Annotated in this window: 46 protein-coding genes, 1 tRNA gene, 1 pseudogene and 1 riboswitch; of the genes and pseudogenes, 23 read left to right on the top strand and 25 right to left on the bottom strand. The window is 68.2% G+C overall.

Annotation, left to right across the window (positions count from 1 at the left end; genetic code table 11):
• Positions 1–855: 855 nt before the first annotated feature.
• The 3 genes from QZ588_RS07640 to QZ588_RS07630 form a co-directional block, all read right to left on the bottom strand.
• Positions 856–1584 carry an SIMPL domain-containing protein gene (locus QZ588_RS07640; RefSeq protein ID WP_295541427.1) on the bottom strand — a complete coding sequence of 243 codons (729 nt, stop codon included), beginning with the start codon at positions 1582–1584 and terminating at the stop codon, positions 856–858.
• Positions 1585–1652: 68 nt separating this feature from the next.
• The gene (recN, locus tag QZ588_RS07635; protein ID WP_295541425.1) at positions 1653–3320 is read right to left on the bottom strand and encodes a DNA repair protein RecN; all 1668 of its coding nucleotides are present in this window, start codon (positions 3318–3320) and stop codon (positions 1653–1655) included.
• Between the two features lie 70 nt (positions 3321–3390).
• Positions 3391–4284: an NAD(+) kinase gene (locus QZ588_RS07630; RefSeq protein ID WP_295541423.1), complete on the bottom strand. Its 894-nt coding sequence runs from the start codon at positions 4282–4284 to the stop codon at positions 3391–3393.
• Between the two features lie 585 nt (positions 4285–4869).
• Between QZ588_RS07630 and hrcA the strand changes: the two genes are divergently transcribed.
• The 4 genes from hrcA (at position 4870) to dnaJ (ending at position 10645) form a co-directional block, all read left to right on the top strand.
• On the top strand, positions 4870–5955 hold the full coding sequence (gene hrcA / locus QZ588_RS07625) for a heat-inducible transcriptional repressor HrcA (protein WP_295541421.1): 1086 nt from the start codon (positions 4870–4872) through the stop codon (positions 5953–5955).
• 248 nt (positions 5956–6203) lie between these two features.
• Positions 6204–6926, top strand: coding sequence for a nucleotide exchange factor GrpE (grpE, locus tag QZ588_RS07620; protein WP_295541419.1), 723 nt, complete (start codon positions 6204–6206; stop codon positions 6924–6926).
• 320 nt (positions 6927–7246) lie between these two features.
• Positions 7247–9196 carry a molecular chaperone DnaK gene (gene dnaK, locus QZ588_RS07615; RefSeq protein ID WP_295541417.1) on the top strand — a complete coding sequence of 650 codons (1950 nt, stop codon included), beginning with the start codon at positions 7247–7249 and terminating at the stop codon, positions 9194–9196.
• Between the two features lie 324 nt (positions 9197–9520).
• The gene (gene dnaJ, locus QZ588_RS07610; RefSeq protein ID WP_295541415.1) at positions 9521–10645 is read left to right on the top strand and encodes a molecular chaperone DnaJ; all 1125 of its coding nucleotides are present in this window, start codon (positions 9521–9523) and stop codon (positions 10643–10645) included.
• Between the two features lie 54 nt (positions 10646–10699).
• On the opposite strand, the gene QZ588_RS07605 is transcribed toward dnaJ, so the two are convergent.
• From QZ588_RS07605 to ispH, 4 genes are all read right to left on the bottom strand, one after another.
• Positions 10700–11512, bottom strand: coding sequence for a methyltransferase domain-containing protein (locus QZ588_RS07605; protein ID WP_295541413.1), 813 nt, complete (start codon positions 11510–11512; stop codon positions 10700–10702).
• Positions 11513–11626: 114 nt separating this feature from the next.
• A tRNA-Thr gene (locus QZ588_RS07600) sits at positions 11627–11702 on the bottom strand.
• Between the two features lie 78 nt (positions 11703–11780).
• Complete coding sequence (thiO, locus tag QZ588_RS07595) at positions 11781–12884, bottom strand: glycine oxidase ThiO (RefSeq protein WP_295541411.1); 1104 nt, start codon at positions 12882–12884, stop codon at positions 11781–11783.
• A 70-nt stretch (positions 12885–12954) separates the two neighbouring features.
• Positions 12955–13905 (bottom strand): 4-hydroxy-3-methylbut-2-enyl diphosphate reductase, encoded by a 951-nt coding sequence (gene ispH, locus QZ588_RS07590; RefSeq protein ID WP_295541409.1) that lies wholly within the window; start codon positions 13903–13905, stop codon positions 12955–12957.
• A 450-nt stretch (positions 13906–14355) separates the two neighbouring features.
• Here ispH and QZ588_RS07585 point away from each other — a divergent pair, with 450 nt between their 5' ends.
• Entirely contained in the window at positions 14356–16554 is a 2199-nt protein-coding gene (locus QZ588_RS07585; protein ID WP_295541407.1) for a tetratricopeptide repeat protein, read from the top strand.
• Positions 16555–16580: 26 nt separating this feature from the next.
• Here QZ588_RS07585 and QZ588_RS07580 read toward each other — a convergent pair whose 3' ends face one another.
• The 5 genes from QZ588_RS07580 to QZ588_RS07560 all read right to left on the bottom strand — a co-directional run bounded on the left by QZ588_RS07580 (position 16581) and on the right by QZ588_RS07560 (position 22936).
• Positions 16581–17432: a squalene/phytoene synthase family protein gene (locus QZ588_RS07580; protein WP_295541405.1), complete on the bottom strand. Its 852-nt coding sequence runs from the start codon at positions 17430–17432 to the stop codon at positions 16581–16583.
• Between the two features lie 205 nt (positions 17433–17637).
• Positions 17638–18351: an HAD-IA family hydrolase gene (locus tag QZ588_RS07575; protein WP_295541403.1), complete on the bottom strand. Its 714-nt coding sequence runs from the start codon at positions 18349–18351 to the stop codon at positions 17638–17640.
• A gap of 2 nt (positions 18352–18353) precedes the next feature.
• A complete protein-coding gene (ubiG, locus tag QZ588_RS07570; protein WP_295541402.1) occupies positions 18354–19073 on the bottom strand; it encodes a bifunctional 2-polyprenyl-6-hydroxyphenol methylase/3-demethylubiquinol 3-O-methyltransferase UbiG in 720 nt (239 codons plus the stop codon).
• 99 nt (positions 19074–19172) lie between these two features.
• The gene (locus tag QZ588_RS07565; protein ID WP_295541401.1) at positions 19173–20063 is read right to left on the bottom strand and encodes a UbiA family prenyltransferase; all 891 of its coding nucleotides are present in this window, start codon (positions 20061–20063) and stop codon (positions 19173–19175) included.
• A 29-nt stretch (positions 20064–20092) separates the two neighbouring features.
• A complete protein-coding gene (locus QZ588_RS07560; RefSeq protein WP_295541400.1) occupies positions 20093–22936 on the bottom strand; it encodes a valine--tRNA ligase in 2844 nt (947 codons plus the stop codon).
• 376 nt (positions 22937–23312) lie between these two features.
• Between QZ588_RS07560 and QZ588_RS07555 the strand changes: the two genes are divergently transcribed.
• On the top strand, positions 23313–23873 hold the full coding sequence (locus QZ588_RS07555) for an HD domain-containing protein (RefSeq protein ID WP_295541398.1): 561 nt from the start codon (positions 23313–23315) through the stop codon (positions 23871–23873).
• 149 nt (positions 23874–24022) lie between these two features.
• Here the strand turns inward: QZ588_RS07555 and metF are convergent, their stop codons facing one another.
• The 4 genes from metF to metK form a co-directional block, all read right to left on the bottom strand.
• Entirely contained in the window at positions 24023–24895 is an 873-nt protein-coding gene (gene metF, locus QZ588_RS07550; RefSeq protein WP_295541396.1) for a methylenetetrahydrofolate reductase [NAD(P)H], read from the bottom strand.
• 132 nt (positions 24896–25027) lie between these two features.
• Positions 25028–26452, bottom strand: a complete 1425-nt coding sequence (gene ahcY, locus QZ588_RS07545; RefSeq protein WP_366929542.1) for an adenosylhomocysteinase — start codon at positions 26450–26452, stop codon at positions 25028–25030.
• Positions 26453–26463: 11 nt separating this feature from the next.
• A riboswitch (S-adenosyl-L-homocysteine riboswitch) is annotated at positions 26464–26547 on the bottom strand.
• A 367-nt stretch (positions 26548–26914) separates the two neighbouring features.
• Entirely contained in the window at positions 26915–28111 is a 1197-nt protein-coding gene (purT, locus tag QZ588_RS07540) for a formate-dependent phosphoribosylglycinamide formyltransferase (protein ID WP_366929541.1), read from the bottom strand.
• A 352-nt stretch (positions 28112–28463) separates the two neighbouring features.
• Positions 28464–29633 carry a methionine adenosyltransferase gene (metK, locus tag QZ588_RS07535; protein WP_295541392.1) on the bottom strand — a complete coding sequence of 390 codons (1170 nt, stop codon included), beginning with the start codon at positions 29631–29633 and terminating at the stop codon, positions 28464–28466.
• 217 nt (positions 29634–29850) lie between these two features.
• Between metK and QZ588_RS07530 the strand changes: the two genes are divergently transcribed.
• The 10 genes from QZ588_RS07530 to rfaE1 all read left to right on the top strand — a co-directional run bounded on the left by QZ588_RS07530 (position 29851) and on the right by rfaE1 (position 42959).
• Positions 29851–30411 carry a thioredoxin family protein gene (locus QZ588_RS07530; protein ID WP_295541436.1) on the top strand — a complete coding sequence of 187 codons (561 nt, stop codon included), beginning with the start codon at positions 29851–29853 and terminating at the stop codon, positions 30409–30411.
• A gap of 484 nt (positions 30412–30895) precedes the next feature.
• Positions 30896–32908, top strand: a complete 2013-nt coding sequence (tkt, locus tag QZ588_RS07525) for a transketolase (protein ID WP_295541390.1) — start codon at positions 30896–30898, stop codon at positions 32906–32908.
• 125 nt (positions 32909–33033) lie between these two features.
• Positions 33034–34035, top strand: a complete 1002-nt coding sequence (gap, locus tag QZ588_RS07520) for a type I glyceraldehyde-3-phosphate dehydrogenase (protein ID WP_295541389.1) — start codon at positions 33034–33036, stop codon at positions 34033–34035.
• 153 nt (positions 34036–34188) lie between these two features.
• The gene (locus QZ588_RS07515) at positions 34189–35370 is read left to right on the top strand and encodes a phosphoglycerate kinase (RefSeq protein WP_295541387.1); all 1182 of its coding nucleotides are present in this window, start codon (positions 34189–34191) and stop codon (positions 35368–35370) included.
• A gap of 89 nt (positions 35371–35459) precedes the next feature.
• Positions 35460–36902, top strand: a complete 1443-nt coding sequence (gene pyk / locus QZ588_RS07510; protein WP_295541386.1) for a pyruvate kinase — start codon at positions 35460–35462, stop codon at positions 36900–36902.
• A gap of 58 nt (positions 36903–36960) precedes the next feature.
• On the top strand, positions 36961–38025 hold the full coding sequence (gene fba / locus QZ588_RS07505; protein ID WP_295541385.1) for a class II fructose-bisphosphate aldolase: 1065 nt from the start codon (positions 36961–36963) through the stop codon (positions 38023–38025).
• A 213-nt stretch (positions 38026–38238) separates the two neighbouring features.
• Complete coding sequence (locus QZ588_RS07500) at positions 38239–40242, top strand: CocE/NonD family hydrolase (RefSeq protein ID WP_295541383.1); 2004 nt, start codon at positions 38239–38241, stop codon at positions 40240–40242.
• A gap of 118 nt (positions 40243–40360) precedes the next feature.
• Positions 40361–40777, top strand: a complete 417-nt coding sequence (locus QZ588_RS07495; RefSeq protein WP_295541381.1) for a CBS domain-containing protein — start codon at positions 40361–40363, stop codon at positions 40775–40777.
• Between the two features lie 104 nt (positions 40778–40881).
• Entirely contained in the window at positions 40882–41484 is a 603-nt protein-coding gene (locus QZ588_RS07490; protein ID WP_295541380.1) for an SIS domain-containing protein, read from the top strand.
• Positions 41484–42959 carry a D-glycero-beta-D-manno-heptose-7-phosphate kinase gene (gene rfaE1 / locus QZ588_RS07485; RefSeq protein WP_295541379.1) on the top strand — a complete coding sequence of 492 codons (1476 nt, stop codon included), beginning with the start codon at positions 41484–41486 and terminating at the stop codon, positions 42957–42959. The genes QZ588_RS07490 and rfaE1 overlap by 1 nt, the downstream gene beginning before the upstream one ends.
• 73 nt (positions 42960–43032) lie before the next feature.
• On the opposite strand, the gene QZ588_RS07480 is transcribed toward rfaE1, so the two are convergent.
• The 9 genes from QZ588_RS07480 to QZ588_RS07440 all read right to left on the bottom strand — a co-directional run bounded on the left by QZ588_RS07480 (position 43033) and on the right by QZ588_RS07440 (position 51954).
• Positions 43033–43329 carry a YkgJ family cysteine cluster protein gene (locus QZ588_RS07480; RefSeq protein ID WP_295541378.1) on the bottom strand — a complete coding sequence of 99 codons (297 nt, stop codon included), beginning with the start codon at positions 43327–43329 and terminating at the stop codon, positions 43033–43035.
• Between the two features lie 35 nt (positions 43330–43364).
• On the bottom strand, positions 43365–44750 hold the full coding sequence (locus QZ588_RS07475) for a V-type ATP synthase subunit B (RefSeq protein ID WP_295541376.1): 1386 nt from the start codon (positions 44748–44750) through the stop codon (positions 43365–43367).
• Between the two features lie 75 nt (positions 44751–44825).
• Positions 44826–46619, bottom strand: coding sequence for a V-type ATP synthase subunit A (locus tag QZ588_RS07470; protein WP_295541374.1), 1794 nt, complete (start codon positions 46617–46619; stop codon positions 44826–44828).
• 149 nt (positions 46620–46768) lie between these two features.
• Positions 46769–47413, bottom strand: a complete 645-nt coding sequence (locus QZ588_RS07465) for a V-type ATP synthase subunit E (protein ID WP_295541372.1) — start codon at positions 47411–47413, stop codon at positions 46769–46771.
• Positions 47414–47510: 97 nt separating this feature from the next.
• On the bottom strand, positions 47511–47894 hold the full coding sequence (locus QZ588_RS07460) for a V-type ATP synthase subunit F (protein WP_295541371.1): 384 nt from the start codon (positions 47892–47894) through the stop codon (positions 47511–47513).
• A gap of 6 nt (positions 47895–47900) precedes the next feature.
• The gene (locus QZ588_RS07455) at positions 47901–48341 is read right to left on the bottom strand and encodes an ATP synthase subunit C (RefSeq protein WP_295541370.1); all 441 of its coding nucleotides are present in this window, start codon (positions 48339–48341) and stop codon (positions 47901–47903) included.
• 82 nt (positions 48342–48423) lie between these two features.
• Complete coding sequence (locus QZ588_RS07450) at positions 48424–50328, bottom strand: V-type ATPase 116kDa subunit family protein (protein WP_366929540.1); 1905 nt, start codon at positions 50326–50328, stop codon at positions 48424–48426.
• Between the two features lie 52 nt (positions 50329–50380).
• A complete protein-coding gene (locus QZ588_RS07445; protein ID WP_295541368.1) occupies positions 50381–51439 on the bottom strand; it encodes a V-type ATPase subunit in 1059 nt (352 codons plus the stop codon).
• 197 nt (positions 51440–51636) lie between these two features.
• Positions 51637–51954, bottom strand: coding sequence for an ATPase (locus QZ588_RS07440; RefSeq protein WP_295541366.1), 318 nt, complete (start codon positions 51952–51954; stop codon positions 51637–51639).
• Between the two features lie 287 nt (positions 51955–52241).
• Here QZ588_RS07440 and QZ588_RS07435 point away from each other — a divergent pair, with 287 nt between their 5' ends.
• The 7 genes and pseudogenes from QZ588_RS07435 to QZ588_RS07405 form a co-directional block, all read left to right on the top strand.
• On the top strand, positions 52242–52574 hold the full coding sequence (locus tag QZ588_RS07435; RefSeq protein WP_295541364.1) for a hypothetical protein: 333 nt from the start codon (positions 52242–52244) through the stop codon (positions 52572–52574).
• A complete protein-coding gene (locus QZ588_RS07430; RefSeq protein WP_295541362.1) occupies positions 52571–53368 on the top strand; it encodes a hypothetical protein in 798 nt (265 codons plus the stop codon). Before QZ588_RS07435 ends, QZ588_RS07430 begins: the two co-directional genes overlap by 4 nt.
• The gene (locus QZ588_RS07425) at positions 53368–55197 is read left to right on the top strand and encodes a V-type ATPase 116kDa subunit family protein (RefSeq protein ID WP_295541360.1); all 1830 of its coding nucleotides are present in this window, start codon (positions 53368–53370) and stop codon (positions 55195–55197) included. The genes QZ588_RS07430 and QZ588_RS07425 overlap by 1 nt, the downstream gene beginning before the upstream one ends.
• Positions 55194–55550 (top strand): ATP synthase subunit C, encoded by a 357-nt coding sequence (locus QZ588_RS07420; RefSeq protein WP_295541358.1) that lies wholly within the window; start codon positions 55194–55196, stop codon positions 55548–55550. The genes QZ588_RS07425 and QZ588_RS07420 overlap by 4 nt, the downstream gene beginning before the upstream one ends.
• Positions 55551–55564: 14 nt before the next feature.
• On the top strand, positions 55565–55888 hold the full coding sequence (locus tag QZ588_RS07415; RefSeq protein WP_295541357.1) for a V-type ATP synthase subunit F: 324 nt from the start codon (positions 55565–55567) through the stop codon (positions 55886–55888).
• Positions 55885–56565 carry a hypothetical protein gene (locus tag QZ588_RS07410; protein ID WP_295541355.1) on the top strand — a complete coding sequence of 227 codons (681 nt, stop codon included), beginning with the start codon at positions 55885–55887 and terminating at the stop codon, positions 56563–56565. Before QZ588_RS07415 ends, QZ588_RS07410 begins: the two co-directional genes overlap by 4 nt.
• Positions 56562–57671: pseudogene (locus QZ588_RS07405) on the top strand (ATPase); the annotation flags it as partial. The gene QZ588_RS07410 and the pseudogene QZ588_RS07405, both read left to right, overlap by 4 nt.

Here is a 57671-nt window from a genome sequence, read left to right as displayed (position 1 = left end):
GCCAACAGCAGATGCTGGCCCCAGGTCTCCGTGAGCAGGTACCAGGCCATGCCGCCCGGCGTCAGATTGCCGCGCTCGTAGGCGTTGGCACCAACGATGGTCCAGAGCAGACGCAGGGCGGCGAATAAGGCCAGCCAGAGGCCGAGACGGCGCCAGGGACCGCGTTGCATCGGCACCTGCCAGGCGATGATGCCGGCGCCGGCGGCGAGCGCGGCGGCGGGGACGAAGGCCATTGGATGCAGCCCCAGCAACAGCGGCCCCGCCGCCAGGGCATACCAGCGTACCCAGGTGCGCTGCGGCGCCAGCGCCATGGCCAGGGCCAGCGGCCAGGTGAGATAGAGGCTGCTCAGCAGTTCCGAGACGGCGGAGAAATTGATCAGATTGGCCAGCGCACCCAGCAGCGGGAACACCAGCAGCGCCGGCTGCCGGCGGCGCACGATCAGCCAGCAGGCCAGGAGCGACAGCCAGGGCAGGGCCTGATAGCCGATGGCGAAGGCATGGCGCACCGCCACGGCGTCCAGGCCCCAACGGACCGCAATCCAGGCGGGCAGCTGCGGCAGCACCGCCGTGACGCGCAGGTTCGGCAGCAGCAGATCACCATCGACGGCGAGCTTGAGATAGTAATAAGCGCCGTCAGCGAACAGCGGCAGCCCCACCAGCGCGGCCACGAGATAGGCCGCACCGACGAGCCACAGCCCGCTGCCCAAGGTCTGCCGCAGATGCCGGTGTGTGACGTGTGCGCTGGCCATGGTGGCTATCACGAGGCTCCGGGGGCACCGGCGCTGGTCGCCGCCGGCCAAGGCGGCGGCTCGCGTGCCGTCGTCAGGCGGCGGGGGCCCTGCTGGCGGGAAGCGCTCAGTCCGACAGGTAGTACTCCACCGTGGAGACCACACGCACTTTCTTGATATAGGGCGTATTGCTGTCGCGATCGGCGATGCTGAACAGGCCCTGGCTCGCGCGGCGGATCTTACCGAGGCGGCTGTCGGAGTCGGCGGCGAACTTGTCGGCGACCTCGCGGGCGTTGCGGGTGGCGGCTTCGATCATCGCCGGCTTGAGGTCGTTGAGCCCGGTGAATAGAAACTGTGCGGTGCCGCCGGCACTGATAATGGTGATTCCCCGTTGGCCCAGGCTCGCCAGGCGGGTCATGGCGTCGCGCACCCGCTCGATGTCACGGGTATAGACGGTGATGGTGGCGGTGGCCGTGTAGCGGAAGGGTAGCTGTGCGGCATTGGCGTAACCCTGCGCTTGGCGGTCGATGATCGACGGCGGTGCCGTGCTGATGGCGTCCGCCGTGAAGCCCTGCTCCGCAAGGAAATCCAGCACCAGCGTGGTCTGGCGCTGCACGCTGTCGTATAGGGCGGCGACGTCGTTGTCGACCTCGGTGAAGGTGATTGGCCAGATGGCGATATCCGCCGGCACCTCGCGCTCGGCGAGGCCCTTGACGGTGACGCTGCGCTCGAGCCCCTTGACCGCAAGCGCGCCCTGGGTAGCCCAGTAGCCGAGCCCGATGAGACCGGCGCAGACAAACGCGCCCAGGATGAGCGCGGGAACGGCGCCGGCGGCGATGCCGCGAGATGGGTTCATAGTGGTACGACCTCAGTGTCAGCGCGCTGCGAATGCGCAGATTGACGATGAATGATGCCTGCGGTGCACTAGCCCGCCGCGCGCAGCAGCTCTGCCGCGTGGGCCAGGGTGGTATCGGTGATCGCCGTGCCACCGAGCATGCGCGCGATCTCGTCCACGCGGGCGTCATCGGCGAGCGGGGCGATGTCGGTGTAGGTCTGGCCGTCGATGGCCTGCTTGCGCACCCGCAGCTGCTGGTGGGCCTGGGCGGCCACCTGCGGTAAGTGAGTGACGCAGAGTGTCTGGCGGGCCTCCCCCAGGCGGCGCAGCAGGCGGCCGACGATCGCGGCGACGCCGCCGCCGATGCCTACATCCACCTCGTCGAACACCAGTGTCGGGATGCCGCCGAGGGCGGCGGTCGCCACCTGAATGGCGAGGCTGATGCGCGAGAGCTCGCCACCTGATGCGACCTTGGCCAGCGGCTGCAGGGGCTGGCCTGGGTTGGCGCTCACCTGGAAGGCGACGGCGTCGAGCCCATGGGCGCCAACCTGATCGTGGTCGCTCGTCGTCACCGCCACCGCGAATTGTCCGCCGGCCATGCCGAGCTCCTGCATGAAGCTGTCGACCGCGGCGCCGAGGCGCTCGCCGGCGCTGCGCCGGGCCGCGCTCAGCACCGTGGCGGCGTCGAGCAGTTCGCGCCGTGCCGCATCCCGGTCCGCTTGCAGCGCGCCCAGGTCTTTGTCGTCCTGTTCCAGGGACGCAAGCTCCGCCTGGCGCGCGGCGAGGGTGTCGCCCAGCGCCGCCGGCTGGATGCGGTATTTGCGTGCGAGGTCGTGGATATGACCGAGGCGTAATTCCACCGCCGTAAGCCGCTCGGGATCCATATCGAGGTGGTCCAGATACTGGCGCAGGTTCGCCGCCGCCTCCTCCACCTGCACGGTGGCGCTGTCGATGAGCTCGCGCGTCTCTTGCAGGCGGGTGTCGATGTCGGCGAGATCCGCGAGTGCCGAGCCGGCGCGTCCGAGCTGATCGCGCAGGGCGGCTTCGCCCTCGTAGAGCTGCTCCACCAGCGCCGCGGCCGTGCCCTGGAGGTGACCGAGGTTGGCGAGACGGTGCTGCTCCGCATCCAGTGCCTCCAGCTCGCCATCGGCGAGGCCCAGCTCCGACAGCTCCTGCACCTGGAAGCGCAGCAGGTCCATGCGCTCGCTGCGCTGCGCGCGGGCGGCCTCGAGCGCGGCGAGGCGGTCGTCGAGCGCGCGCCAGCGCCGGTAGCGCTCGGCCACCGCGGCGGCCTGCGCGCCGTGGCCGCCATAGGCATCGAGCAAGCTGCGCTGGGCCGCGGGGCGCAGCAGGGATTGGTGCGCATGCTGACCGTGGATATCCACCAGCAGGTCGCCCAGGGCGCGCAGCTGGGCGCCGCTCGCCGAGCGGCCATTGATGAAGGCGCGCGCACGGCCGGCGCGCACCAGCACCCGACGGATGACGCACTCGTCGCCGTCGTCCAGCGCCTGCGCGGCGAGCCAGTCCCGGGCCTGCGGGCAGCGCGCCAGATCGAAGGCCGCGCTCACCTCGGCGCGCTCGCAGCCGCTGCGGATCATGTCGGCGTCTGCCTTCTCACCCAGGGCGAGTCCGAGGGCGTCGATGAGGATGGACTTACCGGCACCCGTCTCGCCGGTGAGTGCGGTCATGCCGCCGGTGAGCGTCAGCTCCAAGTGGCTGACGATGACGAGGTCGCGAATGGCGATGGAGGTGAGCATGGGCCCTGGGGTCTGCGTAGCGGCGCTGCGGTTGCCGGTGACCTGGCGCGTTGTTGCCCGCGTCGCGGCGTCAGCGCGCACCATCCGCCCGGTGCTCACTGGCCCAGCCGAGCTTGGCGCGCAGGATGCTGAAATGATCGTAACCGCGCGGATGCAGGAGCCGCAGTCGGTGCCGGCTGCGGCGAATGTGGATGGCATAGCCTTCCGCCAGGGGCAAATTGATCTGCCCGTCGCAGGTGAGGCGTACCTGCTCGTGCGCGTAGTCGCGGATACGCAGCTCGATGCTGCTGTCACCGCCGATGACCAACGGCCGGTTGCTGAGGGTATGCGGGCAGATGGGCACCAACAGGAGGGCGTCCAAACCCGGATGGACCAGCGGGCCGCCGCCGGAGAGGGCGTAGGCGGTGGAGCCGGTGGGGGTGGAGACGATGACCCCGTCCGAGCGCTGGGCATTGACGAAGACGCCATCGACCCAGGTTTCGAGCTCGATCATGCGCACACTGTTCCATTTGTGCACGACGATGTCATTGACGGCGCGGCCCTCGGTGCCATCCGTGCTCACCTCGAGCATGGCGCGGGCATCGGCACGATACTCGCCGGCCAGGATCTGATCCAGGCGTTCTTCGAGATGATCCGGCGAGATATCCACCAGAAAGCCGAGGCGTCCGAGGTTGATGCCGAGCAGCGGCACATCCGCCGGCGCCAGCTCGCGCGCGGCGTGCAGCAGGGTGCCGTCGCCGCCGACGACGATGATCAGATCGCAGGCGGCGCCGAGCGCGGGGATGCCCAGCACAGCACCCGCCTCGCCGCCAACGGCGTCCTCGGCTGCCGCCGCCGCCTGCGGGTCGAAACGCACCGTCAGGCCGCGCCAGCACAGATGCGCCGCCAGTCGGGCGATGGTGGCGGCCAGCTGCGCGTCCTGGTGTTGCTTGCCGACAATGCCAACGACTCGGAATTGGTTCATGTCTCGATCACTGGGTGGCCGCGCGCTACGGCATCGACGGGGCGCCCCGGCGCCCCCATGCCCGGCGCAGGTGCCCGGCGCTGGCAACCGACGCCGCAGCCGACGGTAGCACGCGCCCGCGCACGCGCCAAATCAAGACCTGCCCGCCGCCGATGCGGGCGCGATGCGTGCCCAGGCGTGTCTGAACCCGGCCGTTCATGGTTGGTGCAGCGCTTGCACGCGGTTGACAGCCGGCGGCCTGCGCCCTAGATTGGCGGTGTTAGCACTCTGATATACGGAGTGCTAAGACTGCGCCGCGGCTGCCATCTGCCAAACGCCGATGCCGGCGGGCCGCCGGGATGTGTGGATGCGGTGCGAGGTCGTGCCAAGGTCCGGCGGGCACGATCGTGCGGGTGGCGCTGCACGACCGGCGGTATCCGCAGGTGGCTGCGAACTGGTCCGCAGGCGGCCGCAGCCCAAGCTCCGCGCGCAGCGCGCACGGCGCGGTGGACATCAGCGATTCAACCGCGGCCTCGCTTTCGCTACCCGCATCCCGGACGCGGCGACGCCCCGGCGTCGGGCGTGACAACACAACAGACCACTCCAATGCCCAACAGCAGTCAATCGCGTACCGGTGATACCAAGATCTCGCTCCCCGGCGGTGGCCAGATCAGCGAGCGCGCGCTGCATTTCCTGAAGGCCCTGGTCGAGCGCCACATCCGCGACGGGCAACCGGTCGGCTCGCGCACTTTGGCCCGCGACGCCGGCTTGGATTTGAGCCCGGCCACCGTGCGCAACGTCATGTCCGACCTCGAGGAGCTGGGGCTGGTGGCCTCGCCGCATACCTCGGCCGGACGCGTGCCCACGGTCTCAGGCTATCGGCTCTTCGTCGACAGTCTGCTCACCGTCTCGCCCATCGACGATGCCTTCATGAACAGGATGCGCTCGGGCTTCGAGCCGGGCGGGGAGTCCAAGGTGCTCATCGAATCGGCCTCGCGCCTGCTTTCGGGCGTGACGCATCTGGCAGGTCTGGTGATGGTGCCGCGGCACGAGCGCGAAGTCTTCCACCAGATCGAATTCCTCAAGCTCTCCGGCACCCGCGTGCTGGCCATCCTGGTCACCGCCGACGGTGAGGTGCACAACCGCATTATCCACACCGAGCAGGAATGCTCGGCGTCCCATCTCCAGCAGGCAGCGAACTACCTGACCGAGGTGTTCTCGGGTCTCGACATGCGCGAGGTGCGCCGGCGGCTGCTCGAAGACCTCAAGACAACACATCAACGCATGGATGCCCTGATGATGCGGGCTATGGAAATGGCGCAGCGGGTGGTGGAAGGCGCCGAGCACGAAGACGACGTGCTCATCGCCGGCCAGACCAATCTGCTGGAATTCCAGGAGCTGGCGAGCATGGAGCGCTTGAAGTCGCTGTTTCAGGCCTTCACCGAAAAGCGCCAGATCCTCGATCTGCTCGATCGCTGCATCGAGGCGGATGGCGTGCAGATTTTCATCGGCCAGGAATCGGGCTTCGAGCTGCTCGACGATTGCAGTCTGGTGACCACCACCTATCGCGTCGAGGATCAGATCCTGGGCGTGCTCGGGGTCATCGGCCCAACGCGCATGGACTACCAACGCGTCATCCCGGTGGTGGACGTCACCGCCAAGCTGCTGGCCGCAGCGCTCAGGAGGCCTTGACGCGGCGGCACCGTCCCTCGGGTCAGGGTGTGCCGTGGCCACCCTGCGCAGACGCAGCGCAGGTCCGGTCGCGCTGACGCCATGCCCGAGACGAGTCTCGGGTGCGCGGCAGGCGCCGGCGCGCTGGAGGTCAATGCATCGGACGCAATGTCCGCCGCCGACACTCGCGCGTGCACGGACATTCATATTTTGGCATTCACACATTTGGAGAGGCAGGCCCACGCGAGGCAGTCCCTGGAGAAGACACCATGAATCCGGAGCGAGATCGCCAACACGACAACGAGACCGACACCGCGGCGGCACGGCCTGAGCAGGCGCACGAAGCAGTCGCGCCCCAGCAGCCGGCGCCAGCTGACGCCAGCGACGCTGCGGCGGCACAGCCCGCGAGCGAGCAAGCAGGCATCGACGCGTCACCGCCGACCGCTGAGTCAGTGTCTGCGCCGGCCGCCGAGTCGGTCCCCGGTGCAGCCGCTGAGACAACCGCCGGTCTGGCCGCAGATCCGGCGCAGCTCAACATGCTGCTGGAAGATGCCCGCGCGAAGGCGGATCAGGCACACGACCAGCTGCTGCGCACCCGCGCCGAAATGGAGAATATGAGCCGCCGGCAGGCGAAGGAACTGGAGAACGCCCATAAGTTTGCGCTGGAGGGCTTCATCAAAGAGCTGCTGCAGGTGCGCGACAGTCTGGAGCTTGGCCACGCCGCCGCCCAGGCGCCGGATGCCGATGTCGCCAAGCTGCGTGAGGGCACCGAGCTGACGCTCAAGCTCTTGAGCGACACCATGAGCAAATTCGGCGTCGAGCGCGTTGATCCGGAAGGTGAGCCCTTCAACCCGGATTATCACCAGGCCATGTCGATGCAGCCGCGCCCGGATCTGCCGGCGAACACCGTCACCAACGTCATCCAGAGTGGATACACGCTGAACGGACGCCTCGTGCGTCCGGCGTTGGTGATGGTCTCATCGCAGGCCTGAGGCGGGTGGCGCGCAGTGCTCATGCCGCAGCCGGCGGATCAGTGGCCGGTGCTGGGTCCGGTGCTGGGCCCGGTGCTGGAATCGGTGCTGGATCCGGCGCCTGTGAGGGCTGGTCGGCCACCCGGGCTTGGCGCTGACCCGCTGCACCGCCGCCACAGCTGACCTGGCGCAGGTCGCTTGCAAGGCTTACTCCGCGGGGGCATGCAGTAGGCTTGAGAATTTCAAGGTTTTGCCCAACCTCCCTCGCAGTTTCGGCCTCTGACGGCGCGTGCCGGGGGGCACAACACAGCTTCAATCAGGTTCAAATTAGGAGAGACACCATGGGGAAAATCATCGGCATCGATCTTGGCACCACCAACTCCTGCGTCGCCGTGATGGAAGGCGACAAGCCGAAGGTGATCGAGAACGCCGAGGGTGATCGCACGACACCCAGTATCGTCGCCTTCAGCAATGACGGCGAGGTGCTGGTTGGCCAGTCCGCCAAGCGTCAGGCGGTGACCAACCCGACCAATACGCTGTTCGCCATCAAGCGCCTCATCGGCCGCCGCTACGAGGACCACATCGTCTCCAAAGACAAGGAGATGGTGCCCTACAACATTGTCAAGGCCGACAACGGCGATGCCTGGGTGGAGGTGAACGGTAAGAAAATGGCCCCGCCGGAGGTCTCGGCGAAGGTCCTGCAGAAGATGAAGAAAACCGCCGAGGACTACCTGGGCGAAACCGTCTCCGAGGCCGTCATCACCGTGCCGGCCTACTTCAACGACTCCCAGCGCCAGGCCACCAAAGACGCCGGGCGCATTGCGGGCCTCGAGGTCAAGCGCATCATCAACGAGCCCACCGCGGCGGCGCTCGCCTACGGCATGGACAAGCGGCGCGGGGATCAGAAGATCGCCGTCTACGATCTGGGCGGTGGCACCTTCGATATCTCCATCATCGAGATCGCCGAGATCGAGGGCGAGCACCAGTTCGAGGTACTGTCCACCAACGGCGATACCTTCCTGGGTGGCGAGGACTTCGACCTGCGCATCATCGACCACCTGGTGGAGGTGTTCCAGAAAGAGCAGGGCTTCGATCTGCGCAACGACCCGCTGGCCCTGCAGCGCCTGAAGGAGGCCGCCGAGAAGGCCAAGATCGAGCTCTCCGCCAGCCAGCAGACCGACATCAACCTGCCCTACATCACGGCCGACCAGACCGGCCCGAAGCACCTGAACGTGAAGCTCACCCGGGCCAAGCTCGAGTCTCTGGTCGAAGACCTCGTCGATCGCACCATCGCGCCCTGCCGCACGGCACTGAAGGACGCGGGCGTCGGCGCCGGTGAGATCAACGAGGTCATTCTCGTCGGCGGCCAGACGCGTATGCCCAAGGTGCAGGAGAAGGTCCAGGAGTTCTTCGGCAAGGCCCCGCGCAAGGACGTCAACCCCGATGAGGCGGTGGCCGTGGGTGCCGCCATCCAGGGTGGTGTGCTCGGGGGCGGCGTCAAGGACGTGCTGCTGCTGGACGTGACCCCCCTGTCGCTCGGCATCGAGACCCTCGGCGGTATCATGACCAAGCTCATCGACAAGAACACCACCATCCCCACGAGCGCGAGCCAAGTGTTCTCCACCGCCGATGACAACCAGACCGCGGTGACGGTGCACGTGCTCCAGGGCGAGCGCGAACGGGCCATGGACAATAAGTCCCTGGGCCGCTTCGATCTCGCCGATATTCCGCCGGCACCGCGCGGCGTACCGCAGATCGAAGTCAAGTTCGACATCGACGCCAACGGCATCCTCAACGTCTCCGCCAAGGACAAGGCCACCGGCAAGGAGCAGTCCATCGTCATCAAGGCCAGCTCCGGCCTGTCGGACGACGAGATCGAGCGCATGGTCAAGGACGCCGAGGCCCACGCCGAAGAGGACAAGAAGTTCCACGCGCTGGTGGCCGCCCGCAACCAGGCGGACAGCATGATCCACGCCACGCGCAAGTCCCTGGAGCAGCTCGGCGAAGACAAGCTGGAGCCCGGCGAGAAGGACAAGATCGAGACCGCCATCAAGGCGCTCGAAGAGGCCATGCAGGGCGAGGACCAGGAGCGCATCGAGTCGCTGACCAAGGAGCTCGGTGATGCCTCCGCCAAGATGGCCGAGCGCCTCTATGCCCAAAGCCAGGGCGGACCCGAGGCTGGTGCCGGACCATCCGGCGGCGCCACGGGCGCTGCCGGCGGCGAGCATAGTGGCGCCGCCGACGACGTCGTGGACGCCGAGTTCGAAGAGGTGAAGGACGAGAAGAAATAAGCGGGCGCCCATCGCGTCGGCATCACGGGAGGCGCGTGTGCCCTCGGGCGCACGCGTCATTATCTGTCTGCCCTCGCGGCCGTCTGCAGCGAGGTGGCGGTCGCCTGAGTCCGCAAGGCCCGACGACGAGCAGCGTCGTCGCACCCCATTCGGCACGGTTCGGGCCTTAGCCGCCCATCGGATGCGCGCCGACGCCAACGCGGCAGCACGACCCCCGAGTCTCCGATCGCCCCGAGTCCCCGCTCAAAGCATCAACGACACGCCTCCGCCCCGCTCCCCATAGCGCCCAGACCCCAATAACACGTCAGTTTCCGGACCCCGCCGATGCCCCGCGATTACTACGAAGTCCTCGGCCTGAGCCGAAACGCCAGCGAGCAGGACATCAAAAAAGCCTTCCGCCGGATGGCCATGAAGTACCACCCGGATCGCAATCCGGACGATGCCGAAGCCCTCACCAAGTTCAAGGAAGCCAAAGAGGCCCACGACATCCTCACCGACCCCCGCAAGCGCTCTGCTTACGACCAGTTCGGCCATGCCGGCGTCAGCGGACAGGGCGGCGGCGGCCCCGGCGACTTCGGCGCCGGCGGTTTCTCGGATATCTTCGGCGACGTCTTCGGGGATATCTTTGGCGGCCGTGCCGGTGGACGACGCACTCACCGTGGCACCGACCTGCGCTACGAGCTGTCGCTCACCCTCGAAGAGGCGGTCGCCGGCAAAGACGTCAGCATCAGAATCCCAACCACGGTGGAATGCCATCACTGTGGCGGTAGCGGCGCCAAGCCTGGTACCAAGCCGAAGGAGTGCGGCACCTGTCACGGCCACGGCCAGGTGCGCATGCAGCAGGGCTTCTTCTCCATCCAGCAGACCTGCCCCACCTGCCGCGGCACCGGCAGCGTCATCGAGGAGCCCTGCCGGCACTGTCGTGGCAGCGGCCGACTACGCGAAGAGAAAACCCTCAGCGTCAAGGTACCGCCGGGTGTGGACACCGGTGATCGTATCCGTCTGGCGGGCGAAGGCGAGCTCGGCGAGCAGGGCGGTCCGCCGGGAGACCTCTACGTGCAGGTGATGGTGCAGGAGCATCCCATCTTCACGCGTGAGGAGAGCCATCTGTTCTGCGAGGTGCCCATCAGCTTTGCCACGGCGGCCCTGGGCGGCGAGATGGAAGTACCCACCCTGAGCGGCAAGGTGATGCTCAAGGTCCCCGCGGGCACCCAGACGGGCAAGATGTTCCGCATGCGCGGCAAGGGCGTGAAGCCCGTGCGCGGTGGCCCCGTCGGCGACCTCATCTGCCGGGTCATCGTCGAGACGCCGGTGAATCTCACCGAGCGTCAGAAAGAACTGCTGCGCGAATTGAACGACACCCTGGCCAGCGGCGGCAAGCACCACAGCCCCCACTCCACCAGCTGGCTCGACGGCGTCAAGCACTTTTTTGAAAAGATGGGGCTCTAGCGCGGGCGGGCGTGCCCGCCCCGGGCGCCCCGCGAAGCACCGCCGCAAAGCGTCTTACGCTGCCGGCTTTTGACAAATCAGTCTGACCGCGCCGTACCGGAAGGCGACCTCCCGCCGCGCCTGTACGGCCGTGAATGCCGCCTCCATGGCGTGCTGCATCTCGAGTGTCGCATAGCCATGGACCAGCATCCGCTCTGCACCCGAGGCCAACAGCTCGCGCAGGTAGCGCAGCTGCGCTGCCCGGGCGCGGCTCGTATCAGCGCTGCTGATGACGCGCCGGGGCTCGGCCGCCAGCACCTCTGCACCCAGGGCGCTCACGATGTGCCGCAACTTGCCGCCGATGCAAGGATCGCCCCCGCCGAGCTCGGCCTGGCAGCGGTTGAACGCGTCCCACCAGGCGCTGATGGCGGGTTGCGTCGGGTCGAAGCAAAAGGTTCGGTTGTCCACCTCGGTCAGGATGACCCTGCCCGTGGGTTTGACGACCCGCAACAGCTCGCCGACCACGGCGGCGGGGTCCCGTAAGTGCTCCAGTACCCAGATGGTCAGCGTGACATCGAAGCTGTCGTCTGCGAAGGGTAAAGTGCGCGCGTCGCCCTGAACCAGGCGGATGCGCTCAGCCCGGTTGAGCCAGGCGTGTCCGGCGCGCAAGTGCGTGGCACTCAGATCCAGGCCGGTCAGCGACAGCTGCGGGGCCCGTTGTGCGATGAGGTGCAGCTCGGCACCCACGGCGCAACCGACCTCGAGCAGACTGCGGTCGCCGGAGAAATCCAGTCCACCGAATACCGGCTGCGCCAGCAGCTGTGCCTGGGCGATCAGGCGGCGGCGCTCGCTATCGCTGAAACCGTGGATATACCCAGCGTGCGTCAATGTCCGGCTCGAGCTGCGGCGGGCAGGATTGCGGCTGGTGGGGGCCGACGACAGGCGTGCTGTCGTATGACTCGTCCCTCGCACCCAATCGAGTGCCTCGGGGGAAGGCTTGAATGGAGCCGGTGAGCGGATTCGAACCGCTGACCTACGCATTACGAATGCGTTGCTCTACCAGCTGAGCTACACCGGCGCAGGACGTCGGGACAGTGCCCGGGCCAGCCGTTAATCATAAGCGGGTTGGCGGCTTGCGGCAAGCATCGGGCGGCGCTCAGCCCCGGGCCGCGTCCAGCGCATAGGCCGACGCCGGCAGGATGGGGTCACGGCCCAGCAGCAGGTCCGCAAGCAGCCTGGCGGAGGCGGGGCCCGTGACCAGACCATTGCGGAAGTGACCGGCGTTGACGTAAAGCCCTTCCGCGCCCGGATAGGGGCCGATGTACGGGATGCCGCTCGGTGAGCCCGGGCGCAGCCCCGCCCAGTGATCCTCGATGGGCGTGCGCTTCAGGAGGGGAAACAGCTCCGTGGCGATGCGGTAGAGCTCTTCTTTCGCCTCCGCCGTGGTGCGCTTCTCGAAGCCGGCATCCTCGAGCGTGCTGCCGATGAGCACCCGGCCGTCGCGGCGCGGAATGACGTAGCGCTCGCGGTAGAGTGTCAAATGGCGGATTTGCCCGGGCTTGGCGTAGAACAGAATCATCTGCCCACGCACCGGGTGGATGTCGGGCTTGCGCCCGAGCTTGCCGAGCAGCTCCGCGGTCCAGGCGCCGGTGCAGACCACAACGCGTTGCGCGGCGATATCACCGGCGCGGGTGCGCACACCCTGGACCACGCCGTCCTTGACACGCAGCTCCAGCACCTCTTCGTGCTCGCGGATGCTGACCTTGGGCTCGATGGCAACGCGCAGGGCCTTGGTGAGCCTGGGGTTGCGCACCTGACCGATGTCCTCGAGCCAGAGTGCTGTCCGCACCCCGGTCTGCAGGCCGGGCTCTGTTTCGCGGATCTGGGTGGGGTTCAGCGTCGTCAGCGACTGGTGCTCGGCGCTGGCCCAGGCGCGGGCCTCGGCATGTTCCTCGGGGTCGAGGATCATCAAGCCGCTGGTGTTGTATTCGGGATCGATGCCGGTGCTTTCGAACAGCTCGGTGCAAAGCGCCGGGTAGACCCGTTGGCTCCAGGTGGCCAACGCCGTGACGGCGCCGGCGAAGCGCCAGGGGTAGAGGGGCGAGAGGATGCCGCCGCCGGCCCAGCTCGCCTGCTGGCCGGTGTCGCCCATTTCCACCAGGGTGACGGCTGCACCCGTGGCGGCGAGCTCGCGGGCGGTCATCAGACCGATGACGCCGCCGCCGATGACGAGGATATCGGAGCCAGTGTGGTCGCTCATGCGTGTGTCAGTCGTGCGCGGGCATCAGCCTGCCGGGGTGATCGGGAGGGTCGACTTGCCGCAGACGCCGTCAGCCGGCGTCACCCGCCGTGCGTTGCAGTTCCTTGGGCAGGGCGAAGGTGACGTTCTCGCGCATGCCGGCCTGCTCTTCGACGCTGGCGGCCCCCCAGTCCTTCAGGCGCTGGATCACCTGCGCCACCAATAGCTCCGGGGCGGACGCGCCGGCGGTGACGCCCACCCGCGTACCGTCGGTCAGCCATTCGCGCTGGACGTCGTCGGGACCGTCGATGAGGTAAGCCGGTGTGCCGGTCTTCTCCGCGAGCTCACGCAGGCGGTTGGAGTTGGAACTGGTGGCCGAGCCCACCACCAGCACCAGGTCGGCGCGGCTGGCGAGGTCGCGGACCGCATCCTGGCGGTTCTGGGTGGCGTAGCAGATATCGCTCTTCTTCGGCCCCGTGAGGTTCGGGAAGCGCGCGCGCAGCGCGTCGATAATGCCGGCCGTGTCGTCCACCGACAGCGTGGTTTGGGTGACGTAGGCGACCTTGTCCGGATGCTCGATGGCGAGGGCGGCGACGTCATTCAGGTCTTCCACCAGGTGCATGCGCCCGCCGTCGGCGGCGCACTGGCCCATGGTGCCCTCCACCTCCGGGTGGCCACGGTGGCCGATGAGCACCACATCGAAGCCGGCCTTGCAGTGGCGGGCCACTTCCAGATGCACCTTGGTCACCAGCGGGCAGGTGGCGTCGAACACCCGCAAGCCCCGCTCGGCGGCCTGGGCGCGCACATCCTGGGACACGCCGTGGGCGCTGAAGACACAAACGGCCCCCTCCGGCATCAGCGCGATGTCGTCGACGAAAATGGCGCCGCGGGCCTTGAGATCGTCCACCACGTAGCGGTTGTGGACCACCTCGTGGCGCACATAGACGGGTGGGCCGAAGAGCTCCAGCACGCGCTCGACGATGTCGATGGCGCGGTCTACGCCGGCGCAGAAGCCACGCGGGTTGGCGAGCAGAATATCCATGGCTGAGGGGGGTTCTCGGGGCTTGCGTCTTATCCGACCGGGTAGCTGCGGATTCTAGCAGGGGTGCGGCGCGTGCGACGTGCGAAGTCACAGAGGCGGGCGGGGCCACAGGCCGGCGGCACTCGAGCAGGTCACCCAAGCCAGCCTGCTCGGCCAGCGATGGGACATTTTTCTTCGCAGACGCGTTGAGCCCCACGCGCCGCATCAGCCTTGCGAGCTTTCCAGGGCCCGCGAGCGTCGTCCCTTTGCGCTTGGCGAGCGCCGAGGCTGCCGCGGAAACGCCTGTGTTTCTGGTGGCCATCGGCGCGATGTTGGGCGTCTCCTGGCCCATCATGCCGTAGGTGCTGCAAGGGATCCGCCCGCGTCTGAAAAGCGTTGCTCCATCAGCGTGTTTGGCGGGTCGAGCAACGCTATGCTGTGATATGGCTTTCAGCCTTTGCAAGGTCTGTCATGCCAGCGTCCGACGCCCTGCTCGTCCGCACCACCCTGCTGTCTCTCAGCCTCCTCCTCGGGAGTCAGGCTTCGGCCGGCACGGCCACCCCGGCGGCTCACGAGGGCTATGTCGGCGCCGCCGCCTGCGCCGATTGCCACACGGATGAGACCGCCGCCTGGCAGGGCTCGCATCACGACCTCGCCATGGCCCTACCGAATGCGGCCACGGTGCTGGGGGACTTCGATGACGCCGAATTCACCGCCCACGGCGTCACCAGCCGTTTCTATCAACGGGACGGCGACTACTGGGTGCGCACCGACGGCCCCGACGGTGCGCTGGCCGACTACCGGGTGCGCTACACCTTCGGCTGGTACCCGCTGCAGCAGTACCTGCTCGAGCGCCCGCAGGGGCGGCTGCAGGGCCTGGGCATCGCCTGGGACAGCCGCCCCGCGGCGGCGGGCGGCCAGCGCTGGTTCCACCTCTACCCCGACGAGCCCATCGATCACACCCACGCGCTGCACTGGAGCGGTCGCGAGCAGAACTGGAATTATCAGTGCGCCGAGTGCCACTCCACCGATCTGCGCAAGGGCTATGACCCGGCGACCGACGGCTACCAGACCCACTACGCCGAAATCGATGTCGCCTGCGAGGCCTGCCATGGCCCCGGCGCCGGCCACCTGGCCTGGGCGCAGCAGGGCGACGCCGAGCGCGCCGCCGATCCGCGGCGCGGCTTCAGCACCCGGCTGCGCAGCGACCGGGCGCAGTGGCTCATCGACCCGGCCAGCGGGCTGCCCCGCCGCAGCCCGCCGCGCCGTGAGCACACGGAGATCGAGATCTGCGCCCGCTGCCATGCCCGGCGCGGCCAGCTCAGTGAGGACTACCGCCACGGCGAGCCCCTGGCGCAGACCCATCGCCTGGCGTTGCTCGAGCCCCACCTGTACTACCCGGACGGCCAAATCAAAGATGAGGTCTATGTCTACGGCTCCTTCGTGCAGAGCCGCATGTACCACGCCGGCGTGACCTGTAGCGACTGTCACGACCCGCACAGCCAGCAACTGCAGCGCAGCGGCAATGCGGTGTGCACCAGCTGCCACGTCGCCGCGCAGTACGACAGCCCCCGGCATCACCACCACCCGGTGGACGGCGCCGGCGCCGCCTGCACCGGCTGCCACATGCCGCAGCGGGTCTACATGGTCAATGATTGGCGGGCGGATCACAGCTTCCGGGTGCCACGACCGGACTTGTCGGTCAGCCTCGGCACGCCCAACGCCTGCACCGGCTGCCACACCGACCAGGATGCCGCCTGGGCGGCTGCACAGGTGGTGCGCTGGTACCCGGACAGCCGCCATCGCGGCCCGCACTTCGGCGAGGCCCTGCATGCGGCCGACCGCGGCGCACCCGATGCCGCGGCACAGCTGTTGGCCCTCGCCGCCGACAGCACGCAGCCCGCGATCGCCCGCGCCAGCGCCATCGAGCGGCTGCGCCCCCTGGCCAGCGCCGACCAGTTGCCGCGCCTGCGCCGCCTGCTCGAGGACGACGCGCCCCTGGTCCGTGCCGCCGGTGTGCGCTATCTGGAAGCGACCGATCTGCGTACCCGGGTGGACCTCGGCTGGCCGCTGCTCGACGACCCGGTGTTGCTGGTGCGCATCGAGGCCGCGCGCGTGCTCGCGCCGGTGCTGCGCCAGCAGGTGCCGGAGCGCTTCCGCGAGTTGCTGACCCGCCGCATCGAGGAATACGCTCAGACGCTCTATGTTACGGCCGAGCGTCCGGAGTCTCACCTCAACCTGGGGTTGGTGGCCAGCGCGGTCGGCGACGCCGCACAGGCCGAGCAGTCATACCAGACCGCGCTGCGCCTGCAGCCCGATTTCGCGCCCGCCTACGCCAACCTGGCGGACCTGTACCGCGCGCTGGGGCGCGACGACGACGGAGAGGCGCACCTGCGTGCCGGCATCGCCGCAGCCCCCGACAGCGCCGCCTTGTCGTATGCGCTCGGGCTGCTGCTGATTCGCGAGCAGCGTTTGCCCGAGGCCCTGCCGCAACTGGCCAGGGCGGTCGCCCTGGCCCCGAGCGAGCCGCGCTATCCCTTCGTCCAGGCCCTGGCGCTCGAGCAGGCCGGCGAGACCGACCAGGCCCGCGAGGTACTGCGCGAGGCCGTGCAGCACCACCCCAACGACGCCGACATTCGCGCGGCCCTCGAACGCCTCGCGGAGAAATGAGGTTGCGGCAGCCGCCCTACATCCAGTCAAGCTCGCTCATTGGCCCGCAACGCGATCCAGAACTTGCGCAGCGGCGTCAGCCCGATGCGCTGATCCACCACGGCGAGCTCGCTGCGGCGGAGCTCTTGCAGCAGCGCCGCATGGATGCGCTGCTGGATGCGTAGCGCCCGCGGCAGCGCCGACGCAGCGGTGGTTGGGGCCTCGCGCGCCAGCATGGCGGCCTGCGGTGCGAGTAGGGCGGGCAATTGGTGGCGGTGCTCAGGGCTCGCCAGGGCCTCGTGTCCGAGACCGGCGGCGGTGATGGCGTCGGTGGGCAGGACGGTGCGATCGTGGCGCAGCAGCAGCCCCGCGTCCCGCAGCCGGCGGACGCCGCCGCACCAGCCGCCGCTGCGGCGGGCGGCGGCGATGACCGATTCGTCCCGCTCGCCGTGGGCGCGGGCGAGCAATTCGAACAGGGCGCCCAGGTCTCGGGTGTCGGCGGCTCGCATTGCCGCGGCGTCCGCCGGGCGCCGGCGGCGCAGTACCTGCTCGACGTCGTCGGCCATGGCCAGGAAGGGCGCCGCGGGCAGGGCACCGCCGTCGACGTCTGACGCCAGCGTGGAGGCGAGCACATGACTCAGCGGGTGGCGCGGCGCGCCGGCCAGCGTGCGCTGAATCTCCTCGCGCCACCAGTCCAGCTTCAGACGTGCGACGCCTGAGTCCGAGACCTCGTCGAGTATGGCGCGGACCTGGTGCCGCCAGCCCGCGAGCGCCGCCAGTGCATCCCGCAGTTCGCGGGGGGCGAAGCGCACGGCGTAGTAGAGGCTGGAGCCGGGTGGGGTGGCGCGATTGGGATAGCGCCATTCGGCGCCGCCGGCGGGGAGGTCGGGCGCGGGCATGGGCGGATCGGGTCAGGTGGTCAGGTTGCGGATGGTGTCGGCGGTTGGCTGGTGGTCGGGCACCGCGTCGGCCGGTCGCAGGCGTGGCTGGCCGGGTCGCCGTGCATCGGGCCCGCAGTCCACTGCGCCGGCGTCGGGTCGGCGCCGCCGCGCTGCCGTCGTGCGCTGCCGTTCGCGCCGCCGTTGCGCGCTGCCGTTGCGCGCTTTAGGCCGCTCGCGGCGGATTGGCGGGCGGCAGCGTCGGCGAGCGCGCACCGGTGAGCCAGTCCAGGACGCCGAGGGGGTGCTCCACCAGGCCGGTGGCCCCCCAGTCGCCCGGTGGGCTGTCGGTACCGAGGTAGCCCCAGCCGGCGGCGAGGGTGGCCATGCCGGCGGCGCGCCCGGCGTGGATGTCGCGGGCATCGTCGCCCACGTACCAGCAGTGCGCGGGCTCCACATCCAGCAGCGCGCAGGCGTGCAGCAGGGGCTGCGGGTGCGGCTTGGCGTGCGCGGTGGTATCGCCGCTGACGACGCAGGCGGGCGCCGGCGATGGGTTGATGGCCGCGAGCAGCGGGGTGGTGAGCCAGCCAGGCTTGTTGGTGACGATGCCCCAGGCCAAGCCCTGGCTCACCAGCCGGCGAATGAGCGTCTCCATGCCGTCGAAGGGGCGGGTGTGGCAGCAGATGTCGGCGGCGTAGAGATCCAGATACTCGGCGCGCAGCGCGGCGTAGCCGGCGTCATCCGGTGTAAGGTCGAAGCCGATCCGCAGCAGTCCGCGGGCGCCGCTGGACACGTGCGGGCGGATCAGCGCCGTCGCCAGCGGCGGGCGGCCGTGGCGCGCGAGCAGGGTATTCAGCGCGGCGCCCATATCGGCGGCGGTGTCGGCGTAGGTGCCGTCGAGGTCGAACAGCACTGCCGCGCATTTGGCCTGTGCAGTCATTGTCAGGCGTGCGCCGGGCGCCGGCAACTGGCCATGTAATTGACGGAGATATCCTTGGGCGCCAGCCGATACACCCGGGTCAGCGGGTTGTAGGTCAGCCCGGCGAATTCGACGATGCGCAGGTCCGTTGCCCGCACCCACCGGTCCAATTCCGCCGGGCGGATGAAGCGGGCGTAGTCATGGGTGCCGTGGGGCAGCAGATTGAGCAGATACTCGGCGCCGATGATGGCGAACAGGTAGCTCTTGGGGTTGCGGTTCAGGGTTGAGAAGAAGACATGCCCGCCGGGGCGCACCAGCCGCGCGCAGGCGGCCACCACCGAGCCCGGGTCCGGCACATGCTCCAGCATTTCCATGCAGGTGACGACGTCGAAGGCGCCGGGCATCTCCCCGGCCAGCGCCTCGGCGGTGATCTGGCGATAATCCACTTCCACGCCCGTCTCCAGGGTGTGCAGCTCGGCGACGCGCAGGGGCTCTTCGCCCATGTCGATGCCGGTGACCGCGGCGCCGGCGGTGGCCATGGACTCCGACAGGATGCCGCCGCCGCAGCCCACGTCCAGCACCTTTTTGCCGGCGAGCTTGACATGGCTTTGCACATAGCCGAGCCGCAGCGGATTGATCTCGTGCAGGGGCTTGAACTCGCTCTCAGGATCCCACCAGCGCGAGGCGATTTCCTCGAACTTGTGGATCTCGGAGGCGTCGATGTTGGGTGCGATGTCGGTCATGGGTGGTCTGCGATGACTCTCGGTTGAGTGGCAACTTGGGAGCGATGCGGGCGCATTTCACCTGCCGTGGCGATGATGGCGGCCACATCGCCCTCGGCCTCAGCGCGGCGGTACGCGATAGCCCAACAGCCAGATGGGCAGCAGCAGCAACAACAGCAGCACGGCCGCCAGGCGCTGCCCGTCGCCGGCGAGCAGCAGCGCATCCAGCGGAATCAGGCACAGCAGCATAAAGCCCACGCTGGCACGCACCCGGGCGGTGGTGGGGTCTTCCATCAGGCGCAGCAGGCGCCGCAGCAGCAGGCCGCCGCCGACGGCGGTGAGTGCCAGCGCATAGGGATCTGTGAGGATGCCCAGGGGGTAGAGCGCCAGGGTTACCGCCAGCGCCAGGGCCAGCGGGATGACGGCGACGCGCACGGCGTGGCGGGTAGCGCTGCGCCCGGCCCGGTGCAGCAGCGCCAGCGCCAGGGTATACAGCAGCACCGGCAGCGCCAGCAGTAGCTCGGGGATGAGCACCAGGCCGGCACTGAGGCCCAGCAGCCAGTTGAGCCAGCGCGCCAGGGCCAGCAGCGGTGGCCCCGCCGGACGGTGCTTGAGCCCGCCCACATAGAGCAGGATCACCATCGCCAGCAGCAGCGTGAGCAGCAGCGGTCCGGGGCCCGCCAGCAGGCCGAAGCCGAGCCCCAGTCCCAGCAGGCCGTAACCCGCCAGCCAGGCGGAGCGGGCGGCGATGCGCCCGGAGGGCAGTGGCCGATGCGGATAGGCCTCGCGGTCGCGGGCCAGGTCGAAGCAGTCGTTCAGGATCATGCTCGCCCAATACAGGCAGGCGGCGATGGTGAGCTGCAGCCCCAGCAGCCGCCAGTGCGGGCTGCCCATGGTGGCAATGAGGTGCGCGGCGATGACGTTGGACCAGGCCGTGAACAACAGCGGCATGCGCACCAGCGCCAGCCAGGCGTCGAGCCGGGCCGGCAGGCTCCCGGGGGGCGTGGTCATGGCGGTCGGCGGCTGCCCCGGGCTCGGGGCTAGAGTGCGCTGATCCTGGTGTGCTGCGCCACCAGCTGGGCCAGCGCCGCACCCTGCTCGGTGAGGCGCTCGCGCTCTTTTTGCACCACCGCCGCCGGTGCTTTGTCGACGAAGCTGGGGTTGGCGAGCTTGCCCTCGATGCGGGCGATATCCGCGCGCAGCCGGCTGATTGCTTTGTCCAGACGCTTGAGCTCCGCGGCCTTGTCGATGAGGCCCGCCATGGGAATGAGGAGCTTCATCTCGCCCACCAGGGCGATGGCGGACTCGGGCGCCTCGCGCTCGTCATCCAGCACGGTGATGGAGGCGGTCTTGGCCAGGAAGTCGAGGTACGGTCGCGCGTGCTCGATCCAGGCCCGGTCCTGCGCGCTGGCGTTGCTCACCAGCACCGGCAGGGACTTGCCCGGCGCGATGTTCATTTCGCCCTTGATGCGGCGCACCCCCAGAATGAACTGCTGGACCCACTCGATCTCGGCCACCGCCGCCGGGTCGTCGACGCCGGCATCGGCCACCGGGTAGGGCGCGAGCATGATGGTTTCGCCCGCGACGCCGGCGAGTGGCTTCACCTTTTGCCAGATTTCTTCGGTGATGAAAGGCAGGAAGGGGTGGGCCAGGCGCAGCAGTGTCTCCAGCGTCTGCACCAGGGTGCGGCGGGTGCCGCGCTTGGCGGCGTCACCGGCATGCTCGCCGGTGAGCACCGGCTTGGCCAGCTCCAGGTACCAGTCGCAGAACTCGCTCCAGGTGAACTCGTAGATGGCCTGGGCGGCGAGGTCGAAGCGGTAGCCGTCGATGGCGCTGCGCACCTGGGCGATGGCGCGGTGCAGGCGTGCGGTGATCCAGCGATCCGCGGCGCTCAGCACGATGTCCGTGCCTTCGCCCAGCGGCTTGTCTCCCGACCCCGCCGCCTCGGCGCCCGTGTTCATCAGCACATAGCGGGAGGCGTTCCAGAGCTTATTGCAGAAGTTGCGGTAGCCTTCGATGCGGCCGAGGTCGAATTTGACGTCGCGTCCGGTGGTGGCGAGCGCTGCGAAGGTGAAGCGCAGCGCATCGGTGCCGAAGGCCGGAATGCCGTCGGGGAACTCCTTGCGCGTCGCCTTGGCGATCTTCTCGGCCAGATGCGGCTGCATCATGCCGCGGGTGCGCTTGGCCACCAGCGGCTCCAGTGCGATGCCGTCGATGAGGTCGATGGGGTCGAGCACATTGCCCTTGGACTTGGACATCTTGTTGCCCTGGGCGTCGCGCACCAGGCCGTGGATGTAGACGTCGCGAAAGGGTACGTCGTCCATGAACTTGAGTCCCATCATGATCATCCGGGCGACCCAGAAGAAGATGATGTCGAAGCCGGTGATGAGCACCGAGGTGGGATAGAAGGCCGCGAGTCGATCCGTCTCTTCCGGCCAGCCGAGGGTGCTGAAGGGCCAGAGCGCGGAGCTGAACCATGTGTCCAGCACGTCCGGGTCCTGGGTCAAAGCAAAGTCCGCGGGCAGGTCGTGCTTGTGACGGACCTCCTGCTCGGAGCGCCCGACGTAGACATTGCCCTCGGCGTCGTACCAGGCGGGGATGCGGTGGCCCCACCAGATCTGGCGGCTGATGCACCAGTCCTGGATGTTGCGCATCCACTCGAAGTAGGTGTTCTTCCAGTTGTCCGGCACGAAGCGGATGCGCCCGTCTTCCACCGCCTCGATGGCGGGCGCCGCGAGCGGGCCGATCTTCACATACCACTGGTCGGTGAGATAGGGCTCGATGACGGCGCCGGAGCGGTCGCCGCGGGGCACCATGAGCTTATGATCCCTGATGCCTGCCAACAGCCCCTGGGCTTCGAGGTCGGCGACCATGCGCTGGCGGGCCGCATAGCGGTCCAGGCCGATGTAGGCGGCGGGGATCAGCTGGTCCTCGTCCGGCGCGTTGGCGCGGATGGCGGCATCCGGCGTGAAGATGTTGATGAGTCCGCCGTGGGGCTGGTCGGCGATCTGCAGCTCGTCGCGATGATTGCTCCAGACCGCGTGGTCGTTGAAGTCGTGCGCCGGGGTGATCTTCACGCAGCCGGTGCCGAATTCGGGGTCGGCGTGCTCGTCGGCGATAATGGGAATGCGCCGGCCGGTGAGCGGCAGCTCGACGAGCTCGCCGATGAGATGCTTGTAGCGCGTATCCTCCGGGTTCACGGCGACGGCGCAGTCGCCGAGCATGGTCTCGGGGCGGGTGGTGGAGACGGTGAGATGTCCGGTGCCGTTGGTGAGCGGGTAGTGCATGTCCCACATGTGTCCCGCCTCTTCCTCGGCGATGACTTCCAGGTCCGAGACGGCGGTGTGCAGCACCGGGTCCCAGTTCACCAGCCGCTTGCCGCGGTAGATGAGGCCCTCTTCGAACAGCCGCACGAAGACCTCGTTGACGGCGTTGGACAGGCCCGCGTCCATGGTGAAGCGCTCGTGCTGCCAGTCCAGCGATGAGCCCAGCCGGCGCAGCTGGCGCGTGATGGTGCCGCCGGATTCCTCGCGCCAGCGCCAGATGCGCTCGATGAAGGCCTCGCGGCCCAGGTCGTGGCGGGTCTTGCCCGCGGCCTCCAGCTGACGCTCCACCACCATCTGGGTGGCGATGCCGGCGTGGTCCGTGCCGGGCTGCCACAGCGTCTGGTCGCCGCACATGCGGTGGTAGCGGATCAGCGCGTCCATGAGCGTGTTGTTGAAGCCGTGACCCATGTGCAAGCTGCCCGTGACGTTGGGCGGCGGAATCATGATGCAGTAAGCGCCGCCGCCGTGGTCCATCCGCGGCGCGAACCAGCCGGCGTCCTCCCAGCGCTGATACCACTGGGCTTCGATGCGGTGGGGGTCGTAGGTCTTGTCCAGCATGACGGTCTCGTGCGGCGGGGTGGGCGCCGTTGCGGGGCGCATGGGATCGGACCCGCCAGTATAACGAAGCCGGTGGTGGGCACGCTCACCGCCGCCCGGTTATATCGATCGCATTTCGGTTGTCGGTGTCCGCGGGCTGTGGTGGCGACCGGCGGGGGACGCCGTGAATACGTCCCTGTAGGCTTTACGATGGCATCTCTGCCGTCGAGACCCCCGTCATCCGCCACCCCGCCCGCTGATGCTTGCGCCGGACATTGACGTCCGCCGGGTACATGCAATAGCCAGTTGTGGTGTGGCCAGAGGCTCGCTAGGCTGCGCCCGAGCGATCGCCGCTCGTCGCGGCCCGCAGCGTCTGTCGTCGCAGAGGAGTCAGATCATGCGCGCCAACGTTTCAGCATCCGCCGATCTCGTCGCCCGTGCACGCAGCTTCGCCACCGAGGCCCACGAGCGCATCGGCCAGCGGCGCAAATACACCCAGCAGCCCTACCGAGAGCACCTGGAGGCCGTCGCCGGCCTGGTGGCGCAGGTCACCGATGACCCGGAGATGCTCGCCGCCGCCTGGCTGCACGATACGGTGGAGGATACGCCCGCCACCTTCGACGAGATCGAGCGCGTGTTCGGGCCGGCGGTGCGGGCGCTGGTGGCGGATCTCACGGATGTCAGCGCCCCCGGTGACGGCAACCGCGCCGTGCGCAAGGCCATTGACCGCCAGCACACGGCGCGCGCCTCGACGCGGGCGAAGACCATCAAGCTCGCGGACCTCATCGACAACTGTCGCGACATCTGCGCCCACGACCCCCGCTTCGCCCGTGTCTATCTCAGCGAGGTCGCGGCACTGCTCGACGTGCTGGACGCCGGCGACCCCGGGCTCTATCGCCAGGCGCAGCAGGCCGTTGCCGATTGTGCGCGCCGGCTCGACCCGCCGGATCTCCCCTAGCGGGCGTCCGAGCGCAGTGCGCCTCGCAGGCCGCAAGCCGTGGGCCTCTGGCTGGGCAGGGCTGCGTGGTGCAGGGGATACGGGTCTCCTGCGGCGGATCGCCGGCGCTGTCCCTGCGCCGGCTCAGGGGGGTTGCCAGTCGGGGCGGCTTACACCTGCCTGGGCGCCGTCACCGGCAGATCCAGGTCGTGCCAGAGCTTCAGCGTCGCCTCGGCCTGGTTCATGGTGTAGAAGTGGATGCCGGGGGCGCCGGCTTCCAGCAGGCGACGACAGAGATCCAGCACCACCTCGTGACCGAAGGCCTTGATGGATGCCTTGTCGTCGCCGTAGGCCTCCAGGCGCTTCCTGATGTAGCGGGGGATCTCGGCGCCGCAGGCGTCGGAGAAGCGCGCCAACTGGTTGAAGTTGGTGATGGGCATGACGCCGGCGATGATGGGGATGGTGATGCCCGCCTCGTCGCAGAGCTCGACGAACTCGAAATAGGCGTCCGGATTGAAGAAGTACTGGGTGATGGCCGCATCCGCGCCGGCATCGACCTTGCGCTTGAAATTTTCCAGATCCGCGGTGGCATTGGGCGCCTGCGGGTGGAACTCGGGATAGGCCGCCACCTCGAGCTTGAAGCGATCTCCGTACTCCGCGCGCAGGAAGGCCACCAGCTCGTTGGCATAGCGGAAGGCGCTCAGGCCGGTGCTGCCCATGCCGGAGGGCATGTCGCCGCGCAGTGCCACGATGCGGCGGATGCCCTGGTCGATATAGTGGCCGATGATGTCGCGGATCTCGGCCTCGTCGGAGCCGATACAGGCCAGGTGTGGCGCCGTGTCGATGCCCTGGCTGCGCAGCCAGTCGACGGTGGCGAAGGTGCGCTCACGGGTGGAACCGCCGGCGCCGTAGGTGCAGGAGAAATACTCGGGGCCGACGGCGTTGAGCTTGGCCACGGTGCCCTTGAGCTTCTCCATGCCCTCGGTGGTCTTTGGCGGGAACAGCTCGAAGCTGAAGGTGCGAGTGTCGCTGTGGGTGTTCATGACGAATACCTGTGTTGCGTGCCCAATGCGGTGGTCGGATAGACAAAGGCCGGCATCGGATACGGGACCCGACGCCGGCCTTCGCTTCGGACTGCCGGGGCCTGGCACTGGTGCCTGGCCCCCGGCCCCTCATCAGTACCGGTAATGGTCGGTCTTGAACGGCCCGTCGACGGTGACGCCGATGTACTCGGCCTGGTCCGGGCGCAGCTTGGTGAGCTTGGCGCCGATCTTCTCGAGGTGCAGCCGGGCGACCTCTTCGTCGAGGTGCTTCGGCAGCACATAGACGCCGATGGGGTAGGCCTCCGGCTTGGTGAAGATCTCGATCTGTGCCAGCACCTGGTTGGTGAAGGAGTTGGACATGACGAAGCTCGGGTGGCCCGTGGCGCAGCCCAGGTTCACCAGTCGGCCGCGGGCGAGCAGGGTGATGCGATGGCCGTCGGGGAAGACGATCTGGTCCACCTGCGGCTTGATCTCGATCCACTCGTACTTCGAGAGCTTGTCCACCTGGATCTCGTTGTCGAAGTGGCCGATATTGCAGACGATGGCCTGATCCTTCATGGCCAGCATGTGCTCCTCGGTGATGATGTCCTTGTTGCCGGTGGCGGTGACGAAGATGTCCGCCTGGCCGATGACGTCGTTCAAGTCGACCACACGGTAACCTTCCATCGCGGCCTGCAGCGCGCAGATGGGGTCGACCTCCGTGACCCAGACGTTGGCGCCCAGGCCCCGCAGCGAGGCCGCCGAGCCCTTGCCCACGTCGCCATAGCCGCAGACCACGGCGACCTTGCCGGCGATCATCACATCGGTGGCGCGCTTGATGGCGTCCACCAACGACTCGCGGCAGCCGTAGAGGTTGTCGAACTTGGACTTGGTCACCGAGTCATTGACGTTCATGGCCGGGAACAGCAGGTCGCCGTTCTTGTGCATCTCGTAGAGGCGATGCACGCCGGTGGTGGTCTCCTCGGTGACGCCCTTGATGCCCTCGGCGGTGCGGTGCCAATGGCGGTTGTCCCGCGCGAAGGTGCGGTTCAGCACGCCGAGCACGGCGGTCCATTCTTCGTTGTCGTCGGCGGTGGCTTGTGGCACGGCGCCCGCCTTTTCGTACTCCACGCCCTTGTGCACCAGCAGTGTCGCATCACCGCCGTCGTCCAGGATCATGTTCGGGCCCTGGCCGTCGGGCCAGTTCAGCACCTGCTCGGTGCACCACCAGTACTCTTCCAGGGTTTCGCCCTTCCAGGCGTAGACGGGAATACCGCGGGCGGCGATGGCGGCGGCGGCGTGATCCTGGGTGCTGAAGATGTTGCAGGAGGCCCAGCGGATCTCGGCGCCGAGCGCCACCAGGGTCTCGATGAGTACCGCGGTCTGGATGGTCATGTGCAGGCTGCCGGTGATGCGCGCGCCGGCCAATGGCTTGCTCGGACCGTACTTCTCGCGGATGGCCATCAGGCCCGGCATCTCGGTTTCGGCGATGTCCATCTCCTTGCGGCCGAAGTCGGCCAGGGAGATGTCGGCAACCTTGTAGTCGTTGAAGTCTTTAAGCTCACTCACGGTATTCAGCTCCTGAGTATCTTGAGTGAGCGCCGTTGGAAGATTCGCAAACCCCGACCGAGCCTGGCAGGGTGGGATACCCTGTTGCAGCGCTCCTCGGAACGGGACGATGACTGTGCCCGGTGCGGTCGGTTCGACCTCCTGCGCAGGGCAGTGAGGCTACGGCCGTCTCGGCGGTCGTTATCGGTTCAGGCGGCCGCTTGTGCGGCGGGGATGCGCCCGCGTAGGGCGCTGGTGACGACGGCGGGGCGCGCGAGGCGGTGGCAGCGTGATGACCCTGCCGATATCCGTCGGCAGGCCCCTGACCGTCCTGATCATCTGGCGCCATTGTAACGCGAACAGACGGTGCATTGTCCAGAGGGCCAAGCGCTTGCCCGTGCGGGATGTGGGCGGGGATCGGGGAGGGTCTCGGGAGTCCGTTCGCTCACGCTGGTTGCGCCCATCGGGCTTTGGGTTGGGCTTGAGCCCTGTTCAGGGTGACCGGGTGATCACCGCCGCCGCGACCCGGGCGGCCCGCGCCCGCGCCTCATCGACAGCCTCACCCCGCGCCAATGCAACCCCCATGCGCCGGCGTCTGAAGGCTTCGGGCTTACCGAACAGCCGTAGATCAGACTTCGGTACGGCGAGCGCCTCGGCCACGCCGTCGTAGCCGATGCCCGCCGCGTCCATGCCGCCGTAGATGACGGCGCTGGCGGCGACGGCGTCGCGGCGGGTGTCCACGGGCAGGCCGAGGATGGCGCGGGCGTGCAGGTCGAACTCGCTCTGGCGCTGGGAGGCCATGGTGACCATGCCGGTGTCGTGGGGACGGGGGCTGACCTCGCTGAACCAGACATCGTCGCCGCGCACGAATAGCTCGACGCCGAAGAGGCCGCGCCCGCCCAGCGCATCGGTGATGCGCCGGGCGATTGCTTGCGCCTTAGCCAGGGCGGTATCCGTCATCGGTTGTGGCTGCCAGCTCTCCACATAATCACCGCTGACCTGACGGTGTCCCACCGGGTCGCAGAACTGCGTGCTGATTTCGCCGTCGTGTGGTCCGCTGCGCACCGTCAACAGGGTGATCTCGAAATCGAAGTGGATCACGCCCTCGACGATGACCCGGCCCTGATTGACGCGCCCACCCGCGATGGCGTCATCCCAGGCAGCCCGCAGGGCGCCGGCCTCCTCGACCCGCGACTGTCCCTTTCCGGACGAGGACATCACGGGCTTGACGATGCAGGGGTAGCCGATGGCCGCCGCTTCCCGTCGCAGCGTGTCGAAGTCAGCGGCGAAGGCGTAGGGGGACGTCGGCAGCCCGAGCGCTTCGGCGGCCAGGCGGCGGATGCCCTCGCGGTTCATGGTGAGCTGCGCCGCCCGGGCCGTGGGGATGACCTCGCACAGGCCCGCCTGCTCCACCTCGGCGAGCACGTCGGTGGCGATGGCCTCGATCTCCGGCACGATGATGGCCGGGCGCTCGGCCTCGATCAGCGCTCGCAGCGCGGCGGGGTCGGCCATGTCGACGACCCGGGTGTGATGCGCCACCTGCTGCCCCGGCGCGTTGGCGTAGCGGTCCACGGCGATGACTTCGATGCCGAAGCGTTGCAGGGCGATGATGACTTCCTTGCCGAGCTCGCCGGCGCCGAGCAGCATGACCCGCGTGGCGTTGGGGGACAGTGGGGTACCGATGCGCATTGACAGGCCTGCGGGACGCGTTCGCGGTGAACCGGATCGAGGCACAGTATACCGGGCCGGCGCACGACGCTCAGGCCAATGCCCGTCGCGACGATACGCCTTGGTTATGGCCAGTGGCTTGACCGTGGAGGGGTCGGGCAAGGGTCATCCGGGTCATGCCCGCAGATCACACCGCAAAGTCGTGCGTAGCATCGATGCCCGTCGCTGGCCAACGCAGCAGCGCTCTCGCGGCGGGCGGTACGTGCGGTGCCGTGGACCCCGGTGAGCCAGGCCTGCGATGCCGAAAGTGCCGGCGCTGGCCCCCGCGCGCCGGCGTGGGGGCCAGAGGGTCAGCGGGGCTTGATTGGCGCGCTTAGAGGCCCGCCGCGTCCCGCAGCTGCTCGGCCTTGTCGGTGGCCTCCCAGGAGAACTCCGGCAGCTCGCGGCCGAAGTGGCCGTAGGCGGCGGTCTTACGGTAGATGGGCTTGACCAGGTTCAGCATCTGGATCAGGCCATAGGGGCGCAGATCGAAGAACTCGCGCACCAGCATGGCGATGCGGTTCTCATCGACCTTGGCGGTGCCGAAGGTCTCGACGCTGATGGACGTGGGCTCGGCGACGCCGATGGCATAGGAGACCTGGATCTCGCAGCGGTCGGCGAGACCGGCGGCGACGATGTTCTTGGCCACATAGCGACCGGCATAGGCGGCGGAGCGGTCCACCTTCGAGGGGTCCTTGCCGGAGAAGGCGCCGCCGCCGTGGCGGGCCATGCCGCCGTAGGTGTCGACGATGATCTTACGCCCGGTGAGACCGCAGTCGCCGACGGGGCCGCCGATGATGAACTGCCCCGTGGGGTTGATGTGGATCTTGGTATCGCTGTGGATCCACTCCTTGGGGATCACGGGCAGGATGATGGTCTCCATCACCGCCTCGTGGATCTGCTGCTGGGCCACGTCGGGATCGTGCTGCGTGGACAGCACCAGAGCGTCCACTCCCACCACCGCGCCGTCGCGGTAGCGCATGGTGACCTGGCTCTTGGCGTCGGGCCGCAGCCAGGGCAGCGTCTTGTTCTTGCGGACTTCCGACTGACGCTCCACCAGGCGATGCGCGAAGGTGATGGGGGCGGGCATCAGCACGTCGGTTTCGTTGGTGGCGTAGCCGAACATGAGACCCTGGTCGCCGGCACCCTGCTCTTCAGGGCTCTTGCGGTCCACACCCTGGGCGATATCCGCAGACTGCTTGCCCACCAGCGACATCACGGCACAGGTGTGGCCGTCGAAGCCGACCTCGGAGCGGTCGTAGCCGATGTCGTTCACCACCGCGCGTGCCAGGTTGTCGAAGTCCACATGGTGGTCAGTGGTGATCTCGCCGGCGACGATCACCGCGCCGGTTTTGATCATGGTTTCACAGGCGACGCGGGCGGCGCCGGGATTGGGATCCTTGGCCAGGATGTCGTCGAGGATCGCGTCGGAGATCTGGTCCGCCACCTTGTCGGGATGGCCTTCGGAGACGGATTCGGACGTGAAGAGCAGTTCGTTTGACATAGCGAGATGCGGGCGCCCCCAGGCGCGCTTTGTTGCTGTTGGTGCGGTGAGAAGAAGCGTTGCCGCGTGGGAGTGCGGCGGTCGAGAGTCCACCATACTAACCGAGCCCGAGGACGATTAACAGGTGCCGACGTCAGTCTCCGGGGTTCCCGTCGCCGCGCGTTCGGGTACCATGGGGGTGTATTTTTCAACCGAATCTGCGCTCTAGGAGGCCATGATGGTATCCCTCGAAACCCCCGTCTGCGACTTCGGCCAGCCCGCCCCGGATTTCTCGCTGCCCGGCGTCGACGGCAAGACGTGGACGCGTGACGCATGCACAGGGCCGAAGGGCTTGCTGGTGATGTTCATCTGCAACCACTGCCCGTATGTGCAGGCGGTGCGAGAGCGCATCGTGCGCGACACGCGCGACCTCGCCGCACTCGGCATCGGCTCGGTGGCCATCATGTCCAACGACCCGGCGGATTATCCGGAGGACTCGTTTGCGAACATGCGGCAAGTGGCCGCCGAGCACGGTTTCCCTTTCCCGTATCTGCTCGACGAGACGCAGGCGATCGCCAAGGCTTATGGTGCGGTGTGCACGCCGGACTTTTTCGGCTACAACGCGGACTTGGGTCTGCAGTATCGCGGCCGTCTGGACGCCAGCCGCAAGGAAACGGCGCCTGCGGATGTGCGCCGCGATCTCTTTCTCGGCATGCGGCAGGTGGCCGAGACGGGCCAGGGCCCGGCTGAGCAGATCCCGAGTGTCGGCTGCTCCATCAAGTGGCGCGATGCGGCTTGAGCTCAGGCACGGCGCATGCCTGCCAGGCGGCGTGTGAGGCCCGCGCGAGGGTGCACCGGCGGCGCGACTTGCTTATAGTCGAGGGAAATCCTTAATATTAGAAAGTTATGAAGGTTGCGTCGCCCGCTGCGACGTTGGCTTCTGGCTAAACCGCGCTTTTTGCGCAAGAATACGCGATCCAGAAAATCCTACAGACCCTCATGCGCGACGCCACTGCCCGGGCGTGAGGATATTAGCGCCCGAGCCGCCGGCGGCACGAATGCCGGTGGTGGCTTGGGCTCGGTCACAGCGCAGCCGCGAGGTTCGTTGCCGCCCATCACGAGAGCCCCCGCCGGCCGCCGGCCCCGACTCCGGGCATGGGTCCACCGCCAGGCCCATGCGCCGCGCCCGACACATCCGGGGTCAGGCGTCGGACCAAGCCGCTGCGCGGGCGATCACGCTCCTACCCGATCGCACTCACAAAACCGACCGAGGAGAGATCCTTATGTCTTCACGCAAAGAACTCGCGAACGCCATCCGCGCGCTCAGCATGGACGCCGTGCAGAAGGCCAAGTCCGGGCATCCGGGCGCCCCCATGGGCATGGCGGATATCGCCGAGGTGCTCTGGAACGACTTCATGAAGCACAACCCGGCGAATCCCGACTGGCCAGACCGCGATCGCTTCGTACTCTCCAACGGTCATGGCTCGATGCTGATCTACTCGCTGCTGCACCTGAGCGGCTACGGTGTTGGCATCGAAGATCTCAAGCAGTTCCGCCAGCTGCACTCCAAGACCCCGGGTCATCCCGAATACGGCTATGCCCCCGGCGTCGAGACCACCACCGGCCCGCTCGGGCAGGGCATCAGCAACGGCGTCGGCATGGCGCTGGCCGAGAAGGTGCTCGCTGCGCAGTTCAACAAGCCCGGTCACGAGATCGTCGACCACTACACCTACGTGTTCCTCGGCGACGGCTGCCTGATGGAGGGCATCTCCCACGAATCCTGCTCTCTGGCCGGGGCACTGGGTCTCGGCAAGCTGATCGCCTTCTACGACGATAACAACATTTCCATCGACGGCGAGGTGCGCGGCCACGGCGATGTGCCCGCCTGGTTCCTGGACGACACCCCGAAGCGCTTCGAAGCCTACAACTGGCACGTCATCCCCGAAGTGGACGGGCATGACCCGGAAGCGGTGAAAGCCGCCATCGAGGAAGCGCAGGCTGTCACCGACAAGCCATCGCTTATCTGTTGCCAGACCATCATCGGCTTCGGCGCGCCGAACAAGCAGGGGAAAGAAGAGTGCCATGGCGCCCCCCTGGGTGATGACGAGATTGCCCTGACGCGCGAAGCGCTCGGCTGGACGCATGCCCCCTTCGAGGTGCCCGATGCCGTCTACCAGGCTTGGGACGCCCGCGAGCGTGGTGCCGTGGCGGAGCAGGCATGGCAACAGAAGCTCGCCGCCTACAAGGCCGAGTTCCCCGCCGAGGCGGCCGAGCTCGAGCGCCGCCTGGCGGGCGAGCTGCCCGCGGACTTCGATGCCAAGGCCCGGGCGTTCATCCAGGCCATCAACGAAAAAGGCGAGAAGGTCGCCACCCGCAAGGCGTCGCAGCAGGCGCTCAACGGTTATGGCCCGCTGCTGCCCGAGCTGCTCGGCGGCTCGGCCGATCTCGCCGGCTCGAATCTGACGTTGTGGTCCGGAGCCAAGGGCATCAAGCCCACGGACGCATCGGGCAACTACGTCTATTACGGCGTGCGCGAATTCGGCATGTCCGCCGTCATGAACGGCATCACACTGCATGGCGGCTTCAAGCCCTACGGCGCCACCTTCCTGATGTTCATGGAATATGCCCGTAATGCGGTACGCATGGCGGCGCTGATGAAGATCAACCCGATCTTCGTCTACACCCACGACTCCATCGGTCTCGGCGAGGATGGTCCCACCCACCAGCCGGTGGAGCAGGTATCCATTCTGCGCCTGACCCCGCGCATGTCCACCTGGCGCCCGTGTGACGCCGTCGAGAGCGCCGTCGCCTGGAAGCTGGCGCTGCAGCGCAGCGGTGGCCCGACGGCCCTGATCTTCTCCCGCCAGGGCGCCCCGCACATGCCGCGCACAGACGATCAGATCCACAATATCGAGCGCGGCGCCTACGTGCTGAAAGAGTGCGATGGCCTGCCGGAGGCTATCATCATCGGCACCGGCACCGAGGTGGAGCTGGCGGTGAAGGCCGCCGAGCAACTCGCCGCCGAAGGGCGCAAGATTCGCGTCGTCTCCATGCCGTCCATGGATACCTTCGACGCCCAGGACGCCGCTTACCGGGCTATGGTGCTGCCGGAGACGGTGCCCGTTCGCGTCGCCGTCGAGGCGGGTGTCTCGAGCCTCTGGCCCAAATACGTCGGTATGCACGGCAAGGTAGTGGGTGTCGACACCTTCGGCGAGTCCGCACCGGCGCCCGACGTCTACAAGGCCCTGGGTGTTACCGCCGAGGCCGTCGTCGACGCCGTCAACAGTCTTCTTTGAGTGTCGCGTCGCGAGTCACGGGGGGGCGAGGAACGACAATGCTTCCTCGTTGCTCGACGCTGACGACGCTCGCCTCTGAGAGCAGCTGCTTTCCAAACCTTCCTCTACATCAGGAGTAACCAGGCATGACCCTGAAAGTTGGCATCAACGGTTTCGGTCGCATCGGTCGCATGGCCTTCCGTGCGATCAGCAAGGAGTTTCCGAACATCGAGGTGGTCGGCATCAACGATCTGCTGGACCCCGATTATCTCGCGTACATGCTGAAGTACGATTCGGTGCATGGCCGCTTCCAGGGTGATGTCGCGATCGACGGCAGCAGCATGATCGTCAATGGCAAGTCCATCCGCCTCACCGCCGAGATGGACCCGGCCAACCTGAAGTGGGACGAGATCGGCGCCGACCTGGTCATCGAGTGCACCGGCTTCTTCCTCACCGAAGAGACCTGCCAGAAGCACATCACCGCCGGCGCCAAGAAGGTGGTGCAGTCCGCGCCCTCCAAGGACGCCACGCCCATGTTCGTCTACGGCGTCAACCACGGTGTCTACGACGGCCAGGCCATCATCTCGGCGGCCTCGTGCACCACCAACTGCCTGGCGCCGGTCACCAAGGTGCTGAATGACAACTGGGGCGTGAAGCGCGGTCTGATGACCACCGTGCATGCCGCTACCGCCACGCAGAAGACCGTCGACGGCCCGTCCAAGAAGGACTGGCGCGGTGGCCGCGGTATCCTGGAGAACATCATCCCGTCCTCCACCGGCGCCGCCAAGGCCGTCGGCAAGGTACTGCCGGAGCTCAACGGCAAGCTGACCGGCATGGCCTTCCGCGTGCCCACCTCCGACGTCTCCGTGGTGGACCTTACCTGCGAGCTGAGCAAAGACGCCAGCTACGACGACATCTGCGCGGCCATGAAGGCCGCCTCCGAGTCCGGCGACCTCGCCGGCGTGCTGGCCTACACCGACGACAAGGTGGTCTCCACCGACTTCCGCGGCGCCAATACGCCGTCCATCTTCGACGCCGGCGCCGGCATCATGCTGGATGCCACCTTCGTCAAGGTGGTCACCTGGTACGACAACGAGTACGGCTATACCTGCAACATGCTGCGCATGGTGGAGCACGTCGCACAGTGACGCGCTAGGGCCCCGGGGCTGGGTGCCGGGCGCTGGGCAATCCGCCCGGCACCCAGCACCCGGTGCCGCGGCGCTCACCCGAGCGATGCGGAAAGCGCACCGTCGGTTTCCAGATCGCTTGAGACAACCACACCATTGAACGAGGCACGACACATGTCCTTCACCAAGCTCACCGACCTGGATCTCGCCGGCAAGCGGGTGCTGATCCGCTCCGACCTCAACGTTCCGGTCAAGAACGGCAAGGTCACCTCCGACGCCCGCATCAAGGCCTCCCTGCCCACGTTCGAGCATTGCCTGGCGGCCGGCGCCAAGGTCATGGTCATGTCCCATCTCGGTCGCCCGGAGGAGGGCGTGTACTCCGAAGAGGACTCGCTGGCACCCGTGGCGGCGGATCTCAGTGAGAAGATGGGCCGCGAGGTGCGCCTGGTGAAGCATTACCTGGAGACAGCCCCCGAGGTGGCCGAGGGCGAGCTGGTGCTGCTGGAGAACGTGCGCTTCAACAAGGGCGAGAAGAAAGACAACGAGGACCTCGCCAGGCAGTATGCGGCGCTGTGCGATGTGTATGTGATGGACGCCTTCGGCACCGCCCATCGGGCCCAGGCCTCCACCCACGGCGCCGGCAAGTTCGCGCCCGTCGCCTGCGCCGGCCTGCTGCTGGCCGAGGAACTGGAGGCGCTGAACAAGGCGCTTGCGGAGCCGAAGCGGCCCATGGTCGCCATCGTCGGCGGCTCCAAGGTTTCCACCAAGCTCACCGTGCTGGAGTCCCTGTCCACCAAGGTCGATCAGCTGGTGGTGGGCGGCGGCATCGCCAACACCTTCATCAAGGCCGCCGGGCACAACGTCGGCAAATCCCTGTATGAGGCGGATCTGGTCGCCACCGCCAAGGATCTGATGCAAAAAGCCGAGGCCGCCGGTGCCACGATTCCGATCGCCACCGATGTCGTGGTCGGCAAGCAATTCGACGAAAACGAGCCGGCCGTACAGAAGACAGTGGGTGAGGTCGCCGACGACGACATGATCTTCGACATCGGCCCGGACAGCGCCAAGGCGCTCGCCGACATCATCAGTCAAGCCGGCACCGTGGTCTGGAACGGCCCGGTGGGCGTGTTCGAGTTCGATCAGTTCGGCGAAGGCACCAAGACCGTCTCCATGGCCATCGCCGAGACCGACGCCTTCACGCTCGCCGGCGGCGGCGACACCATCGCCGCCATCCAGAAGTACGACATCTACGACAAAGTGTCGTACATCTCCACCGCCGGCGGCGCCTTCCTCGAGTTTCTGGAGGGCAAGACGCTACCTGCGGTGGCCATGCTGGAAGCGAGGGCGAAGGACTAGGCTCGCGGTTCGAGTTGCGAGTGTCGGGGGAATACCCGTCGATGCTCGCGCCCCTTCTTCGCCCTTCGACACGCGTGACGTCCCCGAACATGCCCCGCAGAACCAAGATCGTCGCCACCCTCGGCCCCGCCACCGACCCGCCGGGTGTGTTGGAGGACATGGTCGCCGCCGGCCTCAACATGGCGCGGCTCAATATGTCCCATGACACCCATGAGCGCCAGCGCAAGCGGGTGGAGCGGGTGCGCGCCGTGGCGAAGGCCATGAAGCACCCCCTGGGTGTGCTCGTGGATCTGCAGGGTCCGAAAATCCGCATCGGCCGGTTCGAGGGCGACAGCATCGAGCTGGCCCCGGGCGATCCCTTCGCCATCGACCTCGATTGTCCGCTGGACTCGGGGAATCACGCGCGTGTCGGCTGCACCTACGCCGGACTCGCCGACGATCTGATGCCGGGCGATCAGCTGCTGCTGGACGATGGCGCCATCGAGCTGGAAGTCAGCGAAATCGCCGGGCGCAGCATCAGGTGCAGCGTGCTGCTCGGCGGCAAGCTCTCCAACAACAAGGGCATCAACAAGCGTGGTGGTGGCCTGTCTGCGCCGGCGCTGACGGACAAGGACAAGGCGGATATCGCCTTCGCCGCCGAGATGGAGGCGGACTATTTGGCGGTCTCCTTCGTCCGCAGTCCGGACGACGTCCACCTTGCGCGCCAGCTCTTCAACCGAGCGGGTGGCAAGGGCGGCATCGTCGCCAAGATCGAGCGTGCCGAGGCCCTGGAGCAGGCCACAGAGATCATCAAGGCGTCCGACGTCATCATGGTCGCCCGCGGCGATCTTGGGGTCGAGATCGGCGACGCCGAGCTGCCGGCGGTGCAGAAGCGCCTCATCAGCGAAGCGCGCGATCTCGACTGCGTGGTCATCACCGCCACGCAGATGATGCAGTCGATGATCGACAACCCCATCCCCACGCGAGCCGAAGTGTTCGACGTGGCCAACGCCGTCCTCGACGGCACCGATGCCGTGATGCTGTCGGCGGAAAGCTCCGTGGGCAAGTACCCCGCCAAGGTGGTCGCGGCCATGGACCGCATTTGTGCCGAGTCCGAAAACTACCGCCGCAAGTCCCGCCACCGGCTTGATACCCGCTTCCGCCGCGTGGATGAAGCCATCGCCATGTCCGCCATGTACGCCGCCAACCACCTCGGGGTGAAGGCCGTCGCGGCGTTGACGGAATCGGGCGCCACGGTCAAGTGGATGTCGCGGCTCAACACCGGCATCCCCATTTATGCCCTGACGCGCTTCGTCCATACCCGCAGAAAAGTAACGCTTTATCGCGGCGTCTACCCGATAAACTTCGACGTAGCCTCAACGAACATACACGAGGTCAATCGCGAGGTTATCGAAGAGCTGCTGCGACAGGGCACCGTCGTCGCTGGCGACCTGGTGATCATCACCAAGGGCGACCGCGGCGGCGTGGAGGGACAAACCAATATCATGAAGATCATGCGCGTCGGCGAGCACAAACGCCTCGCCGGCGACTGAGGCGAGCACCGCCCCACTTCCACCCGCAACACTCACTCAGCGACACAGGAGAGCCCCCATGGCCTTGATTTCACTCCGCCAGCTGTTGGACCACGCCGCCGAGCATCAGTACGGCGTCCCGGCCTTCAACGTCAACAATTTGGAGCAGATGCGCGCCATCATGGAGGCCGCCGACGAGACCGACTCCCCGGTCATCGTGCAGGCCTCCGCCGGTGCGCGCAAATACGCCGGCGCCCCCTTCCTACGCCACCTCATCCTCGCCGCCATCGAGGAGTGGCCGCACATCCCGGTGGTGATGCACCAGGATCACGGCTCCTCCCCGGCTGTCTGCCAGCGCTCCATCCAGCTCGGCTTCAGCTCGGTGATGATGGACGGCTCCCTCGGCGAAGACATGAAGACGCCGATGGACTACGACTACAACGCCCGCGTCACCCGCCAGGTGGTGGACATGGCCCACGCCTGCGGCGTCTCCGTCGAGGGCGAGCTCGGCTGCCTCGGCTCGCTGGAGTCGGGCATGGCCGGTGAAGAGGATGGCTCCGGCGCCGAAGGCAAGCTCTCCCACGACCAGCTACTGACCGACCCGGAAGAGGCGGCCAAGTTCGTCGCCGACACCCACGTCGATGCGCTGGCCATCGCCATCGGCACCAGCCACGGCGCCTACAAGTTCACCCGCCCGCCGACCGGCGACATCCTCGCCATCCAGCGGATCCGCGAGATCCACGCCCGTATCCCGGATACCCACCTGGTGATGCACGGTTCCTCCAGCGTGCCGCAGGAGTGGCTCAAGATCATCGATGAGTTCGGCGGCGCCATGGGCGAGACCTACGGTGTGCCCGTCGAGGAGATCGCCGAGGGCATCAAGAATGGTGTTCGCAAGGTCAACATCGACACCGACCTGCGTATGGCCTCCACCGGCGCCATCCGCAAGCACCTCGCCGAGAACCCGAAGAACTTCGACCCGCGCAAATACCTCGCGGCCTCCACCAAGGCCATGAAGGAGATCTGCAAGGCCCGCTACGAGGCCTTCGGTACCGCCGGCAACGCCAGCAAGATCAAGGTTCTGTCGCTGGAAGACATGACCGACCGCTACGCCAAGGGCGATCTGGACCCGAAGGTGAACTAAACGTGCCGCCGCCGCAGGGAGCGGCGCATCTTGCAAAGGGCGCCCCGGCGCCCTTTTTTATTCACCGGTTAGACCCCCAGCCGGCCGATGCCGGCTCGGGAGCGATTGCTACTCTTTAAGGGAAGAGCACTCTGTCGACGGAATCGGAGGTCAGCTGTGCAAGCTCATGGCCAAGCAACTGCCGCCGGGCAGATCCGGCCGGCGCAGCCACGGGTGATCGACAATGTCTGGATCACCTTATCCGACGGCTGCTCGCTGGCGGCCAAGCTCTGGCTGCCACCGGATGCCCAGGACCATCCGGTGCCGGCGGTGCTGGAGTACATCCCCTACCGCAAGCGCGACCACAAGGCGATCCGCGACGCCGAGATCCACGGCTTCTTCGCCCGCCACGGCTATGCCGGCGTGCGTGTGGATCTGCGCGGCAGTGGTGACTCGGAAGGCCTGCTGCGCGACGAATATCTCCAGCGTGAGCTGGACGACGGCCTGGAGGTGCTGCGCTGGATCGCGGCCCAGCCCTGGTGCAGCGGTAAGGTCGGGCTGTTCGGGCTGTCCTGGGGCGGCTTCAATGCCCTCCAGATCGCGGCGTTGCGCCCGCCGGCGCTGGGTGCGGTCATTTCAGTCTGCTCCTCAGACGACCGCTACGCCGACGATGTGCACTACATGGGCGGTTGTCTGCTCACGGACAATCTGTCCTGGGCCTCCACCATGTTCGGCTTCAATGCCTGTCCGCCGGACCCGGCGGTGGTGGGAGAGCGCTGGCGGGAGATGTGGCTGGAACGTCTCGAGGGCAGCGGTCTGTGGATCAAGCACTGGCTACAACACCAGCGCCGGACAGCATTCTGGACGCATGCGTCTGTCTGTGAGGATTATGACGCCATCCAGGTTCCGGTCATGGCGGTCAGTGGCTGGGCGGACGGCTATTCCAATACCGTGTTTCGGCTGTTGCAGCACCTGTCGGTGCCACGACGGGGTCTCGTTGGACCCTGGGGACACAAGTATCCGCACATGGGCGGTCCAGGACCGGCCATCGACTTCCTCGGCGAATGCGTACGCTGGTGGGATCATTGGCTCAAGGGGATCGAGCGCGGCGTCGGGGATGACCCGATGTTGCGTGCCTGGATGCTAGATCGCCGCGACCCCCTCTCGCCCGAGACCACCGGCCGCTGGGTGGCCGAGACCGTCTGGCCCAGCCCCGACATCGAGCGCCGTGGCTATCGGCTCATCCCGGGCGCTTTGGTGCCGGACGACGGCGGCAGTACCGGCGGCGGCGACGAGCTCAGCATCAAAAGCCCCCTCAGCGTCGGCCTCTTTGCCGGCAAATGGTGTTCCTACGCCGAGACCACGGATCTACCTTCGGATCAGCGCCTGGAAGACGGTGGTGCCCTGGTGTTCGATACGGCGCCGTTGACCGAGGATGTCTCCATTCTTGGTGCGCCTGAGCTGGAGCTCGAGCTCGCAGCGGATCAGCCCGTGGCCATGGTCGCAGCGCGATTGTCCGACATCGGCCTGGATGATCGCGCCACGCGCGTCACCTTCGGCGTCCTGAATCTCACCCATCGGGACGGTCACACACAGCCGCAGCCATTGGAGCCCGGGCGCCGTTACCGGGTCCGGGTACCGCTCAACGACGTCGGTCAGCGCTTCTTTGCTGGCCATCGCATTCGGCTGGCGATTTCCAGCTCTTATTTCCCGTTGGCATGGCCTTCCCCGCAGCCGGTGCAGCTCACCCTGTATGCGGCGGGATGCCGGCTGCAGCTGCCGGTACGCACGCCAAAGCCCGAGGACGCCACCCTGCGCGACCTCGGTGATCCGCGTACCGCACCAGCGCCGCCCCACACCGTGCTGGTGCCGGCGGAGCGGCATTGGACGGTCCGACACAACCTGGCCAACAACGAGGTGGCGCTGGATGTGGTCAATAACGATGCGCGTGTGCGTCTCGATGACATTGACCTCACCTTCAGCCGTAACGTAAAAGAGTGCTGGAGCTATCGGAATGAGCGCTACGAGACTGTTCGCGGCGAGGTGGTGCACGAGCGCAGCTTCGCGCGCCCGGGGGGCGATGGCGCCCCCGATTGGTCTGCGCGCACCGTCACCCGCACCATCCTCACGTCCACCGTGACGGCATTCCTGATTCGAGCGACGTTGGACGCCTATGCAGGCGACATACGCGTGTTCGCAAAGAGCTGGGACGAGGCGATCCCGCGGGATCTGATGTAATGCGACCGAAGCCCTCGTCCGCAGCCGTCGGCGCACCCGGCCAGATCCGACTCGCATCCGTCGTTGATCAGCGGCGGGGCGAAGACGGCGACATAGGGGTTGTTTTCAGGAGATGTCTGTGCTCGAAACCAAGACCGCCAAAGAGGCCATGTCGCGGCACCCGATCACCCTGCACCCGGAGATGGAGGTGTTGGAGGCGATGCGCATCCTGGTGCAGGAGCGCATCTCCGGCGCCCCGGTGGTGGACCAGGTCGGCAATCTCGTCGGCATCCTCACCGAACGCGACTGCATGCGCGTCGCTCTGGACGCTGGCTACTTCAGCGAAGGCGGCGGCCGCGTCGATCAGTTCATGAGCGCCGATCCAGTGACCGTCGAGGCGCATACCCCCATCACGGAGATCGCCGAGCGCTTCGCCTCGAGCCACTTCCGGCGCCTCCCGGTCATGGAGCAGGGTAGGCTGGTCGGCGTCGTCAGCCGCCGGGACGTCCTGAAGCTGCTGGAGGCCGCCTGGCAGCCGGACCGGCAGCGGATCTGACGCCCGACCGGCGCCGCTCTCGCCGCCATTGCCAGTGCCTCCGGGCGCTCGGCATACTGTCGTTTTGAGTCGAGCGCCGCCGCCGGCGCCGCGCCGGAGCCCGCATGCGAGACCTCATCGACGCCACCATCGCCGCCCACGTGGCGGTGCTCAAGGATACCGCCGCGCTGGCGCCGGCAATCCTGCAGTTCGCCGAGCGCGCCGCCGACAGTCTGCAGCGCGGCGGGCGGGTCTTCTGGATGGGTAACGGCGGCAGTGCCGCGGACTGCCAGCACCTGGCCGCCGAGCTGGTGGGGCGGTTCGAGCGTGAGCGCCCCGGGCTCGCGTCCATGGCGCTCACCACCGACAGCTCCGTCCTCACGTCCGTGGCCAATGACTATGGCTTCGAGTCGGTGTTTGCCCGCCAGGTGGAGGCGCTCTGCCGCGACGGCGATGTGCTGGTGGGCCTGTCCACCTCCGGCAATAGCGCCAACGTGCTGCGGGCGATGGAGCGGGCGGCGGGCCGCGGTATCTACCGGGTCGGAGTCACGGGTGCCGGCGGCGGGCGTCTCGCCGATACCTGTGAGCTCTGTTTGGCGGTGCCGTCTCGGGTAACCGCGCGGATCCAGGAAGCGCACATCGTCATCGGGCATATCCTCTGCGACCTGGTGGAGCGGCGGGTGACGAGCCCGCCGCCCGAGGCTGAAATGGAGCAGGGCCGCGCCTGATGTTCCGGGAGCCGCAGCGGGTCATGGAGGCGGTGCGCGGGCGCTTCGGCGGCGCGCGCGTGCTGGTGGTGGGTGACCTGATGCTGGACCGGTATCTCGCCGGTGACGTCGCCCGCATCTCGCCGGAGGCGCCGGTGCCGGTGCTGAGGCTGGGCAGCGAGCGGGCGGTGGCCGGCGGCGCCGCCAACGTCGCCAGCAACCTGCTGGGGCTGGGCCTGGACGTCGCGTTGGCCGGTGTGCGCGGCGACGATGCCGATGGTGCGGCGCTGCTCGGCTTGCTGGATGCCGCAGGTATGGACCGCGGAGCGGTGCTCACCGACGGCGACCGGCCCACCACCAGCAAGACCCGCATTCTGGGCAACCGCCAGCAGATGCTGCGCATCGACGCCGAAGCCACGGCGCCGCTGTCGGGGGCCGTGGCCGATAAGCTGGCCGCCGCGGTGCTGGCGCGCCTGGACGACGCCGATGTGCTGCTGCTCTCGGACTACGCCAAGGGCGTGCTCACCGGTGCCCTATGCCAGCGCCTCATTGCGGCGGCCGCCGCACGCGGTGTGCCGGTGCTGGTGGATCCCAAGGGGCGTGATTTCTCGCGCTACCGCGGCGCGACCCTGCTGACGCCGAATCGCGCCGAGCTGGCGCTCGCCACGGGGGCGGACGCCGCCGATTTGGACGCACTGTTGGCATGGGCCGAGCGGCTGCGCGGGGAGCTCGGCCTCGTCGAGGTGGTGGTCACCCTGGGCGAGCTCGGCATGGTGCTGGTGGACGCCACTGGCAAGACCCGAGTGCCGGCCGTGGCGCGGGAAGTCTTCGACGTCTCCGGCGCCGGCGATACGGTCATCGCCACCATCGCCGCCGGGCGTGCCGCCGGGCTGGAAGCGGTTGATACGGCGCATCTGGCGAACCTCGCCGCCGGCGTCGTCGTCGGCCACCACGGCACGGCGGCCATCAGCAGCGATGCGCTGGCGGCGGCCATCAGCGGCGAGGCGGCCCTGGAGCAGGCGGCGAAGATCCGGGACCTGCCGGCGATGCGCGCCCAGGTGGCGGCGTGGCGAGCCGCCGGCGAGCGCGTGGTGTTCACCAACGGCTGCTTCGACCTGCTGCACGTGGGTCATGTCACCTATCTGGAGCAGGCACGCCGCCATGGGCAGCGGCTGGTGGTGGGACTCAACACGGACCGTTCGGTACGAGCGTTGAAGGGGACGGGGCGTCCCGTGATCTCAGAGCAGGACCGCGCGCGGGTGCTGGCGGCCCTGGCCGCCGTGGACGGCGTGGTGCTGTTCGACGCGGACACGCCCATGGCGCTGATTCAGGCACTGCGCCCGGAGGTGCTCGTCAAGGGCGCCGATTATCGTGAAGACGAGGTCGTCGGCGCCGCCGAGGTAAAAGCCTGGGGCGGACAGGTGGTGCTGGTGCCGCTGGTGGCGGAGCGCAGCACCTCGGCCATCGTCGGGCGCATGTACCCGGGCGGTCGATGACGTCTCGCTTCGAGACGGTTGACATCGAGATGCCTCCCGGCGGTTGGGCTGTATGGCTTCTATCGTCGCCTGATTATGGCAGCCCGGGCCCTACCTCGTCGGCAAGCGCCCGCCGAGCCGCCAGGCACTCGTCCCCGCCCACTGCCATCTCGCGGCAGGGCAGGGGACGGTACGGGTAGATGCCGCAGTTCATCGCGTTGCGGTCCAGTGCCGCGCACCAGCCGTCGTCGAGCCGGCGCATGCGCCGATGACCGGCGGCATCGTGCTCGGTTAGATGCGCGAACAGATGCGCAGGGATGTCGTCGGCGCCAACGCAGGGGACTTCGAGCCGGCAGCAGGCGGCGGCGCAGGTGTCGCAGGTGATGGGCATGGTGGCGACGGCGGGAGGCAGCCTTGCGGTGCCTGCTATTGGGACTCGGCGGTCCGGTAATATTTCGCCAACTCCGTTTCCGACAGGCGCGTCAGCATCTCCCGGGGGAACGCGCTCATGAGCTCCCAGGCCAGGTTGAGCGTGGCATCGATGCTGCGGTCTTCCGCCTCGTCCTGGCCGACGAAGCGCTTGTCGAAGTCATCGGCGAATGTGAGATAGCGGCGGTCACGCTCGGAGAGCTCGTCCGCGCCGATGATGCTGGCGAGGTTGCGGGTCTCGAGCGCCCGGGCATACAGGGCATAGAGCTGCGCGGCGACGTGCGGGTGATCTTCGCGGGTGTCGTCCCTGCCGATGCCGTCCTTCATCAGCCGCGAGAGGCTCGGGGAGATGTGCACCGGGGGATAGATGCCCTGATTCTGAAGCTCCCGGGAGAGCACGATCTGGCCTTCGGTGATGTAGCCGGTGAGGTCCGGAATGGGATGGGTGATGTCGTCCGAGGGCATGGACACCACCGGCATCATGGTGATGCTGCCGTGGCGCTCGTGGATGCGCCCGCAGCGCTCGTAGATCTCGGCGAGGTCGGAATACAGATAGCCCGGATAGCCCTTGCGCGCGGGGACGTCGCCCTTGGCCGTGGCCACCTCGCGCAGGGCCTCGGCGTAGTAGGTCATGTCCGTCATCACCACCAGCACGTGCCGGTCCAGGTCGTAGGCCAGGTACTCGGCGGCGGTGAGTGCGGTGCGCGGCAGGGTGAGCCGCTCCACCGGCGGGTCGTCGGCGAGGTTCACGAACATCACCACATTGCGCAGCACACCGGAGTTGGCGAACTCATCCCGAAAGAACTTGGCGTCCGCGTAGCTCACGCCCATGGCCGCGAAGACGATGGAGAAGCTGGTGTCCTCGTCCTTCAGCTTCGCCTGGCGCACGATCTGCGCTGCGAGCCGGTTGTGCGGCAGGCCCGAGCCCGAGAAGATCGGCAGCTTCTGTCCGCGCACCAGGCTGTTCAGCCCATCGATGGTGGAAATACCGGTCTGAATGAACTCCCGCGGGTAGGTCCGGGCGGCGGGATTGATGGCGGCGCCGCCCACGGGCCGGCGGACGTTGGAGAGCACCGGTGGGCGGCCGTCCCGCGGCTCGCCGAGGCCGTTGAGCTCGCGGCCCAGAATCTCCGGCGACAGGGCGATCTCCACGGGCTCGTCGAGGAAGCGGACCCAGATGTCCTCCAGGTCGAGATCCTCGATGCCCTCGAACACCAGGATCAGCACCTCTTCGTCCGCGGCGCGGATGACCTGGCCGTCGCGGGTGCCGCCCCGGGCGTCGGTGATGCGCACCCGGTCACCGAAGGCGACGCCGGGCGTGTGCTGCACGGCGATGAGTCCGCCGTGGGCGCGGCTGGCGGTGCGGTATTCTTTGATGCTCATGTGAGGCTCGAGTGTCGGGTAGCGAGGGAGTGTCGAGGCGGGGGCAAGGCGATCGGTCTGGCCCCTGGAAGCACGTCACTCGGCATGTTCCTTGGCATATTCGAGACGAATCCCTTCGAACGCCTGCTCCACTGCCCGTGCGAAGGCGTGGATTTCCGTCACCTGGTCGCTGTTGTACATGGACTTGCAGCGCCGCGCCTTGGCGAGCTGCGGCATTTCGGCGAGCTCGGAGACGGGCACGCCCAGCTCGATCAGTGCCATGCCCTTGTCGTAAATGCTCAAGCACAGGTCCAACAGCGCAAATTGCTTCTCCGGCGAGCAGAAGGTGTCCACAGCGTCCAGGGCGCTTTGCTGCAGCACCCCTTCCTTCACCAGCGCCGCGCCCTCCAGCTGCCAGCGCTGGGCATCGGACAGGGCCTCGGGCCCCACCAGGTTGACGATGCGCGAGAGCTCGGCGTCGCGCGCCAGCAGGGCGAGGGCCTCGGTGCGGCGCTGCTCCCAGCGGCGATCCACCACTTCGTGCCACCATTCGGCGGCGGTGTGCACATGCCCTGAGAAGCTGGTGACCCAGTCGATGCTCGGATAGTGGCGGGCATCGGCGAGCTCTTTCGACAGCGCCCAGAAGGTCTCGATGATGTCCTTGGTGTGGCTGGTGACCGGCTCGGAGAAGTCGCCGCCGGGGGGCGACACGGCGCCGATCAGGGTCACCGAGCCGGAGCCGGCAGCGTGGGTCTTGACGCGCCCGGCGCGCTCGTAGATGGCGGCCAGGCGCGAGGCCAGATAGGCCGGGTAGCCTTCCTCCACCGGCATCTGGCCGAGCCGGCCGGACACCTCGCGCAGCGCCTCCGCCCAGCGGCTGGTGGAGTCCGCGAGCATGACGACGTCGTAGCCCATGTCGCGGTAGTACTCGGCCATGGTGAGACCGACGTAGATGGATGCCTCACGGGCCACCACGGGCATATTCGATGTGTTGGCCACCAGCAGCGTACGCTCCATGAGCTTGCGCCCGGAGTAGGGGTCCTCGAGCTTGGGGAAGCTCTCCAGCACATCCACCAACTCATTGCCGCGCTCGCCGCAGCCCACGTAGATCACGATGTCGGCGTTGGACCAGCGCGCGATCTGTTGCTGCACCACGGTCTTGCCGGCGCCGAAGGGACCGGGGACGGCGCCCTTGCCGCCCTTGAGCTGTGGAAAAAAGGTATCGATGACGCGCTGACCCGTAATGAGGGGCGACACGCCGTCGTCGCGCTGCAGGTAGGGCCGCGGGCGACGCACCGGCCAGCGGTGATAGAGGCTGAGGCGATGGCTCGTGCCTTTGGCATCACGCACATGGGCAATGGTGGACTCGATGTCGTAAGCACCCGCCGGCGCGACTTCTTCGAGCTCGCCCGCGACGCCGGGCGGCACCAGCACCTTGTGCGAGACGACCTCCGTCTCCGGCACCGTGCCCAGCACCATGCCCGGACCGATCTGCTGCCCCGGCTCCAGCTCGGGATTCGGCTCGAATGCCCACTGCCGCGCGCGGTCCAGCGCTGGCACATCCAGTCCGCGGGCGATGTAGTCGCCCGATTGCAGAGCGATTTTCGACAACGGCCGCTGCACGCCGTCGAAAATCCCGCCCATGAGGCCGGGGCCGAGCTCCACCGACAGTGGCCAGCCCAGGCCCATGGCCGGCTCGCCGGGGCGCACGCCGTCGGTGCCCTCGTAGGTCTGCACCACGGCCTGGCGGCCGGACAGGGAGATCACCTCGCCGACGAGGCCGATCTCGCCGATGCGCACCTGCTCGCCGCTGCGCACACCGGGCAGATCGATGGTGACGATGGGGCCGTTGATATCGCGGACGGTGCCGGTGCGGTGTTGGTCGGTCATTGAAGCTCGGTGGTTGGTGGCTGCGGTCGATGGGGCTGTTGAGGGGGGCTGGTCACAAGGTTGGTCAGGGGGTGGCTGGTCAGGAGGGGCAGGTGGCTGGCAAGGGCTGGAGCCGGCTTGGGCCTGGCGGGTACAGACTGCACTGACCCCTAACCCCCGAACAACGCCCCCGTCTCCAACCCGCCCGGCAGCAGCCGCTCGAGGATCGCCTGTTGGATGCGCAGGCGCAGCCGTGCCAGGCGGCCTTCCAGGGTGTTATCGACGCGAATCCGTCCGTCGCTGCTGCTCACCAGCACGCCCGCCTCGGTCTCGATGGGCGCCTCCGCCAGTGTCACCCGGACCTGTTCGGGGAGCGCCGTCTGGATGCGCGCCCAGTGCGCGTTCAGCAGCTTGAGATCGCGCGCATTGGCGGCGATACGCAGGTCATCGTGCTCGATGGTGTCGGCGGCGGTGGCGATGAAGCCGCGCAGGGTTTTGAGGTAAGCCTCGGTATCCTGGGCATGCTCGCGCATGCGCGCGGTGAGGCGATGCTCCACGTCCCGCACCAGATTCCAGCGCACCCGATCCAGGTGGCTTTGTAGCTTCAGCTCTTGCGCCTGCACTTGTTGACGGTAGGTGCGCTCGCCGAGGGACTTGGCGATGGCCTCTTCGCGCTGCTCGCGCAGGCGCAGCTTGTCCGCCGCGTCGCGCAGGATTTGGTCGCGGGCGCGGTAGGCGCGCTCCCGGTACTCATTGGCCAGACGCTCGGCGCGGGCGAGGATCGCCTCTTCCAGCTCGTGTGCTTGGGTGACCATGGAATTAGGGGCTAGGGCTAGTGATAATTAACAAACAACAATTAACAGGTAACGAACAACAAAAACCTCAGAAAGCCTCACCCGCAACGCACAACGACTAACCACGCGTGCTCGATCCGAACATCGCCCGGAGCCGGTCGGCGACCTCACTCTCCAGTTGCACCGGGCCCGCCAACGGCGGTATGGCGATGACGACGATGCGGCCGCCCTCGCGGCGCACACGCGCGAGATTGGCGGCCCCGGAGCGCATGACGTCCTCATCGACGATGACGAAGGCCTTGTCGCGGGACTGGCGCAGCTGACGGAACACCTGGTCCACGTCCTGGGGGCTCGGATTCGCATGGGTTTCGAAGCCGATGAGCCGAAAGCCGTCGGCGAGGCTGTCGGCCCCAAGGAACAGCATACGGGTTGCTTGCTGCTCGGCGGCCGCCTGCGCGTTCGCCCGCGTTTTGTCCGCGGTTGAGTCCGGTGCGTCGACCATGGCGACTCAGATGCGGTTCAGCAGCAGAATGGAGATGACCAGGCCATAGATGGCGATACCCTCGGCAAGGCCCAGGTAAATGAGCGTGCGTCCCAGGGTCTCCGGCTTCTCGGTGATGGCTGCCAGTGATGCCGCGCCGATGGGCCCCACGGCGATACCGGCGCCGATGGTGGACAGCGCCGTCGGGATGCCGGCGCCGAGGATGGCGATGCCCATGCCGATGCTGACCTCGCCGGCGCCGGCAGTCGCCTCTTCGGCGAACGCCTCGTCGATGCCGAGCAGCAGCAGGCCCACCTGGGCGGCGACGAAAACGAGCAACTGCCCGCCCACGGCCGGCTTGCTCCAGCGCGGCAGCTGCAGGCTCGCGGCGGGGCGCGTTTCCAGATAGACGCCGGTGACAATGAGACCGACGATGGCGAAGGACATGAGCGCGGCGAGCCAAAACATTGCTGTCGTTCCTCGAATGCTGAATGTGCGTTGCCGGAAATCTTGCGTCGCGGTTTGTGGTGGGGGCGGTCTGGTACGGGTGTCAGCCCGCTCCGGCGGCGCCGCGGCGCAGCTTGAGCGGGGCAAACTCGTGGCCCGTGCCGGAAAAATAGCGCGAGAAGCCCTCGTAGTATTGCAGCCGCATCACCTGGATTATGACGATGCCGCCTTCGAGCACCAGCACGAAGAGATTACCGAAGACGACGGCCAGTATGTGCCCTGTGGTACCCATCATGTTAGCGAGTGTCAGCACCGCCAGCGACAGTGCCGCATGGTTCAGGCTGAAGGCGGCGATGCGCAGGAACGACAACGTGTTCGAGACATAGCCGATGACGGTTTCCAGCGTCTCGATAAAGACGACCAGGACCTTCTCTCCCGCCGGTGCCTCCAGGTGACGCCAGGCGTAGACCGCCAGGGCGCCGAGGCTCGTGAGCATCAACACCAGCGGCAGGGTACCGAAGCTGCCGGTGCCCGTCAGGCGCAGACTGCCCCAAATCAGCGACAGATAGAACACCAGATTCACCACGCCATGGTGGCCGAACACGGCGCTGGCGGGATCCTTGACGGCGAAGCGGTTGTAGATGGCCAGCAGGCAGGCCACCACGATGAAGACGACGCCATAGCCGAGCGCGATCTTCAGCATCAGGATCGGGTGGTGGATGGGGCTGGTCCAAAGCGCGGGCAGCAGTTCCTCATAACCGAAAATGCTGCCATAGAGGAAGCCGAACAGCATTGACGACAGGCCGGCCATGACGCCGAACAGCCAGAAGCGTCCGAGCTTGTCGCGGAAATACCAGCCCGCCGCGGCGATGACGGCGCCCTGTCCGACGTCGCCGAACATGGAGCCGAACATCAACAAAAAAGTGAAGGCAAAGATGGGTGTGGGGTCCACCTCGCCGTACTGGGGGATGCCGTACTGCTTCACGAGCATCGCGAAGGGGGTGAGCCAGCGGTTAGTGACCGGTACCGTGGGCACCAACGGTCGTTCGTCCGGGCGCGGATCGCGGAAGCTGAGGTCGAAGGGCATCGACAGGCTCTGTTCCAACCGCTCCGCCAGGCTCGGCAGCGCGCGCAGCGGCACCCAGCCCGCGAGCATGGCGAGCGAGCCTGAACTGTGGATGGATGGGTCCAGGGTGACGAAAGGCTCTGCCAGGAGCAGGGTGCGACGGGCATCCAGCAGCGTCTCCCGGTGCGCACGCTCCCACTGCTTGAACTCGGTGCGCAGGGTGTCGCGCTGGCCGGCGAGCTCAGCGCGACGGGCTTGTAGCTCTTCGCGCTTGGCCACCGGATCCCTGTCGGCGATATCGCTCGGGATGGGCAGGGACTGGAAGCCGGCGGACGTCAGCACCGAGCCGAGTGGGGCCTCGCCCTCGCCGCGGGGGCCAACGATGACGACGTGGGCGCTGTCGCCGCGCGCCAGGTAATTGAACAGCATGTAACCGGCGAGCTGCACCGCACCCTCGAGCCGGCCCACGTTCTCCCGCGGCACCATGCCGACGTGGAAGTCGAGGAAGCGTGTCTGACGGTACAGCTTGCCGAGATCGATCTTGAGGTTGGCGAAATTCTCCAGCGCCACTTCCTGATCGCGGATGAAGCGCTCCTCCTCGTCCAAGCGCCGGAACGCCTCCTCGAACCGCGCGGCCTCCTCCCAGCGCTCGCGCAGCAGGCTGCCCACGGCGGCGAGCTCGTCCGGGTGTACCACGTGCACCTGCCGCATGGGCGGCGTCGGTGCCACCCCCACCAACTTGGCGATCTTGTCCAGCCGCGTCGCCGCCTGGCGGTAGCGCTCGCGATAGTCCCGTCCGGGTGCACCCGCGAGCGCCTGGATCTCCGGCGGGCGCTCGTCCGGGTGGAAGCTTTCGGTCTCGGCCAGGGTCAGCGACGCCTGCGGCAGATCGTCGGTCATCACCAGCAGGCGGACATGCTTCATCGGCAGTGGGCGCAGCAAGGTTCAATCCTCCGCCGGCGTTGGGGTGGGGCGATGGTCGCGGTTGTTTGGGTTACGCGGCCACGGCGATGCCGCTTGGGCAATGCGGCTCCGCCAGCTCGACGGCGATGTCGATGACCTCCTGCGGCAGCCCCAACAGCCGGCCCTGAATCAGCGCATAGAGCCGGTGCAGGTCGTGCTCTCGCAGGATCAGATAGGCCAGCGCGCGGGCGACACCGGAGCGCCCGCGCTTGAGGGTGCGGCGGCATTCGTCGATGAGCATGACACCGACCCGGCGCTGCACCTCGATGATACTGGGGCTGCCCGCCAGCGCCGAGCTCAGGGGCGCGGGCATGGCGGCGAGCACTTCGTCGAAGCCGTCGATGTTGGCGAGACTCAGCAGTCGGTCACGGTGCAGCAGCCGCTTCGACGGCACCAGCTGATAGAAGGCCTCGCTGGGTGAGAAGCCGAAGGCGAAGCGAAAGCGCAGCAGCCACAGCACATTGATACGATCCAGCACGCTGCCGATGAGGTACTGGATCGCCGGTGCCTCGGCGCCGCGCAGCTGATTGCCCTGGCGCGCCAGCTCGGCGTAGTAGCGCTGGTCGACGGCCGCCTCCAGCACGAAGGCGTCGCGATGCTGCTCGTAGGATTCGCGCGCCTGGCGCGCGATGACGCGCAATGGTCCGCGTTCCAGCACCCGCAGCAGCTCGGCCACATTCTCGGCCCGATACAGCTCCTGGTGGGGCAGGCGCACCCGGGCGGGGAGCTCGTAGAGGTTCTCGCGGATGTGCGCCTGATCGAGCGCGTGGAGCTTACCGCGGATCAAGGTCTTGAGGTTGAACAGCGCGTACTTGCGCGCCCAGGCGAGCAACAGCCCGCGCTCGGCCGCCGCCATCGGCCGCGTCAGCACCACGAGATCGGCGAGCAGGCGCTGCAGCAGCGTCTGCTCGACGGCACGGGCCTTAACCCGCGGCGACAGCTGCTCGTCGAGTATTGGCTCCAGTTGGAGGCGCTCCGCCAGTGCCTGGAGGTCGAGCTGCGCGAGCGCCGCCAGCGCGGGCGCATCCAGCAACCGCACGGACATGGCGGTCACCCGGGTCTGCAGATAGGCCTGGTCGCTGTTGCTCATGACCGCATGGGCGCCGCTGGCCAGAGGGCTGGAGGGGTGGCTGGACGGGTGGGTAAGCCTGCGCCTGCGGCTGGGACATCGGCCAGGTGGCGGCCCACCCCTGAGATGAGCGAGGCGCCCGGATGAGGCCGTCTTGCGGGCACGAAGGGCGCGGCCGGGGGCGGCGGCCCCGGGTGTGCAGGCGTGCGGGCGTGCATTCAGCGGCTGGGATCGACGAGCAGCTCGAAGGCGGTCTCCAAGGCGACCAGCTCGCGCTCTTCCGCCAGGTTGCGCAGCTGGACGTGGCGCTCGTCGTAGCGGCGCTTGAGCTCGGCGATGGTCTGCGTCGCGCGCTCTTCGGCCTTGTGGATCAAGCTGCGGTGCAGATCCGGTATCCGCGCGGTGAAGCGCTGATCCTCGGCCCGGGCGTCGGCCATGGCCGCCTGAATGATGCGCTCACGCTCCTGCTCGGCTTCCTGCGCGATCGTCTCGGCACGCACCTCGGCGTCGAGCAGGCGTTTCAGGGTTTCGTCCATAGCTGACTCCGGGGACGGCGACGATGGCGATCGGCCATCAGGGCAGAGAGTAGCGAAAGGCCGGTCCCTCTGGCCAGTACTCTGCATGCGAATCTTGCCTTGGATCAGTAGTCATTAATGCACTTACAGAGAGGCTCGCGGCTCCGACGCCGCGGCGCCCGCCAATCCCATGAGCATGTACTAATATTCCAACAGGGACGTGACGATTCGATGCAGGCGTGGCCGACAGCGGCACAGGAACCGCCGAAGCGGCGGCGCAAGCACAGGCAGATGGGAACATTGCAGCCATGAACGACCCTCGTGCCGACAATCGCGGCGTGGATGCGGCCTTCAATCGTGTGCTGGGCGCCGAGGCAGAGGCTCGGCAGGCGGTGGTCGTCTGCCGTGACGAGGCCAATGCCCGCGTCACCGCCGCCGAGGGCGCGGCCCGCGGCATCGCCGAGCGCGCCGAGCGGCGCATCCGGTCTGCGCACCGGATCGCCGACCGCGGCATCCAACGCGGCTTGGCCGAGCTCGCCGCCGATGGCGCCGCCGACGAGGCGGCCGCAGCACCCGATCCGGCCGCCGTCGATGCGCTGGCGGCGGCGCTGGCCGCCGAGCTCACGGGAGGATCGCCATGAGCGCCCTGAGCCGCGACTTCGCCCACGCCCAGGCGCGGTTGCAGGCGCGCTACGGGCGCCTGCCCACCGAGCATGACTGGCGGCGCATCAGCGGCATCCGGGGGCTCGGCGCATGGCTGGAGGAGGCCCGCAACGGCCCGCATCACGATTGGGTGAAGGGTTTCTCGGCCGCCAGTACCGCCGCCGACATCGAGGCCGGCGTACGCGCGCTGCTGCTCTCCGAGATCGATACCGTCGCCGGCTTCGTGCCCGAGGCCTGGCGCGACGCGGTGCGCTGGACCCACTGGCTGGCGCTGGCCGGTGTTCTCGAGCAACTGCGCGCGGGTGGCGCAGTGCCGGCGTGGGCGGGCCGGGTCGCGCCGCTGGCGGCCCTGCTCGACGCCGACGCCACGCCGATCCCGGCCCGGGTGGCGAGCGCCGGGCTGACGCCGCTGCTGGATCCGCATGCCGGCCCGCTGCTGGCGCGCTGGACCGACGGCTGGCGTCAGCGATGGCCCCAGCGATGGCCCCGGCCCCGGGCAGCGGTGCGCGCCAATCTGGACGGTCTCTCCGGGCTGCTCGCCGCGCACCTGGCCGCGTTTCGCTGCTGCCCCCCGCAGCGCGCCTGGACCCGCCGCCAGGAATTGCGCGAGCGTCTGCGCTTGCGTTTCCACGGCCTCGGCCTGTCGCCGGCGGCGCCCTTCGCCTACCTGGCGCTGTTGGCGCTGGACCTGGAGCGCCTGCGCCGGGCGCTGCTGGATCGGGCCCTGTTCCCCGAGGTGCCGGCGGCCGGCACCCGCAAAGAGGCGGCCTGATGCTCCGACCCCTCGCCACCCGCTGGTTCGAGGTGCTCTGCCCGCGCAGGGAGGCGGTGCGCACCCTGGCAGAGCTGGCGCGCACCGGCGCCGTGGAGCTGGAGTTGCGCGCGCCCGACACCGCCGAGCGGCCGCTGGCCGACATCGCCGCCGGCATCGCGGCCTACCAGCGTCTGGCACAGCGCTATGAGCGCTACTGGGCGCGCGGGCGCCTGCGCCGCGGTCCGCTGCTGGCGGCGCCGGTGCAGGTCATGGAGCGTGCCCTGGCGCGCATCGCCGCCTGGCAGCGCGAAGCGGACCCGCTCATCGACCAGCTGCAGGCCTGTGAGGAGGAGCAGACCGGGCTTTCGTGGCTGGAGCGGATTCTCGGCAAGGTGCAGGGCAGCGCCCTCGACTTCGCGCTGGTGACGGCTTCCGGCCCGACGCTCGGCACCTTCTGCGCCATTCTTCCCGCCGGCACCGCGCTGGCGCTGCCGCCGCCCATGCTGGCGCGCAGCGTGCCTTGGACCGACGAGGATTGCTGGATGATCCTGGGTCCGGCGGATCGGCTGGATGCGGCCAAGGCGCAGGTCAAGGCGCAGCACGGACGCCTGGTGCTGCGCCCGGCGTGGCTCAAGGGCGACGCCGTCACGGCACTCGCGCGGATTCGCGCCCGGCGGCAGTTCCTCTCCCGGCGGGTGGTGCATCTCACCGCGGAGCTCGACACCCTGTTCGACGAGTATGCCCTGGGCGATAGCCTGGGGGAGGCGGTGTGGTTGGAGTGGTTCAGCCGCCGGGTGGGTGCGCTGGAGCGCGCCGGCGAGCACCTGGCCTGGATCACGGGCTGGACCGATGACCTGGACGGCGAGCGCCTGACGGCGGCCCTGGAGCGCGCCGATACCCGCGCGCTGCTGCGCTTTGCGCCGCCGCCGACGGGCAGCCGCCCGCCGCAGGTGCTGCACAACCCGGCCTGGCTGCAGCCCTTCGAGCTGTTCGCCCGGGCGCTGGGCGTGCCCGGCGGCGACGAGGCGGACCCGACGCCGCTGTTGGCGGTGGTCGTGCCGCTGCTCTTCGGCTACATGTTCGGCGACGTCGGCCAGGGGCTGGTGCTGGTGGGGGTCGGGCTCTGGCTCCTGCCCCGATTGCCCCTCGCGCGGCTCATGGTGCTGTGCGGTGCCTCCGCAACCCTGTTTGGGTTCCTCTTCGGCAGCCTGTTCGGTGTCGAGCACGTGATTCCGGCGTTGTGGCTGCATCCGCTGGCGCACCCGCTGACGGTGCTGGCGGTGCCGCTGGTGTTTGCCGTGGTGCTGCTCTCGCTCGGCCAGCTGCTGGCCGGCTTCGGGGCGTTGGCGGCGGGGCGCGCCCGCCATTGGCTCACCGTGGACGCCGGCATGCTGGTGCTGTATCTGGGCCTGGTGGGCATGCTCGCGCTGCCCGATCGCGGTTTCGGGTGGCTCGCGCTCGCGGGCCTCGGCTGGTACGTCGCCGGGGCCTACTGGGATGCGCACAAACTGCTCGGGGCGCTCGCGGCGCTGGGTCATCTCGCCGAAAGCGCACTGCAGCTGCTCACCAATACCCTCTCCTTCGCCCGTGTGGGCGCCTTCGCACTGGCGCACGCGGCGCTGTCGGCGGCCATCGTCACCATGGCGGCCGCCGCCCCCGGCTGGGCGGCGGTGCTGATCATCATGCTGGGCAATCTGGTGATCATTCTGCTGGAGGGGCTGGTGGTGTCGATCCAGACCACGCGGCTCGTGCTGTTCGAGTTCTTCAATCGTTTCCTCAAGGGTACCGGGCGGGTCTTCAGCCCGTTGCCGGCGCCCCCAGCCCTCGTCACAGGAGGTCCGTCATGAGTCAATCCGTCCTCGTCGCCGGCTCGCTGGTCGTCTCCGCCGTGCTCGTGGCGGTACTGGCGAGCCTGCTGCTGTGGCAGCCCCAGGCCTTCGCGCAGGGCGAGGTGGTGGCGATCACCGAGCGCCTCGTCGACCCGAGCGTGCAACGCTGGGGCTTCATCGCCGCGGCGCTCGCGACCACCATCGGCGCCTTGGGCGCCGCCTATGCGGTGGCCACCGTGGGCGCGGCGTCGGTGGGCGCGCTCGCCGAGAAGCCTGATCTCTTCGGCCGGGTCATCATCCTGGTGGGTCTCGCCGAGGGCATCGCGATCTACGGCCTCATCGTGTCGGTGCTGATCCTGAACAAGCTCTGAACGGGCGGCTGGCCATGGTCACAGACGCACCCGCCGCAATCCGCTGCGTGTTCGTCGGCGATGCCGTCAGCGCCGCCGGCTGGCGGCTCGCCGGCGCGGACTGCCGCACACCGGCGGCGGCGGACGTCGCCGCCTCGGTGCGCGCGCTGCGCCGAGATGCCGGCGTCGGGCTCATCATCCTCACCGCCGAGGCCGCCGCTGAGCTGCCGTGCGCGCTGCGGACCGAGGCGCTGACCGCGCAACGCCCGCTCTGTGTGGTGGTGGCGGACGCCCGCGGACGCTGCGAGCCCGGCGATCTCACGGCGGCGTTGAAACGACAGTTGGGACTGGCGGAATGAACACCGAAGAACGCGAGCGCGCACTGCTCGAGCTGGTGGCGGACGAGCGTGACAAGACCTGCCGGCAGATGCACACAGCGGCCGAGACGCGTGCCCGCGCCCTCATGGACGACGCCTACCGGCGCGAGCGCGCGGCCCTGCATGAGCGCGTCCTCGCCGAGCGCGCCCGTGCCGAGGGGATCCTGCGCGCCGCTGCGGCGGAGCGCGCCACCACCGAGCGCCGGCGTGGCGAGCACGCCGACGAGGCGCTCATCACCGCAGCCTGGCCCAGGCTGCGGGCGCAGCTCACCGAGCGTTGGGCGCAGGCCGAGCAGCGCCGGCGTTGGGTGGACACCACGCTGGCGCAGGCCCTGGAGCGCCTGCCCAAACGGGGCTGGAGCATCCGTCATGCCGGCGGCTGGCCCCGGGCCGAGCGCGAGATCGCGCTGGGGTGGCTGGCGCAGTCCGGCATCGATCCGCCGGCGCTGCGCGCGGACGGCGATCTGGCGGCCGGGCTGGTCGTGGCCGCCAGCGGCGCGGTGCTGGATATGAGCCTGGAAGGGCTGCTGCGCGATCGTGCCCGCATCGAGGCACGGCTGTTGGCGCTTGCCAAGGGCCGGGCAACACCCCGCGCAGCGGCCGCTGCCGGGGCCGCGGGCACGGCCGCCCGCGCCGACACGCCGGAGGTGCCGATATGAGCGCCCGCGCCACCACCACCTGGATCAGCGGCCCGGTTCTGCGCGCGGCCTCCACGGGGGCCTTTTTGCTGCGCGAGGCCGTGGTGGTCGGTGAGGATCGGCTGCTGGGCGAGGTGATTCGTGTCGCGCGCGACGAGATCACCGTGCAGGTCTACGAGGACACCTCCGGCTTGCGCCCCGGCGATGCCGTGGCGGGCAGTGGGCAGCTCCTGTCCATTCGCCTGGGCCCCGGCATTCTCGGGCGTATCTTCGACGGCCTGCTGCGGCCCATCGGCGCCGACGGCAGCGACGGCAGCGACGGCGGTGAGGCCGCCGATGCCGCCGTGACGACCGCCTGGGTCCGGCCCGGCATGCGCGAGGCCGCCGCCGGGCGCTTCCGCTTCACGCCTGCCGTGGCCGTGGGCGAGCACATCCGGCCAGGCGCCGTGCTCGGCGATGTGGGCCCGGCGGATGCGGCCGCGGACGCCCGGGGGCTGCGCCAGCGCTGCCTGGTGCCGCCGGATGCGGCGGCGGGGGAGATCGTCGAGCTCGCCGACGCCGGCTGCGTGGCTGAGGATGCCGCCGTCTGCACGGTGCGCACCGACGACGGCGGCGAGTACGACGTGGCCTTATCCCATCGCTGGCCGGTGCGCTTGCCGCGGCCCGTGACCAGGCGCCTGCCCGCGGATGAGCCCATGCTCACCGGTCAGCGCATCCTCGACTGCCTGTTTCCCATCGCCCGCGGCGGCACCGCGTCCATCCCCGGCGGCTTCGGCACCGGCAAGACGGTGCTGCTGGAGACCATCGCCAAGTGGTGCGACGCCGACGTCATCGTCTACGTGGGCTGCGGTGAGCGGGGGAATGAGCTCGCCGGCCTGCTGGCGGAGTTCCTGGCGCTGGAAGATCCACGCACCGGCCGCCCGCTGCTGGAGCGCACCGTCGTCATCGCCAACACCTCCAACATGCCCGTCGCCGCCCGCGAGGCCAGCATCTATACGGGCATCACGGTGGCGGAGTACTTCCGCGACCAGGGCCTCGACGTGGCGCTGATGGCCGACTCCACCAGCCGCTGGGCGGAGGCCCTGCGCGAGGTCTCGGGCCGCCTCGGCGAACTGCCGGGGGAGGGC

Source organism: uncultured Thiohalocapsa sp., assembly GCF_913062725.1.
GTDB lineage: Bacteria > Pseudomonadota > Gammaproteobacteria > Chromatiales > Chromatiaceae > Thiohalocapsa.
The sequence above is the reverse complement of the archived record's forward strand: the minus strand, read 5'-3'. Positions and strand labels throughout refer to the sequence as shown.

What these genes read in the sequence shown, in the direction of transcription:
- QZ588_RS07640 (WP_295541427.1), bottom strand. Translation starts at nt 1,584, where the DNA reads ATGAACCCATCTCGCGGCATCGCCGCCGGCGCCGTTCCCGCGCTCATC.
- recN (WP_295541425.1), bottom strand. Translation starts at nt 3,320, where the DNA reads ATGCTCACCTCCATCGCCATTCGCGACCTCGTCATCGTCAGCCACTTG.
- QZ588_RS07630 (WP_295541423.1), bottom strand. Translation starts at nt 4,284, where the DNA reads ATGAACCAATTCCGAGTCGTTGGCATTGTCGGCAAGCAACACCAGGAC.
- hrcA (WP_295541421.1), top strand. Translation starts at nt 4,870, where the DNA reads ATGCCCAACAGCAGTCAATCGCGTACCGGTGATACCAAGATCTCGCTC.
- grpE (WP_295541419.1), top strand. Translation starts at nt 6,204, where the DNA reads ATGAATCCGGAGCGAGATCGCCAACACGACAACGAGACCGACACCGCG.
- dnaK (WP_295541417.1), top strand. Translation starts at nt 7,247, where the DNA reads ATGGGGAAAATCATCGGCATCGATCTTGGCACCACCAACTCCTGCGTC.
- dnaJ (WP_295541415.1), top strand. Translation starts at nt 9,521, where the DNA reads ATGCCCCGCGATTACTACGAAGTCCTCGGCCTGAGCCGAAACGCCAGC.
- thiO (WP_295541411.1), bottom strand. Translation starts at nt 12,884, where the DNA reads ATGAGCGACCACACTGGCTCCGATATCCTCGTCATCGGCGGCGGCGTC.
- ispH (WP_295541409.1), bottom strand. Translation starts at nt 13,905, where the DNA reads ATGGATATTCTGCTCGCCAACCCGCGTGGCTTCTGCGCCGGCGTAGAC.
- QZ588_RS07585 (WP_295541407.1), top strand. Translation starts at nt 14,356, where the DNA reads ATGCCAGCGTCCGACGCCCTGCTCGTCCGCACCACCCTGCTGTCTCTC.
- QZ588_RS07580 (WP_295541405.1), bottom strand. Translation starts at nt 17,432, where the DNA reads ATGCCCGCGCCCGACCTCCCCGCCGGCGGCGCCGAATGGCGCTATCCC.
- QZ588_RS07575 (WP_295541403.1), bottom strand. Translation starts at nt 18,351, where the DNA reads ATGACTGCACAGGCCAAATGCGCGGCAGTGCTGTTCGACCTCGACGGC.
- ubiG (WP_295541402.1), bottom strand. Translation starts at nt 19,073, where the DNA reads ATGACCGACATCGCACCCAACATCGACGCCTCCGAGATCCACAAGTTC.
- QZ588_RS07565 (WP_295541401.1), bottom strand. Translation starts at nt 20,063, where the DNA reads ATGACCACGCCCCCCGGGAGCCTGCCGGCCCGGCTCGACGCCTGGCTG.
- QZ588_RS07560 (WP_295541400.1), bottom strand. Translation starts at nt 22,936, where the DNA reads ATGCTGGACAAGACCTACGACCCCCACCGCATCGAAGCCCAGTGGTAT.
- QZ588_RS07555 (WP_295541398.1), top strand. Translation starts at nt 23,313, where the DNA reads ATGCGCGCCAACGTTTCAGCATCCGCCGATCTCGTCGCCCGTGCACGC.
- metF (WP_295541396.1), bottom strand. Translation starts at nt 24,895, where the DNA reads ATGAACACCCACAGCGACACTCGCACCTTCAGCTTCGAGCTGTTCCCG.
- purT (WP_366929541.1), bottom strand. Translation starts at nt 28,111, where the DNA reads ATGCGCATCGGTACCCCACTGTCCCCCAACGCCACGCGGGTCATGCTG.
- metK (WP_295541392.1), bottom strand. Translation starts at nt 29,633, where the DNA reads ATGTCAAACGAACTGCTCTTCACGTCCGAATCCGTCTCCGAAGGCCAT.
- QZ588_RS07530 (WP_295541436.1), top strand. Translation starts at nt 29,851, where the DNA reads ATGGTATCCCTCGAAACCCCCGTCTGCGACTTCGGCCAGCCCGCCCCG.
- tkt (WP_295541390.1), top strand. Translation starts at nt 30,896, where the DNA reads ATGTCTTCACGCAAAGAACTCGCGAACGCCATCCGCGCGCTCAGCATG.
- gap (WP_295541389.1), top strand. Translation starts at nt 33,034, where the DNA reads ATGACCCTGAAAGTTGGCATCAACGGTTTCGGTCGCATCGGTCGCATG.
- QZ588_RS07515 (WP_295541387.1), top strand. Translation starts at nt 34,189, where the DNA reads ATGTCCTTCACCAAGCTCACCGACCTGGATCTCGCCGGCAAGCGGGTG.
- pyk (WP_295541386.1), top strand. Translation starts at nt 35,460, where the DNA reads ATGCCCCGCAGAACCAAGATCGTCGCCACCCTCGGCCCCGCCACCGAC.
- fba (WP_295541385.1), top strand. Translation starts at nt 36,961, where the DNA reads ATGGCCTTGATTTCACTCCGCCAGCTGTTGGACCACGCCGCCGAGCAT.
- QZ588_RS07490 (WP_295541380.1), top strand. Translation starts at nt 40,882, where the DNA reads ATGCGAGACCTCATCGACGCCACCATCGCCGCCCACGTGGCGGTGCTC.
- rfaE1 (WP_295541379.1), top strand. Translation starts at nt 41,484, where the DNA reads ATGTTCCGGGAGCCGCAGCGGGTCATGGAGGCGGTGCGCGGGCGCTTC.
- QZ588_RS07480 (WP_295541378.1), bottom strand. Translation starts at nt 43,329, where the DNA reads ATGCCCATCACCTGCGACACCTGCGCCGCCGCCTGCTGCCGGCTCGAA.
- QZ588_RS07475 (WP_295541376.1), bottom strand. Translation starts at nt 44,750, where the DNA reads ATGAGCATCAAAGAATACCGCACCGCCAGCCGCGCCCACGGCGGACTC.
- QZ588_RS07470 (WP_295541374.1), bottom strand. Translation starts at nt 46,619, where the DNA reads ATGACCGACCAACACCGCACCGGCACCGTCCGCGATATCAACGGCCCC.
- QZ588_RS07465 (WP_295541372.1), bottom strand. Translation starts at nt 47,413, where the DNA reads ATGGTCACCCAAGCACACGAGCTGGAAGAGGCGATCCTCGCCCGCGCC.
- QZ588_RS07460 (WP_295541371.1), bottom strand. Translation starts at nt 47,894, where the DNA reads ATGGTCGACGCACCGGACTCAACCGCGGACAAAACGCGGGCGAACGCG.
- QZ588_RS07455 (WP_295541370.1), bottom strand. Translation starts at nt 48,341, where the DNA reads ATGTTTTGGCTCGCCGCGCTCATGTCCTTCGCCATCGTCGGTCTCATT.
- QZ588_RS07445 (WP_295541368.1), bottom strand. Translation starts at nt 51,439, where the DNA reads ATGAGCAACAGCGACCAGGCCTATCTGCAGACCCGGGTGACCGCCATG.
- QZ588_RS07440 (WP_295541366.1), bottom strand. Translation starts at nt 51,954, where the DNA reads ATGGACGAAACCCTGAAACGCCTGCTCGACGCCGAGGTGCGTGCCGAG.
- QZ588_RS07435 (WP_295541364.1), top strand. Translation starts at nt 52,242, where the DNA reads ATGAACGACCCTCGTGCCGACAATCGCGGCGTGGATGCGGCCTTCAAT.
- QZ588_RS07430 (WP_295541362.1), top strand. Translation starts at nt 52,571, where the DNA reads ATGAGCGCCCTGAGCCGCGACTTCGCCCACGCCCAGGCGCGGTTGCAG.
- QZ588_RS07425 (WP_295541360.1), top strand. Translation starts at nt 53,368, where the DNA reads ATGCTCCGACCCCTCGCCACCCGCTGGTTCGAGGTGCTCTGCCCGCGC.
- QZ588_RS07420 (WP_295541358.1), top strand. Translation starts at nt 55,194, where the DNA reads ATGAGTCAATCCGTCCTCGTCGCCGGCTCGCTGGTCGTCTCCGCCGTG.
- QZ588_RS07415 (WP_295541357.1), top strand. Translation starts at nt 55,565, where the DNA reads ATGGTCACAGACGCACCCGCCGCAATCCGCTGCGTGTTCGTCGGCGAT.
- QZ588_RS07410 (WP_295541355.1), top strand. Translation starts at nt 55,885, where the DNA reads ATGAACACCGAAGAACGCGAGCGCGCACTGCTCGAGCTGGTGGCGGAC.